Annotated in this window: 51 protein-coding genes (1 of these 51 running past the window's edge); 33 read left to right on the top strand and 18 right to left on the bottom strand. The window is 67.3% G+C overall.

Annotated features, from left to right (window positions below; translation table 11 throughout):
* Together QNJ67_12605 and QNJ67_12600 are read right to left on the bottom strand one after the other, a co-directional pair.
* Positions 1–804, bottom strand: the 5' end (the start) of a protein-coding gene (locus QNJ67_12605) for a carbamoyltransferase (protein ID MDJ0609810.1). It extends 1,032 nt beyond the left edge of the window; the window shows 804 of its 1,836 coding nt (coding positions 1–804); the start codon lies at positions 802–804; the stop codon falls past the left edge of the window.
* 6 nt (positions 805–810) lie between these two features.
* Positions 811–960 carry a DUF5989 family protein gene (locus QNJ67_12600; GenBank protein MDJ0609809.1) on the bottom strand — a complete coding sequence of 50 codons (150 nt, stop codon included), beginning with the start codon at positions 958–960 and terminating at the stop codon, positions 811–813.
* A gap of 215 nt (positions 961–1,175) precedes the next feature.
* Here QNJ67_12600 and QNJ67_12595 point away from each other — a divergent pair, with 215 nt between their 5' ends.
* The 5 genes from QNJ67_12595 (at position 1,176) to QNJ67_12575 (ending at position 6,178) form a co-directional block, all read left to right on the top strand.
* Positions 1,176–1,607, top strand: a complete 432-nt coding sequence (locus tag QNJ67_12595; GenBank protein ID MDJ0609808.1) for an SxtJ family membrane protein — start codon at positions 1,176–1,178, stop codon at positions 1,605–1,607.
* A 136-nt stretch (positions 1,608–1,743) separates the two neighbouring features.
* A complete protein-coding gene (locus QNJ67_12590) occupies positions 1,744–2,514 on the top strand; it encodes an IclR family transcriptional regulator (protein MDJ0609807.1) in 771 nt (256 codons plus the stop codon).
* 229 nt (positions 2,515–2,743) lie between these two features.
* Positions 2,744–4,177, top strand: coding sequence for an aldehyde dehydrogenase family protein (locus QNJ67_12585; protein MDJ0609806.1), 1,434 nt, complete (start codon positions 2,744–2,746; stop codon positions 4,175–4,177).
* On the top strand, positions 4,174–5,304 hold the full coding sequence (locus tag QNJ67_12580; GenBank protein ID MDJ0609805.1) for an acetate--CoA ligase family protein: 1,131 nt from the start codon (positions 4,174–4,176) through the stop codon (positions 5,302–5,304). Before QNJ67_12585 ends, QNJ67_12580 begins: the two co-directional genes overlap by 4 nt.
* Positions 5,305–5,308: 4 nt before the next feature.
* Entirely contained in the window at positions 5,309–6,178 is an 870-nt protein-coding gene (locus QNJ67_12575) for a CoA-binding protein (protein MDJ0609804.1), read from the top strand.
* Between the two features lie 13 nt (positions 6,179–6,191).
* On the opposite strand, the gene QNJ67_12570 is transcribed toward QNJ67_12575, so the two are convergent.
* From QNJ67_12570 to QNJ67_12560, 3 genes are all read right to left on the bottom strand, one after another.
* A complete protein-coding gene (locus tag QNJ67_12570; GenBank protein MDJ0609803.1) occupies positions 6,192–6,314 on the bottom strand; it encodes a hypothetical protein in 123 nt (40 codons plus the stop codon).
* Positions 6,311–6,928, bottom strand: a complete 618-nt coding sequence (locus QNJ67_12565) for a hypothetical protein (GenBank protein ID MDJ0609802.1) — start codon at positions 6,926–6,928, stop codon at positions 6,311–6,313. Before QNJ67_12565 ends, QNJ67_12570 begins: the two co-directional genes overlap by 4 nt.
* Positions 6,929–7,029: 101 nt before the next feature.
* Entirely contained in the window at positions 7,030–8,181 is a 1,152-nt protein-coding gene (locus QNJ67_12560) for an acyl-CoA dehydrogenase family protein (protein MDJ0609801.1), read from the bottom strand.
* Positions 8,182–8,331: 150 nt separating this feature from the next.
* Here QNJ67_12560 and QNJ67_12555 point away from each other — a divergent pair, with 150 nt between their 5' ends.
* The gene (locus QNJ67_12555) at positions 8,332–9,642 is read left to right on the top strand and encodes a glycosyltransferase (GenBank protein MDJ0609800.1); all 1,311 of its coding nucleotides are present in this window, start codon (positions 8,332–8,334) and stop codon (positions 9,640–9,642) included.
* Entirely contained in the window at positions 9,639–10,388 is a 750-nt protein-coding gene (locus QNJ67_12550; GenBank protein MDJ0609799.1) for a 4'-phosphopantetheinyl transferase superfamily protein, read from the top strand. Before QNJ67_12555 ends, QNJ67_12550 begins: the two co-directional genes overlap by 4 nt.
* Here QNJ67_12550 and QNJ67_12545 read toward each other — a convergent pair.
* Genes QNJ67_12545 through QNJ67_12525 form a run of 5 tightly spaced genes read right to left on the bottom strand, consistent with a single transcriptional unit; the run spans position 10,362 to position 22,353 of the window.
* Positions 10,362–15,128: an amino acid adenylation domain-containing protein gene (locus QNJ67_12545; protein MDJ0609798.1), complete on the bottom strand. Its 4,767-nt coding sequence runs from the start codon at positions 15,126–15,128 to the stop codon at positions 10,362–10,364. The two genes, QNJ67_12550 and QNJ67_12545, sit on opposite strands and share 27 nt — an antisense overlap.
* Positions 15,121–19,362, bottom strand: a complete 4,242-nt coding sequence (locus tag QNJ67_12540) for an amino acid adenylation domain-containing protein (protein ID MDJ0609797.1) — start codon at positions 19,360–19,362, stop codon at positions 15,121–15,123. The genes QNJ67_12545 and QNJ67_12540 overlap by 8 nt, the downstream gene beginning before the upstream one ends.
* Positions 19,359–19,592, bottom strand: coding sequence for an acyl carrier protein (locus QNJ67_12535; protein ID MDJ0609796.1), 234 nt, complete (start codon positions 19,590–19,592; stop codon positions 19,359–19,361). Before QNJ67_12535 ends, QNJ67_12540 begins: the two co-directional genes overlap by 4 nt.
* 18 nt (positions 19,593–19,610) lie before the next feature.
* On the bottom strand, positions 19,611–21,197 hold the full coding sequence (locus tag QNJ67_12530; protein ID MDJ0609795.1) for an amino acid adenylation domain-containing protein: 1,587 nt from the start codon (positions 21,195–21,197) through the stop codon (positions 19,611–19,613).
* A 25-nt stretch (positions 21,198–21,222) separates the two neighbouring features.
* Positions 21,223–22,353, bottom strand: coding sequence for a HupE/UreJ family protein (locus tag QNJ67_12525; GenBank protein MDJ0609794.1), 1,131 nt, complete (start codon positions 22,351–22,353; stop codon positions 21,223–21,225).
* 187 nt (positions 22,354–22,540) lie between these two features.
* On the opposite strand from QNJ67_12525, the gene QNJ67_12520 reads away from it, so the two are divergent.
* On the top strand, positions 22,541–22,762 hold the full coding sequence (locus tag QNJ67_12520) for a hypothetical protein (GenBank protein MDJ0609793.1): 222 nt from the start codon (positions 22,541–22,543) through the stop codon (positions 22,760–22,762).
* Positions 22,763–22,796: 34 nt separating this feature from the next.
* On the opposite strand, the gene QNJ67_12515 is transcribed toward QNJ67_12520, so the two are convergent.
* Together QNJ67_12515 and QNJ67_12510 are read right to left on the bottom strand one after the other, a co-directional pair.
* The gene (locus tag QNJ67_12515) at positions 22,797–23,150 is read right to left on the bottom strand and encodes a hypothetical protein (GenBank protein MDJ0609792.1); all 354 of its coding nucleotides are present in this window, start codon (positions 23,148–23,150) and stop codon (positions 22,797–22,799) included.
* Positions 23,151–23,412: 262 nt separating this feature from the next.
* Entirely contained in the window at positions 23,413–23,913 is a 501-nt protein-coding gene (locus QNJ67_12510) for a hypothetical protein (protein MDJ0609791.1), read from the bottom strand.
* A 16-nt stretch (positions 23,914–23,929) separates the two neighbouring features.
* On the opposite strand from QNJ67_12510, the gene QNJ67_12505 reads away from it, so the two are divergent.
* Positions 23,930–24,520, top strand: coding sequence for a hypothetical protein (locus QNJ67_12505; GenBank protein ID MDJ0609790.1), 591 nt, complete (start codon positions 23,930–23,932; stop codon positions 24,518–24,520).
* 188 nt (positions 24,521–24,708) lie between these two features.
* Here QNJ67_12505 and QNJ67_12500 read toward each other — a convergent pair whose 3' ends face one another.
* A complete protein-coding gene (locus tag QNJ67_12500; protein MDJ0609789.1) occupies positions 24,709–25,014 on the bottom strand; it encodes an SCP2 sterol-binding domain-containing protein in 306 nt (101 codons plus the stop codon).
* 618 nt (positions 25,015–25,632) lie between these two features.
* On the opposite strand from QNJ67_12500, the gene QNJ67_12495 reads away from it, so the two are divergent.
* The 20 genes from QNJ67_12495 (at position 25,633) to QNJ67_12400 (ending at position 47,604) form a co-directional block, all read left to right on the top strand.
* Positions 25,633–26,538 (top strand): amino acid ABC transporter substrate-binding protein, encoded by a 906-nt coding sequence (locus QNJ67_12495; GenBank protein ID MDJ0609788.1) that lies wholly within the window; start codon positions 25,633–25,635, stop codon positions 26,536–26,538.
* Between the two features lie 122 nt (positions 26,539–26,660).
* Complete coding sequence (locus tag QNJ67_12490) at positions 26,661–28,058, top strand: YfcC family protein (GenBank protein MDJ0609787.1); 1,398 nt, start codon at positions 26,661–26,663, stop codon at positions 28,056–28,058.
* 34 nt (positions 28,059–28,092) lie between these two features.
* Positions 28,093–29,442, top strand: coding sequence for an amino acid permease (locus QNJ67_12485; GenBank protein ID MDJ0609786.1), 1,350 nt, complete (start codon positions 28,093–28,095; stop codon positions 29,440–29,442).
* Positions 29,443–29,462: 20 nt separating this feature from the next.
* Complete coding sequence (locus tag QNJ67_12480) at positions 29,463–30,689, top strand: arginine deiminase (protein MDJ0609785.1); 1,227 nt, start codon at positions 29,463–29,465, stop codon at positions 30,687–30,689.
* A 57-nt stretch (positions 30,690–30,746) separates the two neighbouring features.
* A complete protein-coding gene (locus tag QNJ67_12475) occupies positions 30,747–31,748 on the top strand; it encodes an ornithine carbamoyltransferase (protein ID MDJ0609784.1) in 1,002 nt (333 codons plus the stop codon).
* Between the two features lie 3 nt (positions 31,749–31,751).
* Complete coding sequence (gene arcC / locus QNJ67_12470; GenBank protein MDJ0609783.1) at positions 31,752–32,681, top strand: carbamate kinase; 930 nt, start codon at positions 31,752–31,754, stop codon at positions 32,679–32,681.
* 170 nt (positions 32,682–32,851) lie between these two features.
* Positions 32,852–33,496 (top strand): YqhA family protein, encoded by a 645-nt coding sequence (locus QNJ67_12465; GenBank protein ID MDJ0609782.1) that lies wholly within the window; start codon positions 32,852–32,854, stop codon positions 33,494–33,496.
* A 41-nt stretch (positions 33,497–33,537) separates the two neighbouring features.
* The gene (locus QNJ67_12460) at positions 33,538–35,085 is read left to right on the top strand and encodes a V-type ATP synthase subunit B (protein ID MDJ0609781.1); all 1,548 of its coding nucleotides are present in this window, start codon (positions 33,538–33,540) and stop codon (positions 35,083–35,085) included.
* Entirely contained in the window at positions 35,063–35,668 is a 606-nt protein-coding gene (locus QNJ67_12455; GenBank protein ID MDJ0609780.1) for a V-type ATP synthase subunit D, read from the top strand. The genes QNJ67_12460 and QNJ67_12455 overlap by 23 nt, the downstream gene beginning before the upstream one ends.
* Positions 35,665–37,461, top strand: coding sequence for a hypothetical protein (locus QNJ67_12450; protein ID MDJ0609779.1), 1,797 nt, complete (start codon positions 35,665–35,667; stop codon positions 37,459–37,461). Before QNJ67_12455 ends, QNJ67_12450 begins: the two co-directional genes overlap by 4 nt.
* On the top strand, positions 37,458–37,910 hold the full coding sequence (locus QNJ67_12445; GenBank protein ID MDJ0609778.1) for an ATP synthase subunit C: 453 nt from the start codon (positions 37,458–37,460) through the stop codon (positions 37,908–37,910). The genes QNJ67_12450 and QNJ67_12445 overlap by 4 nt, the downstream gene beginning before the upstream one ends.
* Positions 37,910–38,605: a hypothetical protein gene (locus tag QNJ67_12440; GenBank protein ID MDJ0609777.1), complete on the top strand. Its 696-nt coding sequence runs from the start codon at positions 37,910–37,912 to the stop codon at positions 38,603–38,605. Before QNJ67_12445 ends, QNJ67_12440 begins: the two co-directional genes overlap by 1 nt.
* A gap of 13 nt (positions 38,606–38,618) precedes the next feature.
* A complete protein-coding gene (locus tag QNJ67_12435) occupies positions 38,619–39,314 on the top strand; it encodes a hypothetical protein (GenBank protein MDJ0609776.1) in 696 nt (231 codons plus the stop codon).
* On the top strand, positions 39,314–41,347 hold the full coding sequence (locus tag QNJ67_12430; protein ID MDJ0609775.1) for a V-type ATP synthase subunit A: 2,034 nt from the start codon (positions 39,314–39,316) through the stop codon (positions 41,345–41,347). Before QNJ67_12435 ends, QNJ67_12430 begins: the two co-directional genes overlap by 1 nt.
* Positions 41,348–41,536: 189 nt before the next feature.
* Complete coding sequence (locus QNJ67_12425) at positions 41,537–42,235, top strand: hypothetical protein (protein ID MDJ0609774.1); 699 nt, start codon at positions 41,537–41,539, stop codon at positions 42,233–42,235.
* Positions 42,232–43,449 carry a hypothetical protein gene (locus tag QNJ67_12420; protein ID MDJ0609773.1) on the top strand — a complete coding sequence of 406 codons (1,218 nt, stop codon included), beginning with the start codon at positions 42,232–42,234 and terminating at the stop codon, positions 43,447–43,449. The genes QNJ67_12425 and QNJ67_12420 overlap by 4 nt, the downstream gene beginning before the upstream one ends.
* Complete coding sequence (locus QNJ67_12415) at positions 43,421–44,377, top strand: MoxR family ATPase (protein ID MDJ0609772.1); 957 nt, start codon at positions 43,421–43,423, stop codon at positions 44,375–44,377. Before QNJ67_12420 ends, QNJ67_12415 begins: the two co-directional genes overlap by 29 nt.
* Entirely contained in the window at positions 44,374–45,687 is a 1,314-nt protein-coding gene (locus QNJ67_12410; protein MDJ0609771.1) for a DUF58 domain-containing protein, read from the top strand. The genes QNJ67_12415 and QNJ67_12410 overlap by 4 nt, the downstream gene beginning before the upstream one ends.
* On the top strand, positions 45,684–46,712 hold the full coding sequence (locus QNJ67_12405) for a stage II sporulation protein M (protein MDJ0609770.1): 1,029 nt from the start codon (positions 45,684–45,686) through the stop codon (positions 46,710–46,712). Before QNJ67_12410 ends, QNJ67_12405 begins: the two co-directional genes overlap by 4 nt.
* On the top strand, positions 46,699–47,604 hold the full coding sequence (locus QNJ67_12400; protein MDJ0609769.1) for an RDD family protein: 906 nt from the start codon (positions 46,699–46,701) through the stop codon (positions 47,602–47,604). Before QNJ67_12405 ends, QNJ67_12400 begins: the two co-directional genes overlap by 14 nt.
* A gap of 9 nt (positions 47,605–47,613) precedes the next feature.
* Here QNJ67_12400 and QNJ67_12395 read toward each other — a convergent pair whose 3' ends face one another.
* Positions 47,614–48,324: a hypothetical protein gene (locus tag QNJ67_12395; GenBank protein ID MDJ0609768.1), complete on the bottom strand. Its 711-nt coding sequence runs from the start codon at positions 48,322–48,324 to the stop codon at positions 47,614–47,616.
* Between the two features lie 203 nt (positions 48,325–48,527).
* On the opposite strand from QNJ67_12395, the gene QNJ67_12390 reads away from it, so the two are divergent.
* The gene (locus tag QNJ67_12390) at positions 48,528–49,994 is read left to right on the top strand and encodes a D-aminoacylase (GenBank protein ID MDJ0609767.1); all 1,467 of its coding nucleotides are present in this window, start codon (positions 48,528–48,530) and stop codon (positions 49,992–49,994) included.
* A 279-nt stretch (positions 49,995–50,273) separates the two neighbouring features.
* On the opposite strand, the gene minE is transcribed toward QNJ67_12390, so the two are convergent.
* The 4 genes from minE to QNJ67_12370 form a co-directional block, all read right to left on the bottom strand.
* Positions 50,274–50,528, bottom strand: a complete 255-nt coding sequence (gene minE, locus QNJ67_12385) for a cell division topological specificity factor MinE (protein MDJ0609766.1) — start codon at positions 50,526–50,528, stop codon at positions 50,274–50,276.
* A complete protein-coding gene (minD, locus tag QNJ67_12380; protein ID MDJ0609765.1) occupies positions 50,525–51,340 on the bottom strand; it encodes a septum site-determining protein MinD in 816 nt (271 codons plus the stop codon). Before minD ends, minE begins: the two co-directional genes overlap by 4 nt.
* 164 nt (positions 51,341–51,504) lie before the next feature.
* On the bottom strand, positions 51,505–52,341 hold the full coding sequence (gene minC / locus QNJ67_12375; protein MDJ0609764.1) for a septum site-determining protein MinC: 837 nt from the start codon (positions 52,339–52,341) through the stop codon (positions 51,505–51,507).
* A gap of 316 nt (positions 52,342–52,657) precedes the next feature.
* A complete protein-coding gene (locus QNJ67_12370; protein ID MDJ0609763.1) occupies positions 52,658–53,542 on the bottom strand; it encodes a DUF3108 domain-containing protein in 885 nt (294 codons plus the stop codon).
* A 155-nt stretch (positions 53,543–53,697) separates the two neighbouring features.
* Here QNJ67_12370 and QNJ67_12365 point away from each other — a divergent pair, with 155 nt between their 5' ends.
* From QNJ67_12365 to QNJ67_12355, 3 genes are all read left to right on the top strand, one after another.
* Complete coding sequence (locus QNJ67_12365; GenBank protein ID MDJ0609762.1) at positions 53,698–54,885, top strand: glycine C-acetyltransferase; 1,188 nt, start codon at positions 53,698–53,700, stop codon at positions 54,883–54,885.
* A 21-nt stretch (positions 54,886–54,906) separates the two neighbouring features.
* The gene (tdh, locus tag QNJ67_12360; protein MDJ0609761.1) at positions 54,907–55,932 is read left to right on the top strand and encodes an L-threonine 3-dehydrogenase; all 1,026 of its coding nucleotides are present in this window, start codon (positions 54,907–54,909) and stop codon (positions 55,930–55,932) included.
* A gap of 92 nt (positions 55,933–56,024) precedes the next feature.
* The gene (locus QNJ67_12355; GenBank protein MDJ0609760.1) at positions 56,025–56,816 is read left to right on the top strand and encodes an alpha/beta hydrolase; all 792 of its coding nucleotides are present in this window, start codon (positions 56,025–56,027) and stop codon (positions 56,814–56,816) included.
* Positions 56,817–56,957: the final 141 nt, after the last annotated feature.

Here is a 56,957-nt window from a genome sequence, read left to right as displayed (position 1 = left end):
CCGTTCCTCGGCGCCGCGCGGCGGTCCGCCCATGAGACGGTCGAAGCGCGCGTTGGTCATGGTCAGGCCGGTGCAGTAGTCGAAGTAGTCCATGTTGAGCTTGAACGAGCCGTCCGATTTCACGTCGATCAAGTTCTCGAGGATCAGGTCGGCGTACTTCGGCTCGCCGTAGGGCGCCAGGCCCATGACCTTGTATTCGCCCGAGTTCACCTTGAACCCGGTGTAGTAGGTAAAAGCGGAGTAGAGCAGGCCGAGGGAGTGGGGGAAGTGGATCTCCTTCAGCATCTCCAGCCGGTTGTCCCGGCCGACGCTGAGCGAGGTCGTGGCCCACTCGCCGACGCCGTCCATGGTGAGGACAGCGGCGTCCTGGAAAGGCGAGGGGTAGAAGGCGCTGGCCGCGTGGCTCTGGTGGTGCTCGGCGAAGAGCAGCTTTCCGGCCAGCCCGTTCTCCGGCGCGAAGGCCTCGAGCTCTTTGAGCAGCAGGCTCTTCTGGAACAGCTTTTCCTTGATCCAGACCGGAATGGCCATGGAGAAGGAGCGAAAGCCGCGCGGCGCGAAGGCTAGGTAGGTCTCGAGCAGCCGTTCGAACTTCAGGAAGGGCTTGTCGTAGAAGGCCACGTAGTCGACGTCGGCGAGGCCGCAGCCGGCCTGATCGAGGCAGGCGGCGATCGCCTGGGCGGGAAAGCCCGAATCGTGCTTCTTGCGTGTGAAGCGCTCTTCCTGGGCCGCCGCGACGATCCGGCCGTCGTCGACCAGCGCCGCGGCCGAGTCGTGGTAGAAGGCCGAGATGCCGAGGATCTTCATCGGCGGCTAGAAGACCGTGTAGATGAAGGGTGCCACTGCCGATCCCTGGGCGAGTACGAGCAGGCCGCCGAAAAGCAGAATGATCAGCATGATCGGCGCCAGCCAGAATTTTTTCCGGACGCGAAGAAACTGCCAAAGCTCGATCAGGAAGGACATGGGTTCCCACCCCGGAATTTCGATGAAAAACCTGCGCGGCGGGCGGACACTGCCTCACCAGGTCCGGCTAGGCAACCCGCTTTGACCACGGTGGCCGGCGGCGGCTCGCAGAGCGGGCGGCGCAGAAGCGGCTTGAAACCGCCGCCGAGATGTTGGACCGTCCCGCCGCCAGCCGCGCGCCCCATCCTCGGCGCGGCGAAACGGGAGACCGGGCGATGTCGGGCAAGATGAACTTCCACGAGGCCATGGCACAGCGCGAGGCGCCCAAGGGGGGCTCGGACCGGGCTTTCGGCGTCGTGTTCACGGTCGTCTTCGCGGCGATCGGCTTGTGGCCGGTGCTGTTCTCCAATCCCCCGCGGCTCTGGTCTCTCGGCGTGGCCGCGGTCTTCCTCGCTCTGGCCCTTCTCCGACCGCAGCTTCTGGCGCCGCTCAACACCCTCTGGACGCGCTTCGGGCTGCTGCTGCACCGGATCGTCAACCCGATCATCCTTGGCCTGATCTTCTTCGTCGTCATCACGCCTTCCGGACTGTTGCGGCAGTGGCTGCGGCGCGATCCGCTCAACGTCGCCTTCGATCCCGCGGCCGAGACCTACTGGATCGAGCGCGAGCCGGGGCCGGCGCCCGAGACCATGAAACAACAGTTCTGAGGGCGGGGCGGCGCTCCGGAAGACCGTGATCGCGGTTCCCGGCGGCGCGCGCCGACCTGCTTTCGGCGCTTTATTGGATTTTTCGACACTGAATCTGTCATGCTGAGCGCCGGCGCACCGGCGGGCGGGAAGGGGAATGGCGAGCAGAGCGGGGAAGGAAGGCTACGGCTCGGCGCTGGACAAGGCACTGGCTGTCATGGAGGCGGTGACCGCCCACCCCCAGGCCGTCGGATTGCCGGACCTGACCGTCAAGGTCGGCCTGCCGCGGCAATCGCTGCACCGCATTCTGCGGCAGCTCGAGGAGAACGGCCTGGTGATCCGCAACCCGACCAACGACCGTTTCTCCGTCGGCCCCAGGCTGTCACGCCTGGCGATCGGCGCCCTGTTCTCGGAGAACCACAACATGCCGGCGCGCGCCGCGCTCAAGGACACGGTCGTGCGCATCGGCGAGAGCTGCAACATCGGCATTCTCGACGGTCTCGACTTCGTCTACCTCGAGAGGATCGAGACGGAGAACGCCCTGCGCGTCCACTTCGAGTCCGGCAGCCACGTCCCGGCGCACTGCACGTCGGGCGGCAAGGTTCTCTTGGCGCACCTGCCCGAGCCCCTGCGCCACGATCTCCTGCGCTCGACGAAGCTTCGGAAGTTCACCGAGAGGACCATCACGGATCCCGCCGGCCTGGAAGCCGAGCTGACAAGGATCCGCGAGCGGGGCTACGCGACGAACGACGAGGAGTACGTCCGCGGCGTGGTCGGCGCCGCGGTTCCGGTCGCCGACAGCACGGGGCGGGCGGTCGCCGCGATCGCATGCCACGCGCCTGCCGCGCGCACGTCGATGAAGCAGCTGCAAGACATGATCCCCGAGATCTCCAGAACCGCCCGCTCGCTCGGGCGCTACTGGGCCTGATAGTCGGACGGCGTGACGCCCCGCCGGTGCCGTCCGGACGGAAAGCTGTTGACAAGGACCGCGTGAATTAAGGAAACAAGGATATCACGTCCCAATTTTTGCAGATCATGCCGGCGACCGCGACGGGCGCGCTCCGGTGCGCAGCGGGTCGTGGATTGCGGGCAGGCGGCCGTCGGGTCGCTGCCGGGGCGCCGCTCGGGCGGCGGACAGAGAGACTGAGGGGTCAGCCATGACAGCAACCAGCGCGCAGAGAGTTTCCCACGACATGCCCCCTGAGAAGGAGGTCATCGCCGGGCTGGTGGCCAGGGCCCGCAGCGCCATGGCGATTTTTGCCGGCGCCGATCAGGCGCGCGTCGACGAAGCGGTCACCGCGCTCGCCTGGTCGATCTACGAGCCAGCCAGGGCGCGCGAACTGGCGGCGCTCGCGGTCGAGGACACCGGGCTCGGCAATGTCGAGAGCAAGATCACCAAGAACCAGCGAAAGACCTTCGGCTGCCTGCGCGACCTTTCCCGCGTCAAGTCGGTCGGGGTGATCGAGGAGATCCCCGAGAAGGGGCTGGTGAAGTACGCCAAGCCGGTCGGCGTCGTGGCTGCCGTGACCCCCTCGACCAACCCGGCGGCCACGCCGGTGAACAAGGCCATGTTCGCCGTCAAGGGGCGCAACGCGGTGATCATCGCGCCCTCGCCGGCCGGCCTGCAGACCACCACCCGCACCGTCGACTACATGCGCGCCGAGCTGGAGAAGATCGGCCTGCCCGCCGATCTGGTCCAGGTCCTGCCGCCGCCGGTCAACAAGGCCCTGACGCAGGAGCTGATGTACGCGGCCGATCTCGTAGTGGTGACCGGCTCCCAGAACAACGTGCGCCGCGCCTATTCCTCCGGGACGCCGGCGATCGGTGTCGGCGCCGGCAACGTGCCCGTGGTGATCGACGAGACCGCGGACTTCAAGGACGCGGCGGAGAAGATCTGCGCCTCCAAGATCTTCGACAACGCGACCTCCTGCTCCTCGGAGAACTCGTTGATCATCCTGGACAGCGTCTACGACCAGGCGATCGAGGCGCTCAAGCAGGCCGGCGGCTACCTCTGCAGCGCCGAGGAGAAGGAAAAGGTGCGTGCGCGCCTCTGGGTCGACGGCCACTTAAACCGCCGTGTGATCGCCAAGGACGCAGCGGTCCTGGCAGAGGTCTTCGATCTTGGCGAGGGCGCGGCCGAAGCCAAGTTCTTCATGGTCGAGGAGGGCGCCGTCGATCCGGCCAGCAAGTTCGCCGACGAGAAGCTCTCCCTGGTCCTGACGGTCTACCGCGCCAAGGACATGGACGCGGTGGTCGATCAGCTGGACGCCGTTCTCGATGTCTGCGGCAAGGGGCACTCGGTGGGGATCCACACGGCGACCCCCGAGCACGCGACGCGGCTCGCCGAGCAGATCGACGTCGTACGCGTACTGGTGAACCAGGCCCATACCTTCGGCAACGGTGGCGGCTTCAACAACGGGCTCAACTTCACGCTCTCGATGGGCGGCGGGACCTGGGCCGGCAACTCGATCACCGACAACCTCAACTACAGCAACTTCATCAACATCACCTACCTGGTCAACACCATCCCCGAGGACAAACCCTCGGAAGAGGCGCTGTTCGGCGCCTACTGGGACAAGTACGGACGATGAATTTCGAGGAGTACGCGGCCAAGCCGCGCCTCGCCGAGGCCGGCATCGCGGTGCCGAAAAGCGTCCTGGCGGGCGATCCGGACACGGCGGCGGTGGCGGCGCAGCAGATCGGGCCCTGCGTGGTCAAGGCGCAGGTGCCGACCGGCAAGCGCGGCAAGGCGGGCGGCATCAAGCTCGCCGAGACTCCGGCGGAGGCGCGTGACCACGCAGCGGCGATCCTCGGCATGGAGATCGCCGGGCACGAGGTCGCGCAGGTACTGGTCGAGGAGAAATCGGCCATTGCCCGCGAATTCTACGCCGCGGTGCTGAACGACCCGGTCAGCAAGGGACCCATGGTGATGTTCTCGACCGAGGGCGGCATGGATATCGAGGAGATCGCCGCCGAGACGCCCGAAAAGCTCAGGCAGCAGGCGGTCGACATCCGCCGGGGCTTCGGGCTGGCCGACGCCGAGGCGCTGATCGCCGGCCTCGACCTCTCGGGCGCGGAATCCGGCGTGGCCGACGCGTTGGAGAAGCTCTACCGGGCCTACCGGGAGAACGACGCCGAGCTCCTGGAGATCAATCCGCTGATCGTGACCGCCGACGGTGCCGTCGTGGCGCTCGACTGCAAGTTCGTGATGGACGACTCGGCGATCAAGCGCCACGAGGCCTTGGCCACGCAGGGGTCGCCCGACAAGCTGACGGAGCTGGAAGCGCGCGGCGAGGCGTCCGGCATCAAGTACATCGAGCTGGACGGCGATGTGGCGGTGCTGGCCAATGGCGCCGGCCTCACCATGACGACCATGGACGTGGTCCGCTTCCACGGCGGCAATCCCGCCAACTTCTGCGAGATCGGCGGCGAGGCCTACACCAAAGGCAAGGCCGCCCTAGAGCTGGTCCTGGCCAAGCCGGGCATCAAGGCCCTGGTGGTCAACTTCTGCGGCGCCTTCGCGCGCTGCGACGTGATGATGGAAGGGCTGCTGAACGCCTGGGCCGAGATCCAGCCGGAAATCCCGGTCTCCTTCTCAATCGCCGGCACCGGCGACCAGGAGGCGATCCGCATGCTCAAGGAGAAGCTCGGCCGTGATCCCCTGCCCAACATGAGCGAGGCCTGCAAGGCGGCCGTGCTGGCCGCGAGGGAGCGCTGAGCCCATGATCATCCCGCGCAAGGACACCCGAATTCTGGTCCAGGGCATCACCGGCAAGCAGGGAACCTTCTGGACCGAGCGGATGCAGGCCTACGGCGCCGCCGTGGTCGGCGGGGTCAATCCCAAGAAGGCCGGCACGGAGCACTGCGGCGTCCCGGTCTACGGCAGCGCGGTCGAGGCGGCGGGAGAGGGCTTCGACGTCTCGCTGCTCTTCATCCCGCCCCTGCTTGTGAAGGCGGCGGCGCTCGATGCGATCGAGGCGGGCGCCAAGATGGTGCTGATCCTGACCGAACACATCCCGGTCCAGGACGTCATGCACGTCATGGCGGCGGCGTGCGAGGCCGGCACCCGGATCGTCGGGCCCAATACGGCCGGCGGCGTGACCGTCGGCGAGACTTTCATGGGCTTCATGCCGGCCTTCAACGAGCGGATCTTCAAGAAGGGCGGCGTCGGCGTGCTGTCGCGCTCGGGCAGCCTCGGCACGCTGCTGTGCCAGAACGTCGTCGCCGCCGGCTACGGCCAGAGCGCCTTCGTCGGGATCGGCGGCGACCCGGTCATCGGCACCACGACCCGGGACGCGCTCGAGGCGCTGGACCGTTTCCCCGGCACCGAGGCCGTGGTCATGGTCGGCGAGATCGGCGGCACCATGGAGGAGGAGGCGGCGGCCTATGCGGCGACCATGGACAAGCCGGTCTTCGCCTTCATCGCCGGCGGCGCCGCGCCCAAGGGTAAGAAGATGGGCCACGCCGGCGCCATCGTGATGGGCGACAAGGGGACCTACGCCTCGAAGAAGGCGGCGCTGGAGGCCGCCGGTGTCACCGTGCTCTCGACGCCGGTCCACATCGGCGACGCGCTGAGAGCGGCGCTGGGCTGAAGCAGAGCGCGCTTCAGGCGGCGGGGACCGCCGAGGTCAGCAGCCAGCCCGCGGCGCTGTCGGCGAAGCCGGCGGCCAGCAGCACGAGGCCGGCGCCGCTCGGATAGACGAAGCTGAGATCACGGATCTTGATCACTGACGGACCGCTTCCGCCGTTTCCGCCGCCGAGTTATCGGGGATCTCGACCACAACCCCGGCCTGGGTGCGGTCGATCTCGCGCAGGGTGAAGCCGGTGATGCGCCAGAGCCCGCCGGCGCGGTCGAACGCCAGATCGGCCGCGTAGGCGTTGCCGCGCAGGTGACGGTGCTGCTCGTGGCCGACCAGGCCGAGGACTCGCCAGCGGGCGGAGACGGCGAGGCGGTCTCCGCTCCGGGCCGCCGAGGCCGAGAGCAGCTCCAGCTCGTGGACTTTCTGGTCCGCCTTTTCCAGGCCGCGGTCGAGCAGCGAGGCCCGCCGTTGCAGGTAGAGCGTCTCGAGAGCCGGTCCCGCCGTGGCCTCGGCGAGCGCGTCGTAGATCCGGCCTTCCTCCTCCTCCGCGAAGGCGCGGTACACCCGCTCCAGGGCCCAGAGGGTCAGGTCGTCCGCCCGCCGCTCGGCCTCGGCCGGCGAGAGCGCGCCGATATCCGCCGACTCTCTGACCAGAACGCGGGAGTCCTCGCGATGGTCAGAGGCGAGCGACAGCAGTCCGGCGGCAGCCGCGAGCGCCGTCGCGGCCGCTCCGACGGCGAGCAGGGTGGCGCGCAACTTCATGGGATAAGGCCTGTCTGCGCGCCGCGCGCAAAGCCGATCCTGCCGGTTCCGTCCTTGATGACCCTACTCCCTCGTCTCGCCGCCGACCGAAACGCCCCCGGCTACAGCAGCGAGGCGATGATCTGGCGCTGGATGTCCGAGGTGCCGGAATAGATGACACCCCCCAAGGCGTCGCGCAGGTCCCTTTCGATACCGTTCTCCGCGACGTAACCCGCGCCGCCATGAATCCGCACCGCATCCAGGCTCGACGCCAGAAAGGCCTCGGAGATCTGCAGCTTCGCCATGGCCGCGTCGAGCGCGCAGGGCTCGTCCCGAGCCTTCAGCCAGGCGGTCTTGTAGAGCAGCAGGCGCGAGAGTTCCAGACGCAGCCGCATGTCGGCCAGGCGGTTCGAGACCGACTGGTAGCCGTCGATGCTCTGGCCGGCAATCCGCCGCCGCCGCGCGAAGGCAACGCAGTCGTCGAGCTGGCGGGCCATGGAGCCGACGTGGCTCGCGAAGATGAAGCTGCGCTCCCACTCCATGGAGTGCTGGAAGATGCTCGCCCCCGCGCCCTCGTCCCCCAGCCTGCGATCCTCCGGGATCCAGCAGTCCTTCAGCCGTATCTCGCCCATGGGCGTCGTACGCAGGCCCATCTTGTCCTGCGCCGGTCCGCGTTCGAAACCTTGGTCAACAGCCTCGACCAGGAAGGCGCAGAGACCCCAGCGGCCTTTGTCCGGATCCGTCGTGGCGAAGACCAGCGCCAGGTCGCAGGCCGGGCCGAGGCCGATGTAGACCTTCTCGCCGTTCAGCAGATAGCCGCCGTCCTGCCGCTTCGCGAGGGTCTTCAGGGCGAAAGCGTCGGAGCCGGACTCCCTCTCGGTCATGCCGTGGGCGCCGATCAGTCGGCCGTCGCACAGGCCGGGCAGGTAGCGCTGCTTCTGCGCCTCGCTGCCAAACGCCAGAAGCGGCTCAATCACCGCCCAGATCTGCCCGTTCACCCCGAGGGTCAGTCCGTTGTCCGGGCAGCCGTGGCCCAGCGCCTCGAGCATGACGACGGCGGTCAGAGTGTCGTGTCCCTGCCCGCCGTAGGCCTTCGGCGTGGTGCAGCCCAAGATCCCGAACTCTGCACAGCGCCGCCAGTCTTCGGCCCAGACTTCGCGCGCGGCGGCGGCGCGCCGGTCGCGTTCCGCCAGGTTCGCGCCCAGGTGCTCGCCGGCGAAGGCGCGGGTGCGTTCGCGCAAGTGAAGTTGTTGTTCTGTAAGCGAGAAATACATAATCTGCCCTCTTTGTCGGCACCGTGTTGTTACGTGTAAGTTACCAGGGAAGACCAGCGCATCAATTGCCGAGGTGCCCGCCGCGCCGGCCGGCTCCTCGGCGAGAAAAGGCGGCATGCCATCGCAAGAATTCTCGCGATCATCAGCGACTTGAAGGGGCGGCTCTATGCCACGGTCGAGCTGGCCCGGCGGCTGGAGGCCAGAGGGCATGAGGTCGTCGTCGCGGGACCGAAGAGCAACGAGACCGTGGTGACGGCGGCTGGGCTGCGCTCCGTCACGATTCCCGACTATCCTTTGGGCGGGCCGAATATCTCGCGTCCGAAGGGGAACGACGCCCGCACGCCGTTGGCCCGCCGGGCCCGGCTGCGAGCCGGCGTCGAGGCGCTCGGCGTGGGCGGGTTGCCGGAGATGCTGAGCTCAGTGCAGCCTGACCTCGTCCTGATCGATTTCGAGATGCACGCCTACATCATGACGACGGTTGCCCGGGGTTACCGGGTCGCGCTCTTCACCGGGATCTGCACTGGTCTGCCGGGATTGCGGGCGCCGCCGAACCACTGGGCCGTGGTTCCCGGCCAGGGCCTGGGCGGCAGCCGGTTGGGGGTGGCGGCGGCCTGGGCTTGCTACTGGCTGGTCAAGGCCCGGAGACGCCTCAAGAAGCGGCTGCGCTCGGGCGGCGCCGACTACCAATCGATCCTGCGGGCCCATGCGCGCGCTGTCGGCTTCGACATGGCACGCCGGACCACCTTCTGGCGTTGGCAGATTCCCTTCTCCTATCCGGATCTACCGCTGCTGCTCTTGCATGCGCGCGCCTTCGACCTGCCGACGCCAGTCTCGGCGCGGATCCGCTACATCGGTCCGGTGATCTGCCGGTCGCGGCGCGCCGCCTCGCCGCCAAGGGGCGAGATCGATCAGGCTCTCAGGGAACTCGAGACCCGGCGAAACGATCCCAGGTGCCGGATCGTCTACCTCGCCTTCGGCACCCTCAAGTCACCGCAGCCGCACTTTCTCGAGCAGATCTGGGACGTGGTACGGCGCAATCCCGATTGGCACTTTGTCTTCGCCGCCGGAACCACGCCGCAGTCGGCGCTGCCCGATCCGGCCCCCACAAACCTGCGGATCCTCGCCTGGGCGCCACAGCCGGACTTCCTTCGGCTTTCACACGCCGCTGTCATCCATGCGGGGGCGAACTCCATCGTCGAATCCGTCACGGCGGGCGTGCCGATGCTCTGCTACCCCTTCCCGGTCAACGACCAATTGGGCAACGGGGCCCGGGTCGTCTACCACGGTATCGGCACGGTCGGCGCCCTGACGGAAACGTCACAGGCTATCGAGCGGGACCTGAAGCGGATCATGGACGACCCCGCGATCCATGAGAACCTCGCGCGGATGCGACGGGCATTCCTTCGCTATGAAGAGGAGCAAACCGCCGAGCGCACCATCGAAGAGCTGCTCGCCTCATGATGGGGGCGCTCCCCACCGGGTGCGGGCCTCGGCGGGCCGACGTCGATCTCTGGCTGGCACCGATCGGCCCCTTGCGGGACGACCAGGTGCGCCTCTGTCGTTCGATCCTCTCCGCCGACGAGCGCGCCAGGGTGGACCGCTTTCGCATTCCCGCGCGGGCCGAGCAGGCGCTCGTCGGGCGCGCCCTGTTGCGCCGGGCGCTTACATACCGGCTCGGCGCTGCGCCGGAGAGCTGGGTCTTCGAGACCGGCGCCCACGACCGGCCGTGCCTCGCCGCCGGCCAAGCGTTGCCGACACTCGACTTCAACCTGGCGCACACCGCCGGCCACGTCCTCTGCGCGGTCTCGCAAGGGGCTGCTGTCGGTGTCGATGTGGAGCGCCGCTCCCGCGCCGGGGATCTGCAAAAGGTGGTGCCGCGCTTCCTGGCAGAGGCGGAAGCCCTCGCACTCGCGGGGTTGGAGCCGGCGGCCCGCGACGCCCGGCTGCTGCGACTCTGGACGTTGAAGGAAGCCTATTCGAAGGCTCTCGGTCTGGGGCTGACCATGGATTACCGGACCACGACCTTCGTGATCTCGGGCCGCGGCGAGACCGCGACCGCGACCTGCGCGGGCCTCGCCGGGTGGTACTTTCAGGTCGCGGAGGCGCCGGAGCATACCTTGGCGCTGGCGGTACAAGCGGAGGACGCGGCCGTCGGCGTCACGCGCCGCGACGGGCTGGGCCTATTGTTCGGCGCTCTGGCCCAATGACGGCGCCAGCCCGAGCATGCGTCGGGCCCGTTTCCGGAGTCTTCGGGTCATCTTGCGGACCCGCTGTCTTCCAGGCGTGATCCGCTCGATCGCAATTTCCGCGAAGCGGCGCAGGTCTTCATCTTCGGCCAGGGTGCGGCTGCGCCGGTAGGCGCGATAGGCGGCCAAGCGTCTTCCCTGGCTCTCTCGCAGGCGGCCGAGCGCGAAGTGCCCTGCGGCGTCGTTCGGGGCGAGGTTGAGCGCCACGAGCAGGCTCTCCTCGGCTTTCCGGAGCTCGCCGCGGTCGAGCTCGATTTCGCCGAGTGCGACGAAAAGCGGCCGAAGCTCGGTCCGGACCCGGGAAAGCAGTGCTGCGCCGGTCTCGTAGTTGCCCCGGCGGAGCGCCTGACGCGCCTCGACGAGCGCGTCCGTGAGTGTGCCGCCCCGCTCTTCGCCGCTGGTCTCGGGGCGGCCCAGTCGCGGCGTCGCGTTACGCGCCGACGGAGCCGGGTCAGGCGCCGCCGCAGCCATGCCGGAGACTTCAACATCGAGGATCATGGGCGCCGCGCCGCGGCTCGAGAAGCGGGCGGCGCCTTCTTCGACGAGGTCGAGCTCCAGCCGCCACGAACCGGCCTTCTTCGGCGCCTCGATCCACAGCGCGAACGTGCGGCTCTCGCCCGGCAGCCAGCGCTCCTCGATCGGGGCAGCGCCGTCCTTCCACACGCGCGGCTGTCCGTCCTGGTCGAGCCAGCGGTTGGCCAGGCGCAGACCGCTCTCTTCGGTCGGTCCCCAGACCAGGGGACCCGCGTTTCGCAGCGTGACCGAGAGCCTGCGCCGCTCGCCTAGGGCCAGGGTCGGCAATCTGTCGGCGGCCAGCCACTCGATTCGACAGCTCGCGTCGGGCAGGGGCAGGGGCGTCTCCTCCCGCGCTTCGGCCAGGCGGGCAGCAAGAAGCGCGCAGAGCGGCTGCACCTGCGGCTCGTCGAAGTAATTCCCATGCGGCCCGTGGATAAGGTCGAGACTATGCCTGTGATACCGTCGCTGCCAGCTCAACTCGGGCCGAGCGAAGTGCAGAAAAGGGTTTTCTCCGTGTTCCCTGCCAAAAAACAGTGCCACGCGGCCGTGGAAGACGTGAACCGGAACCGCGTCGATCAGCACAACCAGTGCCACGGGCTTGCCGAGGCCCTGCAGGGCCAGGGCAAGCTCCATCGCGACCCCGGCGCCCTGGCAGTTGCCGCCGAGATAGTAGGGACCTTCCGGCTGGATTCGCAGGAGATCGCGCAAATAATGCATGGCGAGTCGCCGGTTTTCGCGCTGATGATTTTCGGGTGAAAGATCTACAACCCCTTTGCCCGTTCGCAAGCCGTAGATCGGCTGATCGGGTCCCAGGTATCGCGCCATCTGCGCGACCTCATGTCCGCTGTTGCAGCACCAGAAGAGGGGTGGCAGCGAGCCCTGGCGAGAGAGCGCTCGTATCGCCCCGTTTGGCAATGCAGGTTCGCCTGGCCAGCCGGCGGTGTAGGCGAGGATCGACCGCACCTCTTCCTCGAACAGGCCCGCGAAGGGGTCGTCCTCGTCCTGGACCGGCGCCGCCGACGCGGTCGTCGTTTCGAGACTGGCAGTGGCCTCGAGCATGGCTGACTGGTCGGCGATCGTCGTGACCCTGGCGAGGGCGGATATCGGCAATTTCAGGCCGAGTTGCTCCTCGATTTCGTTGACCAGCCTGATCGAGAGCAGGGAGTGTCCGCCGAGCGCGAAGAAGTCCTCGGTAACGCCGGGTTCCCGGTCGAGCCACAGCACGGCTTGCCAGATCCGCACGAGATCACGCTCGAGCGGCGTTCGGGGACGCGCCGCCGCCTTGTGGTCGCCTTCCGGCTGCGTGGGTTTCGGCAAGGCGGCCACATCGAGCTTGCCGTTCGCCGTGCGGGGCAGCGTCTCGATCAGAATGAACCGGGACGGCACCATCCAGTCCGGCAGCATGCGCCGGGCGTGGGCCTGCAGGTCTTGCTGGCTCGGAAAGCTCTCTGGATCCGCGACGATGTAGGCCGCGAGCGTCATCTGGGCGCCGACGCCGAAGGGCACCACGGCGACCTGCTTGACCTCGGGCCGATCCGCCAGGCGGGCCTCGACCTCGCCGGGCTCAACCCGGTAACCCCTAATCTTGATCTGGTTGTCGGCCCTGCCGATGTAGTCGAGCTGGCCGTCGGGCCGGCGGCGAACCAGATCGCCGGTGCGGTAGAGACGGCGGTCCGGGTCTTGAGGGTCCGGCAGGAAACGCGCGCCGGTCTCCGCCGCCAGGCCGACATAGCCGGCCGCGACCCCGGCGCCGCCGACCAGGAGCTCGGCGGGCAGCCCGTTGGGCACCGGCCTCTGGCGCGCGTCGCGCAGCACGATCCGCGCGCCGGGAACCGGCCGGCCGATAGGAATCCGCCCGGCGGGCTCGGCGGCGTCGACCCGACAGGCCGTGCACCAGACGGTCGCCTCGGTCGGTCCGTATTCGTTGTAGAGCCGGGTGCCGGGCAGGCGGTCCGCGTGGCAGGCGGCGACGTTACGCGGGAGTTCCTCGCCGGCCGCGATCACGACCCTGAAGGACGCGAGCTGCTCGCGAGGAACGTAGGTCAGGATCGTCTCGTAGAGCGACGGCAGGCAGAGCGTATGCGTCACGCCCCGCCGGGCGATGATGCCGCCCAGCGCCGCCATGTCGGTCTCGGCGTTGTCGTGCGGCAATACCAGCGCCCCGCCGGTGCACAGTGTCCAATAGATGCCGGCGACCGAGCTGTCGAAAGAGATCGACGAGAGCAGCAGGTAGGCTTTGGGCGGCTCGTCGTAGAAGGCGAGGCGGGCGGCGGTCGAGGCGGTGAGATTGGCGTGGCTCACCATGACGCCTTTCGGAACGCCCTGGGAGCCGGAGGTGTAGATGACGTAGGCGATCCGGTCGGGGGTCACGCCCGGGAGCGGAGCGTCCTCTTCCGGTGCCGGCGGCGGCGCGTCGAGCAGGAGCGCTGGCGGAGCGCCCTCGGGCAGGTCGTTCAGGTGGGCGCGCGCGGTCAGGACAACGGCCGCTCTGCTGTCCTCGAGCATGTGCCCGAGACGCTCAGACGGATAGCGCGCGTCCATCGGGACGTAGGCGCAGCCGGCTCTCAGTGCGCCGAGCATTGCCACGAAGACCTCGGGACCGGGGTCGAGGAAAATCGCCACCCTCTTGCCGGTGCCGAGACCCCGGGCCAGCAGGCGCCGCGCCCACGCAGCGGACTGCCGTTCCAGATCCCCGTAGGTCAGAACGGTGTCGCCGCAGATCACCGCGGGCGTCTCGGGCCCGCTCCGCGCCTGCGCTAGGATCGCTTCGTGCACCGGGCCGAGTTCCGGAAGGGCCTCGATCGCCGCGTCGCCGGCTGCGGCCCGGGCAGCCTCGGCCTCGGTCATGACCGGCAGATCGAAGGGCGGGGCATCGAGCCAATCCGGCAGCGCCGAGAGGGCCGCCTCGGTCATGGAGAGCAGCAGGTCGGCGGCCGCCGCGCCGTAGGTCGCCGGATCGTGCAGCAGCTTCAAGCCGAGCGCCTCGCCGGGTTCGACCAGCAGGGCAAGGGGATAGTTGCTCTGATCGCTGATCGCGACGTCGGTGAACAGCTGGCCGCCCGGCCTTTCGGCCGCGTTTTCGGCCGGGACCTGCTCCAGGGCCACGATGGTATCGAAGAGGGGCTGGCTGGCCGGGAAGCCGCTGTATCGCTGGATGCTGGTGAGCGGCGTCGCGTCGTGCTCGCGCGCCGACAGGGAATCGCGGTGCCGCGCCTGCACCGCATCCCGCAGCGTGGCGTGGTCGCCGAGACGCAGCCGGGCCGGCAGGGTCGTCACGAAATTGCCGACGGCTTCCTCGATCCCGGTCAGTTCCGGCGGCCTCTGGGTGTAGGCTACGCCGAAGGCGACGTCGTCGAGGCCGCTCGCCCGATGGAGGACGACGGCCCAGGCGGCCGTGACCAGGGCGCTCAGGGTGACGCGAAGGGAAGACGCCAGGGTACGAAGCCGTTCTGTCGCCTCGGCCGACAGCCTGATCTCGACAGCGCCGAAGGAGTCCGGCTCTCCGGCACCGATCTCGACCGGCGCGGTCTGGAGCCGGGTCGGTGATGGGAGGCCCTCGACCACCGCGCGCCAATAGCTCTCGCTCTCCGGCCGGTCGCGCTGGGCCAGCCACTCGGCGAAAGCGCGGAACGGCAGAACGGGATCCGCTGCGCCGTTCTTCGCGACCCCGCCTCGGGCATAGCGGCGCGCCACCTCCTTGATGACGATCGCGGCCGACCAATCGTCGACCAGCGCATGGTGGCAGGTCCAGACGAAGCGGCGGCGCCCGTCGGCCCGCTGCAACAGGGCCAGCTTCATGACCGGCGCCTCGGCCAGGTCGAGGCCCTCGCGGCGGGCGGCCGCCATGTAACGGTCCAGGGCTTCCTGCTGCTCCGCCTCGCTTTCGAGATGCCGGCAGTCGAGCTCGGTCCAGGTCGCCTCGGCGTGTTCCTTGATCACCAGGACCGGATCGTCCAGGCCCTCCCAGACGAACTGGGCCCGAAGCGCGCCGTGGCGGCGAATAGTCGCGTCCCAGGCCGCCTTGAAGGCGTCGATATCCAGGTCGTCGGGCAGGAGCGCCTTGAGTTGGCCGATATAGACGCCGCTGCCCGGTTCCGCGAGGCTGTGGAACAGCATGCCCGCCTGGGCCGAGGTCAGCGGGTAGGCGTCCTCGATCCCAGCGAAGCTCTCCGGTCGGTCACCCATCGGGTCGCTTGCCGAACATGGCGGCAAGACGCGCCCGCGCTTTGTCGTCGAGCGCGAGGCGCGGCGGCGGGGCGGTTTCCGGTGTAGGCGCGCAAGGCGACTCCAGCGCGCGCGCCAGGGCGGCAATAGTCTGGTGGCTGAAAACATCGGTCGCGTTCATCGCCAGGCCCGCTTCCGTGGCGCGCGAGGCAATCCGAATCGCGGCGATCGAATCACCGCCAAGTTCGAAGAAGTTGTCCTCCACGCCGAGGCTCCCGAGCCGAAGGATCTCGCGCCAAATGCCGTGGAGCTGCCGTTCGGCCTGGTTGCGCGGCCCGATTGGCTGGGCATCGCCGGTCGCGGCGTTGATCCTCGGCAGGGCCGCGAGCGCGGCGCGATCGACCTTGCCGTTGGCGGTCAAGGGGATCGATGGGACCTGAGTGAAGGTTGCAGGGATCATCTCGCGGGGCAGGCGCTCGGCAAGGGAGCGACGGAGATCGCTCGGTCCCACCGTGTCCTTGGCCGTGAAATAGCACGCCAGCCGCGCTTCCCCGAAATCCGGCGGATCGACGGGCTCGTCGAAGCCGATCTTCTCCAGGATGGCTGCGACGCGATCCTCATCGATCTCGTCGTCCAGCTCGTCCAGGGCGGCGTCCCGGGTCTTGTGCCCCATGCGCACGTCCCAGCTGTAGGGCAGTGCGTAGTTGTGGTAGCCGCGCCGCCGCTTGTGCACGTGGATGCCGACGTCGTTGATCAGGCAGTTGGTCGAGCGGCCCGTGTCCCTGGGCCGGGACCAGGGCGCGTGCGTGTTGAGATAGGCGTAGACCGCCTCGAGCGGGACGTCGCAATAGCGGTAGAAGTCGACGAACTCGATCTCGTTGAAGATCGCGTCGTCCCGGAAAAGGTCGCCGTTCAGCAGCCGTGCGGCGGTGTCCTCCACCCGGTGGTAGGTCTTGCGCGCCTCGAGAACGAAGCGGTCGATCTCGCCGACGTCGACCGCCGGCCGGTTGAACAGCTCCGGTGCCAAGCGCGTCTCGAACAGCTGGCCGCGCGACAGGCCGGTCACGATGAGCGGGATGCCCTCGTCGCGCGCGGTCTTGAGCCCCAGTGTGTAGATCGTCTTGAAGCAGCCGTTGCAGACGTTGGCGTGCCGCTTCAGGCTGTCGACGAAGATGGCGTTCATGCCTGGCGCGGTCATAAAGCGATGCTCGATGCCCAAGGCCTCGGTGACCCGGGTGATGTTGGCCTTAGCCTCGTCCGAAAGGAAGCCGTTGTCGAGAGTGGCCGCCAGGATCCGTGGCGTCAGCTCGGCCATGCGGCAGAGCGCGTAGGTGCTGTCCTTGCCGCCGGAGAACAGCATCAGACAGTCGAAGCGGCCGGTCCTGCGCCGGCCGTTGCGCTCGACCAGCGTGCGCAACTCGTCCATGGAGCGGAAGTAGGCGGCGGCCTTCTCCTTGTAGACGGCGTAGTCGCGGCAGATGCCGCAGAGCCCCGTTTCGTCGACTTCCACCTCGGGATAATCGGCGCCCAGCCCGCACTCCCGGCAGCGCGACGGCGCTGAGGCCGCCGGCTCGATCAGATCGAGCACGCAGTCCGTGACCCCGCTATGAGCCAGCACCATCTGGCGGATCTCGGCGAGCTCGATGCGCACGCCTCGAATCTTGATCTGTTCGTCGGCGCGGCCGTGGTAGCGCACTACGCCGTCAGGCGCGACGGAGGCGAGATCGCCGGACTTGTACATCTTGCCGCCGGGCAGGAAGGGATCGGGCAGGAACCGCTTCGCCGTCTCCTCCGCCAGGTTCTGGTAGCCGTCGGCCAGACGCTCGACCCCGCCGATGTGGAGTTCGCCGATGACGTTGTCCGGTACCGGGTTTAGGCCGGCGTCGAGCACGTAGATGCCGGTCGCCTCGGCGGGCCGTCCGATCGGCACGGAGGCGCCGGTATCGGTCGCCGGGTCGAAGCGGTGGATCATGCAGCCGACCGTCGCCTCGGTCGGTCCGTACTCATTGAGAATCTCGATATGGCCGCCCAGCACGCTCCGGGCCCGGCCGGCCAGGGCTACGGTAAGGTCCTCGCCGCCCAGAACGAGCGTCCCGATGCGCTGCACCGGTTCCCCCACCTCGACCGCCAGCTGCAGATGGGCGGGGGTCAGCTTGACCACGTCCACCGCATCGTCGGCGAACACCTTAAGGACCGAGAGGTCGGGGCCATCCAGCACTTCGCGGTAGGCGCGGATACCGCCGCCGCCGACGAGCGGGGCGAAGATCGAGGTGATCGTCAGGTCGAAGCCGGTCGGGGAATGCAGCGACCAGACCTTGGGCTCGCCGTGGGCGAAGACCCCGTGCGCCCAGGCAGCATAGCGGGCGAGCGCAGCGCGCCGGATGCGCACGCCCTTGGGCACGCCGGTGGAGCCGGAGGTGAAGATGACGTAGGCGGCGGCTTCCGCTGCCGGCGCCGGCGCGCGCCAGGCCGTCGATGGCCTTCGCGGCAGGTCTTCGACCAGCAGCCTGGGGACCGCCGCCTGCCAGTGCCCGCCCAACCTTCGTTCGGTGACAACCAGCCGGAGCCCGGCCTGCTCGACGATGGCGTCGAGGCGCGCGGGCGGCTGCGTGGGATCGAGCGGAACGAAGGCGGCGCCGGCCTTCAAGGTGCCGAGCAGGGCCGCGACCAGTTCGGACGAACGCGTAACGCTGACGCCTACCAGCGATCCCGGCGTGACACCCTCTCGTGCCAGGCTCTCGGCTATGGCGCTCGACCAGGCGTCGAGATCGCCCCGCGACAGCTCGCCGTTTTCGTCGACCAAGAAGGGACGGTCCGCTTCGGACGTTACATGGGCCCGGAAAGCCTCGAGCACGTCAACGGCTGGGGCCGCCTCGGCGCAGGCGCCGACCGCCGAGGCGGTCAGCCGGGCCGAAGCCTCCGCCGCACCGGCGAGAGGCACCGCCTCGATCTGGCTGTCCGGCGAGCTGAGGAAAGCATCGAGCAGGCGGAGGAAGTGCTCGGAAAGCCGTTGCGGCCGGCAGACCTCCTGAAGCGAGGCGTTGACGTCGAGATAGAGCGTCAAGTCTCCGCTGCCCGTGAAGTCCATCACGCTCAGGCGCAGCAGATGCTTGGCATCGCCGCAACCGGGATAGAGCCATTCGACCCCCGGGAGCGCGTCGCCGAACTTCCCGAAACGCATGGGGATGTAATTCAGTACGGCATTGAAGCGGGCGTGGTCCTGGGCCGTGCTGACTCCCGGAGAGGCGTGGCGCAGCAGCTTGAATGCCTCCTCTACGACCTTGCCGTGGAGCGTCCGAAAGGTTTCGCCGTCTTCGAGCGCGGCTTCGAGAGGCAGGAGCTCTACACCGAGACCCGCGGTCCGCTTGAACTCCTTTGAAGTGCGGCCATGGGTCATGACGCCAAGCGCGAAAGCATGCTGGCCCGAAACCCGTCCGATCCAGGCCGAGAGCGTGGTCGCGAAGATGTTGAACAGCGATTGGTGCAGATTGAGTCCCTGGAAACCCTCCTCCTGGGCGAGGCTTCGGAGCCTTTCGGCGCGCTCCGTGCCGAGCGGCAGGACGAGGCGGTCTCCGGCGTGGCTGGCGCCAATCGGCGGCGCGCCGTAGAGCGACGGCGGCGGGGTTCCCGCGGCCGAGAAGGCGGCCGGTTCCTGGCTCCTGCTTCGCCTCTCGTTCTCCGCATAGGCGGTATAGGCGGGCAATGCCGTGTTGTCGGGAGGGCTGCCGTCCAACTCGGCGGCATAGGCGCGGGCTACCTCGTCGAAGATGAGAGAGCCCGAAGCAGCGTCGGTCACGAGGTGATGCTGGTTGAAGAACCAGATCCAGTGTTTGTCGGACAGCTCGATCAGCGCCGTGTCGAAGGTTTCCCGGGCCAGATTGAAGCGATGTCGGACACGCGCCTCGATCCAGTCCCGGGCTTCCGCCTCGCTTCCGACCCTGACGACGGCAAGCGCCCCCGCCGCATCCGACAGCACCCGCTGGCGGGGCGCGCCGTCGCATTCCTCGAAGACGATGCGCAAGGCCTCGCAGCGACGCACGACGCTGTCAAAGGCGCGGCGGAAGGCTTCTGCGTCGACCGGCAGCGGCAGATCGAAGCGCCAACCCATGTTGTAGTGGGGAATCAACGGCGCCAACTTCTGGCCGGCCCAGATAAGGAACTGGCTGCGCGTCAGGTTCGAACGTGCTTCCAGGCCGCCCTCCTGCGCGGCCAAAGGGCCGCTCGGCGCTTCTCTGGTGCCGGTGACCGCGTTCATGTAGCGGCTCGGCCCTCGACGTAGGTGACGATGGCGTCAAGCGTCGAGAAGTTGGTCAGCTTGACGTCCTGGGCCGGGACCTTGAAGCCGAAGCTGCTCTCCAGAAACGAAACCAGGCGCATCACGCCCAGGGAATCGACAAGCCCGCTGAGCAGTAGGTCCTCGCCGCCCTCGACCCGTTTTCCCGAGAGCAGTTGTTCTTCGATGAATCCTTGTATCGTGTTACGCAAATCAGTCCCCATTACTGTCTAGCCTTCGCCCGATAGGGCCAAGTCGGCATCCTGCCTCAAATGGTTCCGATCGATCTTCCCCGATGTTGTCCGTGGAAACTCCTCCAGGAAGCTGATCCGCTGGGGCAGGGCGTAGGACGGCAGCCTCTGCGCGGCGAACGCTGTCAATCCCTCGGCCTGCGCGGAACGATTCGGCCGCAGGCTGACCGCGGCCTGGATCAAGTGCAGACCGTCCTCGCAGGTCACGACGAAGGCCGCGGCCTCCGCCACGTCCTCGTGGGCAGCGAGGGCGGCCTCGACCTCTTCGAGTTCGACCCTGTAGCCGCGCGTCTTGACCTGATGGTCCTTCCGGCCAAGAAACGACAAGGTCCCGTCCGGTCGCTGACTGACCAGGTCTCCGGTGCGGTAGTAGACGTCGTCTACGCCACCTGGTGCCGGCCGCTTGTAGAAGCAGCGCGCGTTCAGATCCGGCCGCTCCCAGTAGCCGCGCATCATGGTCGAGGTGCGCACCAACAGCTCGCCGGTCTCCCCCGGCTCGACAGCGCGGTCCGCCTCGTCGACCACGAGGGCGTCTGCGTTCGGGCACATTGACCCGATCGGCGCCGGGCCGTCTGTCTCCCGATAGCCGGCAGGAAGATGGTAGTAGGTGCACTGGTTGACCTCGGCCGGTCCGTAGACGTTGCTGAAGCGGGCGCCAGGCAGGCGTTCCATCAGAGCGACCAGGTGTTTCGGCACGAAGGGCTCGCCGCCGAAGAGGATCCAGCGGAGCGAGCTGAGATCCCGCTCCTCCAGAGCGCCATGGAGAAGCAACTGGATCAGCAGGAAGGGGACCGAATACCAGACGGTGAGCCTTTCGCTCTCGGCCAGCTCGGCCAGGCTGGCCGGCAGTTTCTTGTGCGCCTCCGAGAAGACGACGGTCGTGGCGCCGGCCAGAGGGGCACAGAAATAGTCGAAGGTCGACATGTCGAAGTGGAGGGGCGAGGCATTGCTCAACCGGTCCTCCGGCCGCAGGTCGTAGAGTCGTGCCGCCATGCGGGCATAGCTCATGCCGCTCGCGTGACTGTGCATGATGCCCTTGGGCGTGCCGGTCGACCCGGAAGTGAAGATGATATAGGCGAGGTCGAGCTCGGAGACGGCGGTCTGGTCGAGCGGCGCGGGGGGCATGGCGAGCGCATCTTCCCAGGAAACCCACCGCTCCGCGCCGTCGAGCGGCGCGTCCAGGCCGACGACGCAGTCGAGGCCGCCGGAAAGCGCTGCGCCGGCGTCCCGCCGCTTAACCTCGTGGGTGACCGCGACCCGCGCGCCGGATTGCGACAGCACGGCGCGCGTGCGGTCCGGCGGCGCACCGGGGTCGAGCGGCACGTAGGCGGCGCCTGCCCGCATGATGGCAAAGAGCGCGATCGCGCTCTCGAGTGATTTGTTGAGATAAAGCGCCACGCGGTCGCCCCGGCGGACGCCCTGTTCCTGCAGCATGGCGGCGACCCGGGCCGAACGGTCCTCGAGCTCGGCATAGCTGAGGCCGCGGTCGAGAAAGCGGAAAGCGACCTTGTCCGGCGTTTTCTCCGCGGCGCGCGTTACGCTGAGGTGGAGGAGATCGTGTTGCATGGCTCGTCTCGGGTGACCTTCGGCGTCAGACGAAAACCCGCTCGCCGACGAACCACAGCGCGGCGCCCAGCATCAGGGGCACGGAGGCATAGCGAAGCGCGACCTTTTCGTACAGCGGGGCGCTGCGCACGAGGAAGAGCAGTGGCAGCGCCACACCCGCGATCAGCGCCATCGCGACCCAGATGCCGAGACCGAAGCCGCCGAGCGCGATCTCCGCGAAGCCGCGGTTGAGGCCCAGGTCGTCCACGAAGCCGTTCGGGCCCAGGCCCTGCAGGGCGCCGACGATCAGCGCCACGTGGACCCGGCGCAGCCGAGGCAGCGGCCGGAAGTTGTCGACCGCCAGCAGCACGATGGAGACTGCGAACAGCGCCTGCGCGGCGAGCTTCGAGGGAACTAGAAGCCCGTAGGTCGGCAGGGCAAGGGTCGCGGCGAAGGCGAGGGTGAATGCGGTAACCACGACGGCCGCGTCCGACGCCACGCTTCTGGCGGTCTCACGGGCCCGCCAGGCGGCGCCGCTGCGCAGCATGACGACCGGCAGCAGCAGCGCCAGGGCGGCGAGAATGCGTATCGGCTTCGACAGGATCCTAAAGAGCCCGTCCAGGGCGAAGCTGCGGAAGATTTCGAGGCGCGGCGGTGCAACCAGGCTGAGCTCTTGGCGCTGCGCCTCTGTGCCGAAAACAAGCGAGACCATAGACTCGTTGTCCTCCAGGTTCAGCCGCGTATTGCTGGCCTGCAGGAGCATCGGCCGATGGGCCGGATCGGGTCCGTCGTAGAGAAACCGGTACTCGACCGAGATGGCATCCGGCGGCGGGCCTAGGGAAGGGATGGCGAACTCGATACTGACCTGCCGGGCTATCGGCGAGCCAAAGTAGCGGTGCCCCGAGATCTCAACCCGGTGTGCCGCGCCGCCGGCATGGAAGGAAAGCCTTTCGGTCAGATAGCGGTAAACGTCGGGCGCTCGCGTGTCGAACTCGGCCTCGCTGACGATGCCGTCGCCGTTGGCATCCAGGCTGACAGCCTTGTTCACGTCGGCAAGCCGGATGTGGAACCGCCCGATCATCTCGACATCGTTGACGTCGACGTAGATGTAACTTTCGCCAAGTCTATGCGCCTGGACCGGAGCTGCGAGCATCGGCAGCAGGGCCAGGAACAGCATATACCCAAAAAATCTCGACAAATCGCCCCCACCCCAGATCACGACCAATACTCTCGGCGGTTTGACGCCCTACGATATGACGTCCAAGGCGGATCAAAGCAAGCTTGATCCCCGACCCCGCGGGCCGAGCGCCTGCATACCGAAGCGGACTATCGCCTCACGGGCGAGCCTGCCGCCGATCGCGGAGATGCCGGATGAACTGCGAGACCTGCGCCGCACGCAGCCGGCCCGCTGGATAATCTGGGAGGGACCTCCGCTGAGGGAGACTGTCGAGAAGCTGGAGGCTATGGGCTTGGGTAGCGTCGTCTTCGATCCCGCCGGCAACCGCCCTTCCGAAGGTGACTTTCTGTCGGTGATGCAGGCCAATGTGGCCGCTCTGCGATTGATTGGCGATCCTCCGTCGAATTGACGGCTCTAGAGAAGCCTCGGCCCGCCGAGATCTGTCATTCCCGAGCGGTACCTTCCGGCGTCGTATGGCCTTCCAACCTGAAGGTCCGCACGGCATCAGGCGCCTCGCCGGAGCCGCCCGAAACCACCAGCCTGAAGGCTTGCGCGACATTCCGACCCTGATGCTCCTGGCTCAAGGGGCTCAACAGTCTGCCGGAGGGTTCGGCGTCCCGGCTCGCTGTGCGAGACGGGTCTCGGTACGGCTTCGCCCCTTCGTCCGCTTGGCCGTCATCGATTTCCAGCCGTGATTCCAGCGGTCGCGGTTTGAGCAATGCCGCGGTGAGGGCTTCCTCGTCACGGAGCACCCGCGTTGGTGTAGCCGCCTCCCCGCCGCCCTTTTTCTTCTCCATGTCCCTTACCCCTCTCGACCGATCTCGATCGGAATCCCCAAAGAAAAGCGCTCCGAAGCCTCCGACCTGCTTTCACTTCGACAGCCCGCCGAGGGCGCCCCAACGCCGAGCGGAGCTCATATCGGCGAACGCCCCTCTCGTTTTCCTAGCAAGTTTATACTATAGTCGAAAGTAATAGTGCGTCACTCGACAGAAGAAATCGCCGACGGCTGGGAGCGGGACCAGCGAACTCGCAACGCTGCGTGAGAACTTCTGATCACGATCATGCCCTTGGCGTGCGGCCTATGCTAGCCTCGACCCTGGGCACGAGGCGCGTGCCGGCACGACGCCGGCGAGGCCTCGAACGAAGAATGGGAGAATAGGCTATGGCCAAGAAGACGAACGTGGGGACCAAGGCAGGCGCCAAGCCGGCGGCTCGCGCGGCCCGGCGCCCGGCCGCGGGCTCCAAGAGCGGCGCGGCGGGGACAAAGACGACGCGGTCAGCGGCGGCGGGCGGCGCGAAGCGGACGGCGACACCGAAGCCGAAGCAGGCGCCGGCCGCCGGCAAGACCAAGACGCCAGCGAAACCGACCGCGAGCAGGAGAAGGACAGCCGCGAAGTCTCCCGCGACGAAGTCTCCGGCGGCGAAGCGTCCGGCCGCGAAGTCTCCGGCGGCGAAGCGTCCGGCGGCGAAACGAACGGCGACGGCAGGGCGTTCGACGGCGCGGCCGAGCAAGAAGGCGGCTGCCGGCGGAACGCGTGCGACCTTCGAGAAGAGCCTCAAGGACAGCATCAGGGGGATGGCGGAAGCCGAGGCCGCGATGGTTGATCTGGTCCGCGGCACGGTTTCCAAGGCCCTCAAGTCGGCGCCCGACAACGCCGCCGCGACCGCGGCTGTGGTGCGCGAAGCGGTGTCTGACGCGACGGCCGCCGCTCAAGAGGTCGGCGCCAACGCCATGCTGACCAGCAAGGCCGTGGCCAAGGGCGCGCTTCTGGGTGTCGCCGATGCCGGCGGCAACATGGCCGAGGCGGCCTCCCACGTCAGCAATGCGGTGGTCAAGAACGTGTCGGAGATCGGCGGCGAAGCCGCCGTGGTGGCGAAACGCGCGGTCGACGGGGCCGTCGAGGCGGCCTCCGAGCTCGGCCATAGCGTCGCCGACCTCACCGAGGCCGCGTCCAGCGGCGCGGTCGAGGCGGTCTCGAGCGCCAGCGACAAGGCCTTCGAGATCGTCAACGGTCTTTTTGCCGGCGTATCGGAGAGCATCAAGGAGGCGACGACGGCTTTCGCACCGGACGGCAAGGAAAAGAGGAAATCCGATAAGAAGAAGGCGAAGAAGGCCGTCAGCAAGAAGGGCGACAAGAAGAAGCGCAAGGCGTCGGCGAAGAAATAGCCTCACAGAGAAGATCCGGGTTTGATTGATTCGCCATAGGCGATTCACCAAACCCGGTGAATCTGTTCTAACTCAATGATCCGATCTAGATCAGACCGCGGGTATGGGATCGGCGGGAGCGACCCTTTACTGGCGATTTGCTTCAATAGTCGGGTGCCAAGGGCTGCCGCAAGAGGCCGCCCGCGCCGTCATGATCGCAGCAGCTCGCCGAGACGCGCCGCAACGGCGCGGTTGCCCGAGACCTTGAGCCGACCGAGAGACAAGGCGAGGAGGGGGTTAAGGTCACCGGCGATCAGTCGGCGCAGATTGGCGGCGGATATCTTGAGCGTACAGTCGGCGGCGCCGTCGTTGCGGGAGAGAGCTGCCCTCCCGCCGAGGGCTTCGAGAAACAGCAGACCATCGGTTCCCATGTCGAGCTTCACCTTGGCGTTCAGGGGCACGACCTTGTGAAGCCGATCGCTGACCTCCTTTTCGATGTCGTCGATATTGCTCATTACGACCTATGATCCCTCGGTTGCAGCGGACGGGGCCCCTTCGATAGCGGTCCCTCGGCCCGGAGCCGGCGAAACTCCCACTCCGGAAGGCAGTTTCCAGGTCGTATCTTTGCCCTGTCGGACGAGACCTGCGCAAGACCGACGACGGGCGGTAGCGAAGCGAATTCCTGAGCCGGACATTTGCCCGGTTGGTCCTGTGGGCCCCGCTGATGTCGAGGAAACCTAGCGATCCGCCGCGCACGCCGGTGATGCGCCCGGCGCGCGATTGTCATCAGTTTGTAACACAACTTGTTTACCGCTATTGGCACATGCGCACGTTCGTGAAGGCGATGGCCAAGGCGTCAGTGAGTTTGTCTTGCATCAAAGCGCGGCCGCTCTCAACGTGGGAACGACCAACTCCGGAGCTTCCCCGTTCGGCTCTATCCGCCAGGGGCACCTAGCGACCGAGACAGGGTGCGTCCAATGGTAGCCTGCGCTCAAACTGCGGTCCGGGCATGAGACCTGGAAGCAGGCTGCGGGCTGAGAAGGGAGCGCTGGACTTACAAGGAATGCGCAGCATAAGCTAGCGCGGGGTATCCTGGTGGTTGTAACGTCGTTCGGGAACAGGGTTGGGGAACCATGCAGATCAGGGACAAGTGGGGGTCCGTCTGGGCAGCCGCGGCGTTGGCGCTGCTCACGGCCTTGCCGGCTTCAGCTCAAACCTTGGAGCGGATTGCCGAAACGGGCGTTCTGAAGATCGGTTACCGCGGGGACGCGCGTCCCTTCTCCTACGCCGACGAGACGGGTGAGCCGAACGGCTTCTCGGTCGAGCTCTGCCGCGAGATCGCGGCCGACACTAAGGCGAAGCTCGGCCTTGACAAGCTCGAGACCGAATTCGTGCAGCTCTCCACGGAAGACCGCTTCGAGGCGGTCGTCGATGGACGGGTCGACATCCTCTGCGGCGTCGCCACGATCACCCTGTCGCGCCGGGAGCGGGTGGCCTTCTCGATCCCGACGTTTCATACCGGGATAACGGCCTTGATGCGGGCTGATGCGGACGCCTTTCTTCGCGACACACTGGCCAAGCGGCAGCCGACGCAGCCCGGCCGCGCGACCCTGATGCAGGCCTTCGCAGACCGCAAGTTCGGCGCGCGTACGAAAACGACGGCCGAGGATTGGCTTCGCGGCAGTATCGACAAGCTCGCGTCGAACGCGGAACTGGTGCTGGTCGACAGCCACGACGAAGGGTACCGCAAGGTCGCCGAAGGCGAGCTCGACGCCTATTTCTCGGACCGCGCCATCCTCATGGGCTTGGTGATGGCGAGCGACAATCCCGGCGACTTTCTCATCGGCGAGCGCCTCTACACCCACGAACCCTATGGTCTCGCGCTGACCAAGGGGGACGAGGACTTCCGCCTGCTGGTCGACCGGAGCCTGAGCCGCCTCTACCGGACGCTCGAGATCGTGCCGATTTTCAGCCGCCACCTCGGGCGGCCCGGGCTCGCCGTTGTCTCGCTCTATGCGACCACGGCGCTGCCGGAATGAGTCCATTTCGAAAACGATCCGTTCCACGGCGAATTGCGTAGTCAGGTAGCCATAACTGCGTGGCGCGTCGGGACCGCGCAGGCCGGTATGGCTTGAAGAGCCAGAGGGGGAGGTAGACGACCATGAAGTTTCCAACCGCCTACACGATCCTGTTCGGCTTGATCGTCGTGGTGGCGATCGCCACCTGGATCGTTCCCGCCGGCCAGTACGACAGAGAACTGAGCGAAGCGCTCGGCAGGGAGGTCCCGATCCCGGGGACCTACCACGAGGTCGAGCCCAATCCGCAGGGCTTCTTCGATGTCGTGATCGCGCCCATCGCTGGCTTCTTCGATCCCGGTAGCTACGAGGCCAGAGCGATCGACGTCGCGCTCTTCGTGCTGATCATCGGCGGGTTCCTCGGCGTGGTGACCAAGACCGGCGCCATCGACGCGGGAATCGGCCGGGCGATGACAGCGCTGCAGGGGCGCGAGAAGTGGATGATACCCATTCTCATGGCCCTCTTCGCCGCCGGCGGCACGATCTACGGCATGGCCGAGGAGTCCCTCGCCTTCTACACCCTGATCATCCCCGTAATGATCGCCGCGCGCTACGACGCCGTGACCGGCGTGGCCATCATCATGCTGGGCGCAGGGGTCGGAACGCTCGGCTCGACGATCAATCCCTTCGCCACGGTGATCGCCGCGAACGCCGCCGGCGTCCCCTTCACCGACGGTATCATCCTGCGCTTCATCATCCTGGTCGTCTGCTGGCTCGCCTGCGTGATCTACGTCATGCGCTACGCCGAGAAGGTCCGGGCCAATCCCGAACTCTCGCTCGTCGCCGATCGTCGCGAGTCCAACGAGGAGCATTTCCTCAAGGGACGCAGCGAGACAGACGAGATCGAGTTCACGCCGACGCGACGGATCGTACTCGTGATCTTCACGCTCAGCTTCGCCGTCATGATCTGGGGCGTCTCGGCCGGCGGCTGGTGGATGGCCGAGATGTCGGCCCTGTTCCTCGTCGCCGCGATCCTGGTCGGAATCATCGCCCGGATGGGCGAGGAGGCGTTCTGCGACACCTTCGTCGATGGCGCCCGCGATCTCCTGGGCGTCGCCCTGGTGATCGGGCTCGCGCGCGGCATCGTGGTCGTCATGGACGCCGGCAACATGACCGACACCATCCTGTTCTGGGCCGAAGGCGCCGTCACCGGGCTTTCCGCCACAGGTTTCATCAACACCATGTTCGGCCTGCAGGCGGTGCTCTCGTTCTTCGTGCCCTCGTCGTCGGGCCTCGCGGTCCTGACCATGCCGATCATGGCGCCCCTGGCCGACTTTGCCGACGTGCAGCGCGATCTCGTGGTGACCGCCTTCCAGTCGGCCAGCGGCCTGGTGAATCTGATCAATCCGACCTTCGCCGTGGTGATGGGCGGGCTGGCGCTGGGCCGGGTTCCCTACGAGCGCTGGCTGCGCTTCATGTGGCCCCTGATGATAGTGCTGACCGTGATCATCGTGGTCGCGCTCAGCGCGGCGACACTGATCTGACAGGGAGCGGCGTCCGGTCGGGCGGAGAAGGCGAATGGCCGTAGAGGCGCAGGCGGGCGGCGAAGCCCTGATCACCAGGAAGCTGGGCTTCTGGATGTGCTCGGCCCTGGTGGTCGGCAACATGATCGGGTCGGGCATCTTTCTCCTGCCGGCCGCGCTCGCCGCCTACGGTCCGATTTCGATCGGCGGCTGGCTGATTACCTCGGCGGGGGCGATCGTCCTGGCGCTGATCTTCGGACGGCTGGCCCGATTGGTGACCAAGACCGGCGGGCCCTATACCTATTCGCGCGAAGGCTTCGGCGACTTCGCCGGCTTCCTGATCGCCTGGGGCTACTGGATCGCGCTCTGGTCGGGTAACGCGGCGGTTGCTGTCGCCTTCTCAGGTTACCTCGGCTTCCTCTTTCCGGTCATCGCCGAGAACAAGCTCGCGGGGCTGGCCACGGCGCTGGGCGCGATCTGGCTGCTGACCTGGGTGAACGCCCGCGGCGTGCGCGAGGCCGGCACGGTCCAACTCGTGACCACGGTGCTGAAGGTGGTCCCGCTTCTGCTGGTCGCGCTGATCGGCCTGGCCTACCTCGATCCTGGCAACTTCACACCGCTGAACGCCAGCGAGATGAGCAACGGCGCCGCCCTGGCGGCCTGTGCCGCGCTCACGCTGTGGGCCTTCATCGGCCTGGAATCGGCGACCGTACCTTCGGGCGACGTCGATCAGCCGGAACGCACGATCCCGCGCGCGACCATTTTCGGCACCAGCCTGGCGGCCGTGGTCTACATCCTCGTGACAATCGTCGCCTTTGGACTGGTGCCGCTGACGGTGCTGCAGAGCTCGAGCGCGCCCCTGGCCGACGTGGCCGGAACCATGTGGGGCGCGGCCGGGGCGACCTTCGTCGCGCTCGCCGCCTGCGTCTCGACATTCGGAACGCTCAACGGCTTCACCATGCTGTCCGGGCAGGTGCCCATGGGCGCGGCCCGCGACGGCCTCTTTCCGCGATCCTTCGCCCGCCTCTCCAAGGCGCAGACGCCGGTCTTCGCGCTGGTCGTCTCGAACACGCTCGCGAGCATCCTGATCGCCATGAACTTCACCAAGGGTCTCGTCGACCAGTTCGTCTTCATCATCCTGCTGGCGACCTTGACGACCCTGGTGCCCTACCTGTTCTGCGCCCTGGCGGAGTTCATGATCTTCGTCACCACCGGCCGGACCATGGCCGGCCGCGGCATCGGCGCGGTGGTCGCTCTGGCGGTGCTCGGCTTCGCCTATTCCGCCTGGGCGATCTACGGCGCCGGCCAGGAGGTCGTGTTCTACGGCTTTCTTCTGTTGATCGCCGGGGTCCCGGTATACGCCTGGCTGAAGTGGCGCCTTCGGGCCCCGGCTGGCCGGGCATAACTCAAGAAGGGAGGATTTCAATGTCGAGTTTGGGTGTCCATTCGGAGATAGGAAAGCTGAAGCGGGTGATCGTCGCCCGGCCGTCGCTGGCGCACGAGCGCCTGACGCCGGGCAACTGTCACGACCTCCTGTTCGACGACGTGATCTGGGTGCAGCAGGCGCGCATCGACCACGATGCCTTCCGGATCAAGATGAAGGACCGCGGGGTCAAGGTCTACGACCTGCAAGACCTGCTCGCCGAGACCTTCGAAAACGACGGCGAGGCCCGCGCCTTCGTGCTCGACCGGCGGATCACGCCCAACTACGTCGGCCCGATCCTGGCCAAGGAGATGCGCCCCTGGCTGGAGGAGCTTCCGGCGGAGGACCTGGCGCGCCACCTGCTCGGCGGGATCATCGTTTCGGATTTACCGGCGGAGATGGTCACGCCCATCATGAGGAGCGCACTGGCCGGCAGCGACTTCCTGGTCCGGCCCATCCCCAACGCGCTGTTCCAGCGCGATCCCTCGTGCTGGATCTACAACGGGGTCACCTGCAACCCGATGTTCTGGCCGGCGCGCAAGCCGGAGACGCTCTACCAGCGCACGGTCTACAAGTTCCACCCCATGTTCAAGGACGAGGACTTCAAGATCTGGTGGGGCGACAGCGACGAGGACTTCGGCCACGCCAGCGTAGAGGGCGGCGACGTCATGCCGATCGGCAAGGGCGTGGTGCTTATCGGCATGGGCGAGCGCACGACCCGTCAGGCCGTGGCGCAGGTAGCGGACAGCCTGTTCGCCCAGGGCGGCGCCGAGCGCGTCATCGCCTGCGCCATGCCGAAGAGCCGCGCGGCGATGCACCTGGATACGGTGTTCTCCTGCCTCGACCACGACAAGGTCACCGCCTTCCGAGAGGTGGTCGACCAGATCGAGTGCTATTCCCTGCGCCCCGGCGACAAGGGCGTCGAGCTCCACAAGGAGGAGAAGCACCTCTTCGAGGTCTACAAGGAGGCCTTGGGCCTGAAGGACCTGCTCGTCATCGGCACGGGCGGCAATGAGTTCCAGCAGGAGCGCGAGCAGTGGGACGACGGCAACAACGTCGTCGCGCTCGAGCCTGGGGTCGTCGTGGGCTATGCCCGCAACACTCACACCAACACCCTTTTGCGCAAGGCCGGGGTCGAGGTCATCACCATCAGCGGCCAGGAACTGGGCCGCGGCCGCGGCGGCGGTCACTGCATGACCTGCCCGATCGAGCGCGAACCCGCCTACTGACGTGAACCACTTGTCGCGGCCGCACCGGGCCGCGCCAGAAACCAGGGAGAGACAGCCATGGCTTTCAACATAAAGGGACGCAACTTCCTCAAGGTAATGGATTTCAACCAGCGGGAGCTGCGCTACCTGCTCGACCTTTCCCGCGACCTCAAGCGGGCCAAATACGCCGGCACCGAGCAGCAGCACCTCAAGGGCAAGAACATCTGCCTGATCTTCGAGAAGTCGTCGACCCGGACCATGTGCGCCTTCGAGGTCGCCGCCATGGACCAGGGCGCCGGCGTCACCTACCTCGGCCCGTCCGGTTCGCAGATCGGCCATAAGGAGTCGATGAAGGACACGGCGCGGGTGCTCGGGCGCATGTACGACGCGATCGAGTATCGGGGCTTCGGCCAGGAGATCGTCGAGGAATTGGGTCAATATGCCGGCGTGCCGGTGTTCAACGGCCTGACCGACGAGTTCCACCCGACACAGATGCTGGCCGACGTGCTGACCATGCGGGAGCACTGCGACAAGCCGCTGCACGACATCTCCTACGCCTTCGTCGGTGACGCGCGCAGCAACATGGGACACTCGCTGATGATCGTCGGCTGCATCATGGGCATGGACGTGCGGCTCGCGGCGCCCAAGGCGAACTGGCCGAGCGACGAGTACCTCGGGCCGGCCCGCAAGCTCGCCGAGCAGAACGGCGCGCGCCTGACGATCACGGAGGACCCCTTCGAGGCGGTCAAGGGCGCCGACTTCATCCATACCGACGTCTGGGTCTCCATGGGCGAGCCGGCCGAGGTCTGGGAGGAGCGGATCAAGCTGCTGACGCCCTACCGGGTGAACAGCGAGCTGATGGCGGCTTCGGGCGTGCCGAACACGCGCTTCATGCATTGCCTGCCGGCGTTCCATAACAGGGAAACCAAGGTCGGCGAGGAGATCTTCCAGAAGCACGGGATCTCCGAGATGGAGGTCACCGACGAGGTCTTCGAGTCCCCCGCCGCGGTTCAGTTCGAGCAGGCGGAGAACCGGATGCACACCATCAAGGCGGTGCTCGTCGCCACGATCGGGTCTTGAGCGATGCGTGTCGTCGTAGCTCTGGGCGGTAACGCCCTGCTCCGCCGCGGGCAGGCGCTGACCGCCGAAAACCAGCGGGAGAACGTAAGGGTCGCCGCCGAGGCGATGGCGCCGATCGCCGAGGAGCACCAGCTCGTCATCTCCCACGGCAACGGTCCACAGGTCGGTCTGCTCGCCCTCCAGGGCGCCGCCTACAAGCCGGACGAGGTCTATCCCCTCGACGTTCTGGGCGCCCAGACCGAGGGCATGATCGGCTACATGATCGAGCAGGAGTTGGGGAACCTGCTGCCCTTCGAGGTTCCCTTCGCCACCATCCTGACGATGATCGAGGTCGACCCGGAGGATCCCGCCTTCAAGAACCCGACCAAGTTCATCGGTCCGGTCTACGAAGAGGCCGAAGCCAAGCGCCTGGCCGAGGAGAAGAACTGGTCGATCAAGCCCGACGGCGACAAGTGGCGTCGGGTCGTCGCCTCGCCGCTGCCCAAGCGGATCTTCGAGATCCGGCCGATCCACTGGATGCTCGAGAAGAACACCATCGTGATCTGTGCCGGCGGCGGCGGCATCCCGACGGTCTATGACGAGAACCGCAAGCTGCACGGCATCGAGGCGGTGATCGACAAGGACCTGGCGAGCGAGCTCCTGGCCCGCGACCTGGAGGCCGATCTCTTCATCATGGCGACCGACGCCGATGCGGTCTATGTCGGTTTCGGCACACCGGAAGCGAAGCGAATCAAGACGGCCTCGCCGGCCGCGATCCGGGAGTACGAGTTCCCGGCCGGCTCCATGGGGCCGAAGGTCGAGGCCGCCTGCCAGTTCGCGGAACGCAGCGGCAAGGCCGCGGCGATCGGCGCGCTGGCCGACCTGCCGGACATCGTCGCCGGCAAGGCGGGCACAACGATCCGGGGCACGGCGAGCGGCATCGAGTGGCACTAGAAGGTGTGATGTAGGTCAAACGGTGCAGGCGACGCTGCAGCGAGAGCGGTAAAACCGTATCGTGCCGCGTTCCGAGCCTCGCGCTACTCCAGGGAGGAGGAAGTTTGGGAGTGTGCCATGCCATAGCCTGTCAGGGCGTCGGACCGGCGTCGCGAGCCGGCGGCGGCGTTTTGCCGCGCCTGGGGAGATTCGGACCGCGTGGACTGCTGTTCACGCGGCCCAATCCCGGCTATGAATCGAGCATGGAAACGGAAAACGACGGGCCGGCGGCAAAGCCCGACGCCGAGAAATCGAGGAACTTGAGCCTCCTCGCGGCCTTCGAGGCCACGCTTCTGTTCAGCCGGTGGCTTCAGATCCCGCTGCTGGTCGGGCTGATTGTCGCGCTGGTCCTGATCCAGTTCAAATTCGCGCAGCACCTCTTCGTCATCATGGCTGATCTGCAATCGGTCGGCCGGGAGCGGGTGATTCTCGTCACCCTGGACCTGATCGACATGGTGCTGATCGCCAACCTCGTCGTCATGATCGTGATCAGCGGTTATGAGACCTTCGTCTCGAACCTCCATATGGAGGACGAACCCAGCGTGCCGCGTTGGATGCGGCGGTCGACGACGGGCAAGCTCAAGCTGAGGATCGCAACCACGATCCTGCTGATCTCGACGATCCACATGCTGCACGTATACCTCGATCCGGCGCGGGTGGATCCGTCCGAAATCACTTTCATGCTGATCGCACAGGGCATTTTTGTGCTGACAGCGGCGGCATACGTGTTCTTCAATTGGCTCGAGTACGGGCCGGGCAATAGAGGCGATCTCTAGGCGGGAAAGGGCCTCGCCGGTCGCAGGGAAGGGGAAAGGCAATGGTTCTCGATCTCGTCCGCTATTCTCGAATTCTCGAGATCGTCGGCGACATCCTCAAGGTGGAGGTGCCGGAGGCCGTCGATGGCAAGGGACCGGCGGTGCGCTTCGGCGACCTCGCCGTCCTCGAGGGCGCGGAGGGGCACAAGTCGCTCGCCCAGGTCATCAACATCAACCGGCAAGCGGTGTCGCTGCAGATCTTCACCGGGACCAAGGGTATCTCGACCAGCTCGACGGTGACCTTTCTGGGTCATCCCATGCGCGTCACCTATTCGCCCAACATCCTCGGCCGGGTCTTCGACGGCACGGGCAACCCGATCGACGGCGGCCCGGATCTCTCCATGGACCAGCAGGTGACCATCGGCGGCCCCTCGGTGAATCCCGCCGAGCGCATCGTTCCGACCAAGATGATCCGCACCGACGTGCCGATGATCGACATCTTCAACTGTCTGGTGGAGAGCCAGAAGATCCCGATCTTCTCGGTCTCCGGCGAGCCCTTTAATCCCTTCCTGGCGCGTATCGGCATCCAGGCCGACGCGGATATCGTGGTTTTCGGCGGGCTCGGGTTGATCTTCGACGACTACTTCACCTTCCGCAAAACCTTCGAGGACGCCGGCGTGTTCTCGCGGACGGTGATGATCATCAACCAGGCCTCCGACCCGATCGTCGAACGGCTGCTGGTGCCCGACATGGCGCTCGCCGTGGCGGAGCGCTTCGCGGTCGAGGAAGGCAAGCGCGTCCTGGTCCTGCTGACCGACATGACGGCCTACGCCGACGCCTTGAAGGAGGTCGGCATCTCCATGGAGCGCGTGCCCTCGAACCGGGGCTACATGGGCGATCTCTATTCCCAGCTGGCCCGGCGCTACGAGAAGGCCTGCGACTACGCCAAGGGCGGCTCGGTGACGATCCTGACGGTCACCACCATGCCGGGCAACGACGTCACGCACCCGGTGCCGGACAACACCGGCTACATCACCGAGGGGCAGTTCTATCTCCACGACGGCGTGATCGATCCCTTCGGCTCGCTCTCGCGCCTCAAGCAGAACGTCATCGGCAAGGTCACGCGCGAAGACCACAGCCAGATCATGACCACCATGATCCGCTTCTATTCCGGCGCCCGCGACGCCCAGCAGAAGCAGGCCATGGCCTTCGACCTCTCGGACTACGACGAGCAGCTCCTGAAATTCGGCAAGCTGTTCCGCGAGCGCTTCATGGACATCGAGGTGTCGCTGCCGCTCGAGGAGGCCCTGGACCTCAGCTGGCGGACCCTGGCCGAGTGCTTCCAGCCCGAGCAGCTGCTGATGAAGCAGGAGCTGATCGACAAGTATTTCCCGAAGGACGTGGCGCCGACGGTCGAGCCCGAGGCTGGCGCGGACCAGCCGTCCGACGAGGACGAGGCCGGCCAGGAAGCCCCGGAAGCGGCGGCGGCCGACGAGGCGGTCGAGACGGAACCGGAAGCATCGCCCGAGCCCGCCGCCGAGACCGAGGAGTTGGCGGCGGCCGAGTCAGAGGAGAAGGGAGGCAAGAGTGGCGCGGCTGCAGCTCAGTAAGTCTTCCCTGGCGCGCCAAGCCAAGGACCTGCGCACCTTCCAGCGCTTCCTGCCGTCGCTCGACCTGAAGCGCCAGCAGCTGATGGCGGAGCGGGCGAAGGCGGTGAAAGCTCTTGAGGAGGCGCGCGCGGGAATCGATGGCTTCAGGAAGGAGGTCGGGCAGAAGCTTCCCATGCTCGCCAACATGAACGTCGATCTGACGGATCTCGCCAAGCTCTCCAAGGTCGAGCTGGGCATGGAGAACGTCGTGGGCACCCAGCTGCCGAAGCTGGAACGGATCGAGGTGACGGTCCAGCCCTACGCCGTCCTGTCCAAGCCGCACTGGGTCGACAACGTCGTGGCCATGCTCCACGACATGTTGGAGCTGCAAATTCGCGCCCAGGTCGCGGAACGGCGCGTCGCCCTGCTGGACGCTGCCGTGAAGACGATCACGCAGCGGGTCAATCTCTTCGACAAGGTCCTGATCCCCCGCGCCCGGGCCAACATCAAGCGGATAAAGATCTATCTGTCGGACGAAGAGATGTCGGCCGTGGTGCGCTCCAAGATCGCCAAGCGCAAGCGGGCGGCGGAGGCCTCGGCATGAGCATCGCGCGCCTCAAGAAAGTCACGCTCTGCGGGCTGCTGAAAGAGAAGAAGCAGGTGCTCGAAGGGCTGCAGGAGCTCGGCTGCATGCACCTGCTCCCCCTGCGCCCGCCGCCCGCCGAAGCCGAGAATGTGGCCTCGCCCCGCGCCGAGGCGGCCTACAAGGCTTTGCGTTTCCTGACCGACATGCCGCAGAAGCGCCGGCAGGTGGTCCGCGACCCCCAGTTCGACGTCGGCAAATTGGTCAAGGAGGCGCTCGACCTGAAACAGGAGCTGCGCGACACCGAGGACCGCCGGGACTTCCTGGCCCACCGCATCGCTGCGGTCGAGCCCTGGGGCGATATCTTCTTCCCGCCCCAAGAGTCGCTCGCCGGCTACCGGCTCTGGTTCTACATCGTGCCGCTTGGCAAGCTGGACGCGCTGACGGACGTCGATCTGCCTTGGCAGATCGTGCGCAAGGACAACCGCTTCGCCTACGTCGTGCTGATCTCCCAGGACGAGCCGCCGGGCGACGTCCTGCCCGTGCCGCGCACCCATACCGGCGCCCTGCCGGTCGCGGAGCTGAAGGCGCAGCTCGAGGAGGCCGAGGTCGCGCTTGAGGACCTGGTCGCCCGGCGCCTGGCGCAGACCCGCTACGTCTACCTGCTCAGCGTCAATCTCGCCGAAGCGGAGAACCGCGCCTCGCTGACCTACGCCGACCAGCAGACCCGCGACGGCGACGGCATCGTCGCGGTCCAGGGGTGGGTTCCCGAAGACGCGATCCCCGCCGTCCAGGCCTTGGCCGAGGAGAAGGGGTTGGCGTGCCTCTTCGAGGATCCCAGGCCGGACGAGGAGCCGCCGACGCTGCTGCAGGAGTCGGAGCGAATGGAGGCCGGCGTCGACCTCGCGCTGTTCTACACCGTGCCGCCCTACCGCATGTGGGACCCGAGCGCGGTGCTGTTCTTCTCGTTCTCGGTATTCTTCGCCATGATCCTGGCGGACGCCGGCTACGCGGCGGTCTTGTTGGGCGGCCTCCTGTTCTACTGGAAGCGCCTCGGACAGAGCGCGAAGGCCCGTGCTTACCGCCTCCTGGGTCTTTCCCTGGTCGGTTGCAGTGTCGTCTACGGAGTCATGGTCGGAAGCTATTTCGGCGTGCAGCCGCCGAAGGGCTCGGTGCTGGACTCCCTCCACGTCATCGACATGAACAACTACGGGGCGATGATGAAGCTCTCGATCATCGTCGGCGTGGCCCATCTCGTGCTGGGCAACGCCATTGCCGCCTACGTGAAACGCGGGAGCACCACGGCGCTCGCCAATCTCGGCTGGATCGCCGGCCTGATCGGCGGCACCGCCGCGGTCTATGGCGAGCCGGGCGGGCAGTCTGTGCAGGCCGGCTACATCATGGTCGCCGCTGGCGCCCTGGCAGTCTTTCTGTTCACCAGCGAACGCCCTGTCAAACGACCCATCGACTACCTAACCCGCGCTTTTGATGGCTTCACCGCACTGACGGGGATCATGGGCGCGTTCGGCGACGTGCTGAGCTACATGCGGCTGTTCGCGCTCGGCTTGGCGGCCGCTTCCTTGGCGTCGACCTTCAACGGTTTGGCGATGCAAGCCCTGGAGGCGCGGCCGGGACTGGGTCTGCTGTTCGCCATCCTGATCCTGGTCCTGGGACACGTGGTCAATCTCGGCCTCAGCCTGATGAGCGCGGTGGTCCACGGCCTGAGGCTCAATTTCATCGAATTCTACAAATGGGGGATGCCGGGAGAAGGGACTGTCTTCCGGCGGTTCGCCCGCAAGGAGGTGCAACCATGAACGAATTCATCTTGGCCCTGGGATGGGTCGGAATCTACTCGCCGATGGCCCTCGGCGCCGTCGCCTCCGCGATCGGCACCGCCATCGCCGGTCAGGCCGCCATTGGCGCGATGCTGGAGACCGAAGGGGGCTACGGGCGCTTCGTCGGCCTGACCGCGCTGCCGTCCTCCTTCGTGATCTACGGCATCGTCATCATGTTCACCCTGAACCGCGAAGTGACGCCGGAAAACGCGGGCGGCCTTTTCGGGGTCGGCTTGTTCGCGGGATTGGCGCTTCTGTACTGCGGCAGCGCTCAGGGCAAGGCCTGCGCCTCCTCGATCAACGCGTCCAAGGAGAAGCCTGAGATCTTCGGCCTTTCGTTGGCCCCGGCCGCGATCATTGAGGGCTTCGGGGTCTTCGCCTTCGTGTTCGCGTTGGTCGTCAGCGCCGGCATCGCGGGAGGGGCATGATGGCGAAGCAGACAGCCGAAACGGACGCGCCCTCCAGCGGCGTCGATGCCCTGATCGCCCGCCTCAGGGACGAGGGCGTATCGGCCGGGCGCAGCGAAGCCGAGAAGATCGTGCGCGATGCCAAAGCCGAGGCGAAGAAGACCCGGGATAAGGCGCGGGCCGAGGCGAAACAGCATCTCGAGGCCTCTCGCAAGGAGGCGGACGCCTACCGCGCCGCCGGCGAGGAGGCGCTCAAGACGGCCATGCGCGACACGGTGCTCGACATGAAATCGACCCTCATGCAGCGCTTCAGCTCCGACGTTAAGCGCCTGGTGTCGCACCAGCTGCAGGATCCCGAGGTGCTCAAGCAAATGATCGTCGCCGTGGCCGGCCGGGTGCGCGCGGACGCGGACGTTGAAGACGACGACGCGCTCGAGGTTATCCTGCCGGACACGGTCGCCGGCCTGGAAGAGCTGCGCAACAACCCCGAGAAGGTGCGCAAGGGCAAGCTGACCGACCTGGTGTTCGGCCTGACCGGCGAAATGCTGCGGGACGGGGTGTCGTTCGTCGCCTCGGACGAGGTGACGAACGGAATCCACATCCGAATGAAGGACAAGAACATCACCCTCGACCTGACCGAGCAGGCCGTGGCGGCCCTGCTGCTGCAGCACCTGCAGCCCCGGTTCCGGGCGATCCTCGAAGGCGTTGTCAAGTAGCCGGACCCGAGCCATGAGCGATCCCGACGCCTACATCATGCTGATGTCGAGCCTGCCGAGCCCGGAGGCTCTGTTTCGCGCCAAGCAGCCGCCCCTATCCCGGCTGAAGCTCGACCAGCGGCTGCGCGTGCTGACGCCCGAGGACGCCGAGACTCTGCGCCTGGTGGAGCACGTCGTGCACTGGCGCCAGATTCCCATGGGGGCGTCGGAGGAGGAGATGATCAAGCGGGCGCGCGACGCCCTTGAGAAGATCGACAACGAGACCGTGCAGCTGATCGTGCGCGACCGGCTCGAAATCCGCACCTGCGTGGCCGCGCTGCGCCGGCGCGCCCGGGGCGAGGCGGCGCCGGCGGCCGACGTGCCCTGGGGCTTCGGGCGCTGGGTCGGCCACATTGCGCGCAACTGGACGGAGCCCACGTTCCGGCTCGACGGCGTGTTTCCCTGGCTACGCGAGGCGGACCGCTTGATGAAGCAGGACGATCCCATGGCCCTGGAGCGGCTGCTCCTCGAGCAATCCTACAAGCGCCTGCAGCGCCGGGCGGGAGAGCACGCCTTCGATTTCGAGGCGGTTGTCATCTACGTCCTGAAGTGGAGCATCGTGGACCGCTGGGGGCGTTACAACTCCGAAGCCGCGTCGCGACGTTTCGAGGATCTCACCCAGGCCGGCCTGGGTGACTACGCGACCTTGTCGTTTGAAGGGGAGGCCTGATGGCTAGCAAGTCCGAAACTTCCGGTTCCACAGCGGGCGGAAAGTCGAAGCAGGGCGCCTCGGCTCCGCGCAAGCGCAAGGCCGCCGGCGCGGAGGCCGCGGCGCCGCCGCCCGCGGTCGGTGAGATGAGGAACATTAAGATCACGGGCGCCGAGAAGCCGAAGGGCGGCGGCGGTCGGGCCGGCGCGCAGTCAAACGGAGAGTCGGAGCACGGCAGCAACTTCCCGGAAACCGCCAGGATCGTCGCGGTGCAGGACGACCTCGTCGAGATCGAGGCTGAGATCGGAGTCGACGGCGAGCCCGCCCATCTCGTCAAGAACGAGGTCATCTACATCCGGCCCAGCATCCTGAACGAGCGCGGCGAGCAGGAACGCCTGAAGGCCGAGGTGCTCCGGGTGCGTGGGGTGAACGCCGACGCCCAGGTCTATGAGAGCACGACGGGCGTCGCGGTCGGCGACGTGGTCGAGCAGAGCGAAGAGCTGCTGTCCGTCGAGCTTGGACCGGGGCTGCTCGGTCAGGTCTACGACGGGCTCCAGGCCCCTCTGCCGAAGGTCGCGGTCCAGTACGGCATCTTCCTGCCGCGCGGTGTCGAGGTCCCGCCGCTCGACCCGAAGAGCAAGTGGTCCTTCGTGCCCAAGGTCAAGAACGGGGCCGAAGTGGTGGCGGGCGACACCCTGGGCACCGTCCAGGAGGGCCGCTTCACCCATAAGATCATGGTGCCCTTCGGATGGCCCGGCGAGTTCCGCGTGACCTGGATCCAGGAGGGCAGCTTCCACGTCCGCGACGTCGTGGCGCGCCTCGAGGACAAGGCCGGGCGCGAGCGGTCCGTCTCGCTGTCCCAGAAATGGCCGGTGCGTCGGTCGCTGAACGCGGGACTGCTGAAGCGGACCCTGTCCCGCCGGCTCTACCCGGACGAGCCGGTCATCACCACCCAGCGCCTGATCGATACCTTCTATCCGATCGCGCGCGGCGGCATGGCCTGCATCCCGGGGCCGTTCGGCGCCGGCAAGACGGTCCTCCAGGGCCTGATCGCGCGGCACTCGTCGGTCGATGTGGTCATCGTCGTGGCCTGTGGCGAACGGGCCGGCGAGGTGGTCGAGACCATCAACGAATTCCCCGCCATGAGCGACCCCAAGACGGGCGGCACGCTGATGGATCGTACGATCATCATCTGCAACACCTCGTCGATGCCGGTGGCCGCGCGCGAAGCCTCGATCTACACGGGGCTCACGCTCGGCGAGTACTACCGGCAGATGGGCTACGACGTGCTGCTGATCGCCGACTCGACCTCGCGCTGGGCGCAGGCGATGCGCGAGACCTCGGGCCGTCTCGAGGAGATCCCCGGAGAGGAGGGCTTCCCGGCCTACCTCGAGTCCTCGATCAAGGGCGTCTACGAGCGGGCCGGCGTGACCGAGACGAACGACGGTTCGGTCGGCAGCCTGACGATGATCGGCACTGTCTCACCGGCCGGCGGCAACTTCGACGAGCCGGTGACCCAATCGACGCTGTCGACCGTCAAGTGCTTCCTCGGCCTGTCTGCGGACCGGGCCTACAAACGCTTCTACCCGGCGGTCGACCCGCTGATTTCATGGTCGCGTTATCGGGCGCAGCTGACCCCCTGGTTCGACGAGAACATGGAGGCGGGCTGGACCCAGCGGGTCGAGGAGATGCAGGAGCTCCTGCTCCGCGGCGACGCGGTCGCGCAGATGATGCAGGTGACCGGCGAGGAGGGCGTGACGCTGGAAGATTTCGTGAACCATCAGAAGGCGTTCTTTCTCGACATGGTCTACCTGCAGCAGGACGCCTTCGACTCGGTCGATTCCTCGGTCTCCCTCGAGCGGCAGAAGATGACCTTCAACAAGGTCTTTGAGCTGGTCACCCGACCCTACAACTTCGACGACAAGGCGGCGGCGCGCGACTTCTTCACGCGCCTGACCGGCCTGTTTAAGAACTTCAACTATGCCGCCGAGGGATCGCCGGACTACGAGGATCTGCTCAAGCAGATCGATGGGCTCTCCGCCGGCGTCTCTTGACCCAGTGGCCGCCGGGCGGGTGGTCCCGCCTCGGTTCGGTTCAGGCCGGCCGGATCGGCGTGCTCAGTCTCGTTTCGGTCGCGTCCCGAGGGTGGTAGAAGGGAGAGGGCGGCCGTTCGCCGTCGCGCTCTGCGCCGGCGTCGCGGCCGGCCAGGTCCTACCGCTTCGGCTCGTGCCTCGATGAAAGCGTTGCTCGCTGCTGTCCTGTTCGGCTTCTCGTCCCTCGCGCTTTACGGCGCCGCCGCGGCGCGCGACGCGCAGCTGAGCGGCCTGGTCGAGAGCGTCATCTCGGACGAGGACATCCAGGGCGAACTGCCGCGCGACCTCTCCGACCCGGAAACCGCCGAGCCGCCCGGCCAGGATCGGGGCTGGCCGAACCTGCCGCGTTTCACCCTGCCCACCATCGAAGGCCTCGATCCGGTCTCCTCGACCCTAGCCTGGGTCCTGATCATCGCGGCGGCCGCGCTGCTGCTCCTGTTCCTGGCGCGCAGCCTCGGCCGGCTCGATTTCGGCGCCGCCGCCCAGGCCCGGGTCGAACGGGCGCCGCTCGAGGGGCCGGGTGGCGACGGCGGCCCGCCGCCGGGCTTGGAACAGGCCGAAGTACTGGCGGCCAGCGGGCACTATGCCGAAGCGGTCCGCGTGCTGCTGGCGGCGCTCATCGCGTTGTTTCATAGCCGTCTGGACCCGACACTGGGGCCGTGGCTCACGAGCCGCGAGATCGAGAGGCGCGTTGCGTTGCCGGAAGAGGCCCGCGCCGCCTTCGTCCACATCGTCGGCGCGGTCGAGGTCAGCCATTTCGGCGGCCGCGCCGTCGACGACACGGCCTACCGGCGTTGCCGCGAGGGTTACCGGCAGGTCGCGGCCGCCGCCGAGGGGGGCGTCGGGTGAACGGGGCGCCGGTGTTCCAGCCGCGCACGGTGTTCTGGCTGGTCGTCGTGGGCAGTCTTTCCTTCGCCGCCGCCCTGGTGGTCATGGTGCTCGGCCAGGACATCGGAACCACGGCGAAGGCGAACAGCTTCTCGACCTCGGCGATCGGTCATCGGGCCTTCGTGGAGACCCTCGACCGACTCGGCTTTCGCGTCCTCGTTTCGCGCCATAACTCGGCCGAGAAGGCGGGTGAGGAGGGGCTCCTGGTCCTGGCCGAGCCGATACCGGGCGAGAGCGGTGTCACCGATCTCCTGGGTGCGCCGAACCTGCTCTATGTTCTGCCGAAGCGGACGGGCAAGCCCGATCCCGACAATCCGCGGTGGCTGCTGGAAACCGCGATAGTGCCGCTCCCGGTCGTCGAGGCGAGCCTCGACCGGATCCTGTCCGGCGCCCAGGTGGTGCGGCCCAAGACGTCGCCGGCCTGGCGCAGCGGCGCACCGGGTCTGGAACCCGAGATCGCGCAGCCGCAACTGGTTCGCTCCGAGCGTCTCAGCCCCTTCGTAGGCAGCGACCAGGGTGTCCTGCTCGGCGGGCTCCAGACCGGATCCGGCACGCTCTGGGTCCTCTCTGATCCCGATCTGCTGGCGAACCACGGGATCGGCCTGGGCGACAACGCGGCGCTCCTGGTGCGCGCCCTGGAACACATGAACCCGGCGGGCGGGCTGATCGTGGTCGACGAGACAATCCACGGCTTCACCCAGCCACCCAGCCTGTGGCGCAGTCTTTTCGCTTTTCCCTTCGTCGTCGTTACCGTCCAGGCCGTGGCGACCCTGGTCGTTCTGATGCTGGCGGCGACCGAGCGCTTCGGCGCCCCGCTGCCGCTGCCCCGGGTCCTGCCCGAGGGCAAGGCCGCGCTGCTCGCCAATACGGCCGATCTGCTCAGCCTCGGGGGCCACGGCCGCGACCTGCTGCGGCGCTACGCCCGGGTGACCCTGCGCGACGTCGCCCGACGGCTGCAGCTTCCGGCCGGGCTGACGAGGGACGAGATGATCGCGCGCCTCGACCGGATCGCCGAGGCCCGCGGCATCGGCGACCGCTTCGCCGAGATCGACGCCCTGGTCGGCGCCAGCGCCCTGCGCTTCGGGGACGGCGGGCGCATCCTCCAGGCCGCGGGGCGCTTGTTTCATTGGAAACGGGAGATGTTGAATGGATCTGTCGGCGGTTCGCGCGGTTAGCGACGGGCTCAAGAGCCAGGTCGGCAAGGCCGTCGTCGGGCAGGAACGCGCGCTCGACCTCATGCTGGTCGCGCTGCTCAGCGAGGGGCACATCCTGCTCGAGGGCGTGCCCGGCGTGGCCAAGACCCTGCTGGCCCAGTCCTTCTCGGCCGCCCTGTCGCTCCAGTTCGGCCGCATCCAGTTCACGCCGGACCTGATGCCCGGCGACGTGCTCGGCACCAACCTGTTCAACTTCCAGACCAACAGCTTCAGCCTGACCAAGGGGCCGATCTTCACCCAGCTCCTGCTCGCCGACGAGATCAACCGGACGCCGCCCAAGACGCAGGCCGCCCTGCTTCAGTCGATGCACGAGCGGATCGTTACCATCGACGGCGAGAGCTACGATCTGGGGGCCGGTTTCATGGTGATCGCGACCCAGAACCCGATCGAGCAGCAAGGCACCTATCCGCTGCCCGAGGCGCAGCTCGACCGCTTCCTCTTCAAGCACGTCATGGGCTATCCCAGCCTCGAGGAGGAACAGGCGATCGTCCGCCAGCACGGCCACCGCACCACCATGCCGCGCCTGGCCGACCTCGGCCTGACCCCGGTGACCGACCTGGCGGGCCTGGAAGAGGTCCGCGCCTTCGTCGCCGGCCTGCGGCTGGCCGACGACCTGATCGCCTACATCGTCGACGTCGTGCGCCGCACCCGGGAACATCCTTCGCTTCAGTTCGGCGCCTCGCCGCGCGCCGCCAACATGCTGGCCTCGGCGGCCCGGGCCTACGCCGCGTTGGCGGGCCGGGACTACGTGATTCCCGACGACATCAAGACGCTGGCCTTGCCGGCCCTGCGCCACCGGGTCGTGCTGGCGCCGGGCGCCGAGATCGAGGGGCTCGACGCCGACCAGGTGGTTCAGCAGATTCTGGACCAGGCCGAGCCGCCCCGATGATCCGTCCCACGCCCCTTGCCGTGGTCCTCTTCGGGCTCGGCATTCCCTTGGCGCTGCTCCTGGTGGTCGTCGAGCCGGGGTACTGGGTCTTCGCCTTCGCCTATCTCTGCGCGGCGCTGATCCTGACCGGGGCCGACGCGCTCTTGTGCCTGCCGGCGCGCGCGCTCGCCCTCGAGGTGCGCGTGCCGCCGCTGCTCTACATCGGCGAGCGGGGCGTGCTCGACGTAGAGCTGTCGGCAGCCGGGGCCGGCCAGGCCGCGGTGATCGAGCTGGTCTGCGACGTCGGCGCGATCCTGACCCGCCCGGATCCCCTGCGTTTCCTCTTCCAGCCCGGCCAACGGACGACCGTGGCGGTGCCCCTCGTCCCGAAGCGGCGCGGCACGGCGGCGGTCGAACGGCTCTGGCTGCGCTGGCAGGGGCCGCTCCGCTTGGCGCGGCGGCAGCACATCCACGGGCTTGGGGCGCAGATACCCGTGGTGCCGAATGTTGCCGCCGTGCGCCGCGCCGCCTTGAAGTTCCAGGCCCCGGACTCGCCCTTCGGCGCCAAGCCGCAGAGCCAGCAAGGCGACGGATCCGAGTTCTCCGCCTTGCGCGAGTACGTGCCCGGCCTCGATCACCATTCGATCGACTGGAAGCAATCGGCGCGCCACCGGATCCTGCTGTGCAAGGAGTTTCGCACCGAGAGGAATCACCAGATAATCCTGGCTTTCGACACGGGCCATCTGATGAGCGAGCCGCTCGACGGGATCCCGCGCCTCGATCACGCCATCAACGCGGGCCTGCTGCTCGGCTACAGCTCGCTCCGCGCCGGCGACCGCATCGGCCTCTTCGCCTTTGATTCCCAGGTGCGCCTGCTGGCCGCGCCGGCCGGTGGGATCGGCGGTTTTCCCCGGCTGCAGCGGGCTTCCGCCGAGCTGGCCTATCGCCGCGACGAGACCAACTTCACGCTCGGCTTGGCCACGCTGCTCGGCCAGTTGCGGCGCCGCTCGCTGGTCATCGTGTTCACCGAGTTCGTCGACACGGTCACCGCCGAACTGATGGTCGAAAATCTGCAGCGGCTCGCGGCCCGGCATCTGGTGATCTTCGCCACCTTGCGCGACCCGGCCCTGTCGGCGGCGCTCGATCTGGCGCCGCGCGACCTCAAGATCATGACCCGCGCGGTCGTCGCCGACGACTTCCTGCGCGAGCGCCGGATCGTCTATCAGCGGCTCGACCGGCTGGGCGTGCACTGTCTAGAGGCGCCCGCGGCGGATATCGGGGCCGATCTCCTGAACCGCTACCTGGTGATCAAGCAGAAGGAGCTGATTTGAGCGCGCCGCGGAGCCAACAGGACTACGTCCTCAAGAGCGCGGAGTTCCGCCGGGAACGGGAGCAGAGCTGGCGCGAGCTGGAGATCCTGACGCGCGGCGCGGAAGCGGACGGGGTCGCGTCGCTCGACACGACCTCCCTGATGCGCCTGCCGGCGCTCTATCGGGCGACGCTGTCGTCCCTCTCGGTGGCGCGCAGCATCTCCCTGGACCAGAACGTTGTCAGCTATCTGGAAAGTCTAGCGGCCCGCTCCTACTTCGCCGTCTACGGCGCCAGGGCGGGCTTCTGGCGTTCCCTCTACGACTTCTTCGCCTGGCGCTTTCCGGCCGGCGTCCGGGCCGCCGCCGGCGCCGTTCTGCTGTCCTTCGCGGTCTTCATGCTCGGCGCGGCGACCGCGTTCTGGCTGACCCTCGGCAACGCCGACTGGTTCTACACCTTCGTCCCAGCGGATCTCGCCGGCGGCCGCAACCCGGGGGCGACGACGGAAGCCCTGCGCGAGACGCTCTACACCAAGCCGGAGGACGCGAGCGAATGGCTCTACAGCTTCGCGGCCTTCCTGTTCTCGCACAACGCGCGCATCGCGATGCTGTGCTTCGCCCTCGGTTTCGCGCTCGGCGTGCCCGTGGTGCTGATGATCTTCTACAACGGCGCCATTCTCGGCGCCTTCATAGCCCTGTTCCACGATCGCGGCCTGAGCCAGGAGCTGCTGGGCTGGTTGCTGATCCACGGCTCGACCGAACTGCTCGCCCTCTGGCTCTGCGCCGGCGCCGGATTGGTGCTCGGCGGTGCCGTGGCCTTCCCGGGACGCCACGGCCGGCTCGCCAACCTGGCCCGGCGCGGCCGCCAGGCCAGCGTCGTCGTCATGGGCGCCGTCTTCATGCTGTTCATCGCCGGCCTGCTCGAAGGACTGGGCCGGCAGATCGTCAACGACACGGCCGTGCGATATATGATCGGCTGCGGTGCCTTCGTTGCGTGGATGCTCTATTTCACCTTGGCCGGGCGGGGCCGGCGTGATGGCGGCGACTGACGGGCAGGGTGCGCGCCGCGCCGATCCACGGCGGCGCGAGATCGTGACGCCCGAGGGCGTCGCCTTTCCGGTCCGGCTGGCCGACCGCAGCGAGCGCCTGGGCGCGGTGCTGATCGATCTGCTCATTGTCTTCGGCGCGCTGATCCTGATCTTCTCCGTGGGGTTATTCGGCATGGCCCAGGCGGCGTGGCTGCTGCCCCTGGTGATCCTGGCCTCCTTCGCGGTGCGCAGCTTCTACTTCATCGCCTTCGAGCTGCGCTGGCAGGGCCGCACGCCGGGCAAGCGCCTGGTCGGTTTGCGGGTGATCGACCGCCACGGCGGCCCGCTTCGGCCCGATGCGATCTTCGCCCGCAATCTGATGCGGGAGGTCGAGCTGTTCATGCCGGTGACCCTGCTGCTCCTGGGCGAGCGTGGTGGCGTCGAGGGCTGGTTCACGCTCCTGGTGCTGATATGGCTCGCCGTCTTCGTGCTGATGCCGTTCTTCAACCGCGACCGCATGCGGGTGGGCGATCTGATCGGGGGAACCTGGGTGATCGTCGCGCCCCGAGCCCAGCTGCTGCAGGACCTGGCGAAGCCGCGCGCCGCCGCCCCGGGCGCGGCCGCCGCCGGGTCCGGCAGCTATCGTTTCACCAAGGCTCAGCTCGACATCTACGGCATCTACGAGCTGCAGGTCCTGGAAGACGTGCTGCGCAACCGCGGCAGCGCGGCCAGCACGACGCTTCACGACGTCTGCCGGCGCATCCAGCGCAAGATCGGCTGGCGGCCCGAGGTCCGGGTTACCGAAGCGCGCTTCTTTCTCGAGGCCTTCTATGCGCAGCTCCGCGCCCACCTGGAAGCCAAGATGCTGATGGGCGTCCGGCGGGAGAGCAAGCACGACCGCGGCGGTTCGTAAGCGGCGGCATCAGTCGAACACGGCGGCGATCTGTCCGCTGTCGATGCCCTCCTGGTCGATTCTCAGGTCGTGGTAGCCGACCGCGACCAAGACCGCGGTGAAGGCCGCGCTCAATGCTGACAGGAACCAGGAGCCGACGACGACGGCGGTCGGACCCAGCATGACCAGGAAGAGGCTGGTGATCATCAGGACAACGATCATCAGGAAGACGGAGATCAGCACCAGGGCGAAGATCGACCAGCGTTTGCCCTTGGTCAGGCTGGCGCTGCGGTTGAAAGCGGCGAAGATGCCCGGCCGTTCGACCACCGTAACCGGAATCACGACCCAGAAGACCGTAAGGATGATCAGACCGGGCACCACGAGGAGAAGAGAGCCGATGCCGATCATGATCGTGAAGATGATCGCCACCGCGATCACCGGCAGCGCGGAGGCGAAGCCCTTGCCGACGATCTCGCCGAGACCGGCCATCTGGCCTCTCAGGTCTTTGACCGTACCGTATACGACGGCGGCGGTCAGAACCTGGGCGAGCAAGGCCTCGAGCAGGACCAGCCAGAACTCCGCGGCCTGGCTCCCGGCGGCTCCTGCCGACATCGCTCCGAGCTGCAAGAGCAGGCTCGGGCTATAGACCAGCAGCGCCAGAACGCCGAAGGAAACGATGTTCCGGAACAGGGTGGTGAATGTCTTGCCCAGAACGCCGCCGATGGAGAACTCTTCGTGCATGGTTCGCTTCCTTGGCCTTAGAGTGCCGCCGAATCCCTGGTCTTGCCCCCCGCGGCGTAAACAAAGCGTGAAGGACCGCTGGAAGATAGCGCAACCCTCCTGGCCCAACGAGAGCGGGCGCCTGGTGTCGTGGTCCGCGCCCGATTCCATTCGGGCTCCATCTACTCTAGTCTGCAAACTTCACGTCGTCGGGGGGCAGACCAATGACAGAAGCGGGAGGGCGCGCCGATCTGGTGATCCGCAACGCCCGGCTGATCGACGGAACCGGCGCGCCGTCGCGCACCGGCGGGCTCGCCGTAACAGACGACAGGATCAGCGCGCTGGGCGACGTTTCGGCGCTCAGCGGCGCGCTCGTGATCGACGCGGGCGGCAAGGCGCTGGCCCCCGGCTTCATCGACGTTCATACCCACGACGACCGGGCGCTGCTAAGCGACCCGGCCATGACCTGCAAGGTCAGCCAGGGCGTCACAACCGTGGTCACGGGCAACTGCGGCGTCAGTCTGGCGCCGCTCGCGCTCGACCAGCGGCCGCCCCCGCCGCTCGACCTGCTGTGCGAGGAGGGACCCGGGTTCTATGCCGACTTCGGCGACTATCTCGACGCGCTCGACCGGCACCCTTCGGCGGTCAACGCGCTCTGCCAAGTCGGCCACTCCTCGCTCCGCGTCGGCGCGATGGACTCGCTGAACCGAGCGGCCGACCCGGCGGAAATCAAGACCATGTGCGGCCGGCTGGAGGCGGCCCTCGATGCGGGCGCGATCGGGTTCAGCACGGGCCTCTACTATCAGCCCGCCGTCGCGGCGCCGACCGAGGAGGTGATCGCGCTGGCCGAGGTGGCCGGCGGCCGGGCGGCGATCCATACGACCCATATGCGCGACGAGGGCGACGGGATCGCCGATTCCCTGGAGGAGAGCTTCCGGATCGGGCGGGCCGCCGGTGTCGCCGTGGTCATCTCCCATCACAAGTGCTGCGGTCAGGCCAACTTCGGACGCTCGGGCGAAACCCTCGGGATGATCGAGGACGCCCGCCGCCGGCAGGCACTGGGGCTCGATGCCTATCCCTACGTCGCCGGCTCGACCGTCCTCGAGTCGACCCGTCTCTTCGATTCCAGCCGTATCATCGTGACCTGGTCCAAGGCGCGCCCGGAATTCTCGGGGCGGGACCTGGCGGATGTCGCCGAAGAGCTGGGGCTGTCTCTGGAGGAGACCGCCGAGGCGCTGTCGCCGGCGGGCGGCATCTTCTTCATGATGGACGAGGCCGACGTGCGCCGGATCCTGGCCTATCCCCACACCATGATCGGGTCCGACGGACTGCCCCACGACGAGTTTCCGCACCCCCGTCTCTGGGGCACCTTTCCGCGGGTGCTCGGGCACTACGCCCGCGACGTCGGGCTGTTCAGCCTGGAACAGGCGGTGCACAAGATGACGGGGCTCTCGGCCGGGCGCTTCGGCCTCAAGGACCGTGGTGCGCTCAGGGTCGGCGCCATGGCCGATCTGGTGCTGTTCGATCCGGCGACCGTGATCGACCGCGCAAGCTTCGAGCAGCCGACGGCGCCCGCCGCCGGGATCGAGGCTGTCTGGGTGAACGGCAGGGCTGTCTGGCGCGACGGCGCCGCGACCGGCGCCCGGCCCGGGCGGGCCATCCGCCTGCAGGACTTGGCGGCGGCCGCTTAGGGCCTGTTGACATTCACGGCGCGCTTCTGGTCCGAGTGAAATCGGCCTGCTGTTAGGCGCGAGGAGGAAGGACATGCCGGGCATATTCGACGACAAGCAACGCGGCAGCGGACCGATTGCGCCGGATCCCTTCGGGACGGGCGCATTCGCGCCGGGGCGGCGTCGCGGAAGGCCTTGTGGAGGGCTACCCCACGGCGCCTCCCGCTCCTGGCCCCGGCGCAAATTCGCTCCTGCCAGGAGCGCGCCGTGAATGTCAACAGGCCCTAGCGCAGAGCCGGGTTAGTGCCGGCCCGGCGGCAGCTCCACGTTGACTTCCAACATGGATACGGTCCCCATCTCCTCGACCTTGATCGACACCTTGTCGTCCGGCACCTGAACGTACTTCTTGATGACCCGGAGCATGTCCTTGTGCAGCTTGGGCAGGAAATCGGGGCCGAGGGAAGAGGCCCGCTCGTGGGCCATGAGGATCTGCAGGCGGTCTCTCGCGGCCGGCGCGGATGCCGGCTTCTTTCTGAAAAGGTCCAGAAGGCTCATGCCGATCTCCGCAGAAGGCGCTGCAAGAGGCCTCTCTTGGGCGCCTCGATGAAACGATGTGCCAGATCTTCACCCAGGAAACGCGACACGGCGTCGGAATAGGCCAGACCGGCCGGCGAACCGGAGTCGAGAACCACGGGGGAGCCCAGGTTCGACGCGCGCAGCACCGATTCGCTTTCCGGGATCACGCCCAGCAGGGGGATCGCCAGGATCTCCAGGACGTCGTCGACCGTCAGCATCTCGCCCCGTCCGACCCGGTCGAGGTCGTAGCGGGTTAGCAGCAGGTGCTCCTTGACCGGCTCGAGCTCCTGCTCGGCGCGCCGCGAGCGGCTGGCCAGGACGCCGAGGATGCGGTCGCTGTCGCGCACCGAGGAGATCTCGGGGTTGGTCACGACAATCGCCTCGTCGGCGAAATAGAGCGCCATGAGGGCGCCCTTCTCGATGCCCGCCGGGCTGTCGCAGATGATGTAGTCGAAGTCCTGCCGCAGCGCGTCGAGCACCCGTTCGACGCCGGCCTTCTTCAGGGCGTCCTTGTCGCGGGTCTGGGAGGTCGGGAGAATCCAGAGATTCTCCACCCGCTTGTCCTTGATCAGGGCCTGCTTGAGCCGGGCATCACCGTTGATCACGTTGATGAAGTCGAAGACGACGCGCCGCTCGCAACCCATGACAAGGTCCAGATTGCGCAGGCCGACGTCGAAGTCGACCACGACGGTGCGGTAGCCCCGGAGCGCGAGGCCGCAGGCAACGGAGGCGCTGGAGGTCGTCTTGCCGACTCCTCCCTTGCCTGATGTCATAACGATAATCTTGGACACGTACTTCTCCGATAACTGAGGTGGTTATCCGTGGCAGCGCCACGACGGACGAAAAAACAGTCCTCCCCTTTCCCACTCTCGCTGTAAGCCCCGGGCAGCCGGATCCTGCGCTGGCTGGCTTTTTGAAAGACCGCGTCGCTCGGACCCACCAGACGCATCCCCTTCTAGCGCATCGGCTCGATGACTAGAAGATCGCCTTTCAAATAAATCTGCACAGCGCGGCCGATCAGCTTGTCGTCCATGTCCTCGCGCACGAGCCAGTGTCCGGCGACCGACACCAGCTCGGCCTGCAGGGAGTCGCAGAAGATTCGCGCCGAGGTGTCGCCCGACACGCCGGCCAGCACCCGTCCGCGTATCGTGCCGTAGACGTGGATATGGCCGTCGGCAAGAAGCTCCGAGCCGGCGCCGGCCGTGCTCAAGATGATCAGATCGCTGTTCTGGGCATAGACCTGGCGGCCGGAGCGAATCGGCTGGGTGACGACCATGGAGCTGCGGTGCACCGCCTTGGGCGCCTCCTCTTGCGGCTCCGGCTGCCGCTCTTGCTCCTGCTGCCGTTCATGACTCGGGCTCTGTGCCGGCCGCGGCCGGGGACCGGCCTCCAGGGGCTTGCTGGCGCGCCACATGGGGAAGACGCTCAGCCCGGCTTCGGAAGCCGCCTGGTTTCGCTCGTCCGAGCCGCTCTGCACGCCGACGGCCACGAGATTCAGCCGCCGCATCTCGCCGATGATCTCGTTGAAATCGAGAGGGTGGTCTTCAGGCAGCCCATCTAGGTCGAGCGCGACCGGCGCGTCCCGGTAGAAGTTCGGCGCCTGACCGGTCTTCTCGCCGAGCCACTCGAAGAAGCCCGGCTGGATCAGGTCGGTGCCGTTGACCACCAGGAGCGTGTAGGTGCCGCCGCGCAGCTTGAACGAGGGACGCTCGGCGGGCGGGCTCGCCCCATCGCCGCTATCGTCCTCGCGCGCGCCGCTCTCGTCCTCGTCGTAGACTTCCCGCGGTGCCACGAGTCGCTCGTACCGCTTTGAGGAGGGGGTACCCGTCACCTGGCGTCTAATCCCACCATGTCTCGACAGCGCCAATGGTCGCGTCAAGATGCGGAAGCCAAACTATTAGTCACCGACAGCACACGGCGAGGCAGAATCCGCATCAACAATTGCAAACTAATAGAAAGTTTGGCGTCTGGGCAAGCGCTACTCTGCCGAAAATCACGATTTATTCGGCGCTTTTGTGCGTTTCACCGAGTTTTCCGGGCCTCGAAACTTTCCGCGCCACGCCCGAGTTATCATGTGCTCTTGCGCGAACGGGGCCGTGCGCGGCCTATCAGCGGTGTTCCGGGCGGCCCTCGCGATCCGGGTTCGATCGGTCCTTCTTGCCGTCTCTCGGCGCCATGGCCTCCCAGGCTTCGGTTTCCCGCCCGACGGAGACCAGGTGAATGACGATGCCTCCCAGGTCGCTCTCGCCCTCCATGCGCACCGGCACCGGGCCGTAGCCCGGGACTACCGGCGCCATCAGGATGTCCAGGTTCTTGGGCATGTACTGCAGGCCGAAACGCTTCTTCTTCTTGCGGAACCCGGCGACCCTCTGGACCTGCACCCGGCACACCATCGCCTCGCCGGCGAAGACGCCGAACTCGGTCGGCTCCAGGCGCCGCGTGCCATGGTCGCTCGCGTGCAGCAGGTAGAGCTTCTTGCCGTCGTAGACCGGCGCCGTGCCGGCGCAGCGGCCGGACTTGCTGACCCGGTCGATGATCGACACGAGTCCGCTGACCGGGTCCATCGTACCGTCGATCTGGTCTCCAGTCGGCTCGTCGTTGGACGTGCCGTTGCGCGGCGGGTCGAAGCGGGGCTCGGGCATGCCGTCGCGGTAGGTGATCCAGCGGGACCGTTGATCTCCCGGCTTGCGCATGGCGCTCTGGAAGCTGGCCGGCCAGAGCCGGTCGCCGCCATTGCGGCCCTGGCTCCGGGCCTGGACCCGGTAGGGATAGGCCCAGCCGACGACGCCGCTGGTCTCGGCCACGAAGGCGGCTCTGTAATTTGAGGTAGTGTTGTTGAATTGAACTTCAATTTTAAAGGGCTGAAAGCCGCCCTGCCACATCTCGTAGGACAGCACGAGACCCTTGGGGTTCTCGGCCCTCGCCGGCGCGCTCAGCAGAAGTGCGGCCATGACGGCAGGGAGAATGGCGGCAAGTGGTTTGAATGGCTGCAATTTTTGGCTCCTGATACTGCCCAGCCCGTTATACGAGGGCGGGCGGTCCGGCGTTCCAAGGCCCGGCCGCGTGCCTTGGCCGCCTCAGGGAGTTATGCTAACCGCCGAGAGTTTCAAGGCGCTAAACTACAGCATCGGAGGGTAGGGCGGAACCCATGGATCGGAGCTTTCTCGACCACCTGCGAAGCGAGACGGCGGCTCTGGCGGAGGCCGGGCTTTACAAGGCCGAGCGCAGCATCGCCACGCCCCAGGCCGCCGCGATCGAAGCGGACGGCCGGGAAGTCATCAACTTTTGCGCCAACAATTATCTCGGGCTCTCCAGCCATCCCGTGGTGGTTGAGGCGGCCCGGGAGGCCCTGACCCGACTCGGCTACGGCATGTCATCGGTGCGTTTCATCTGCGGCACCCAGACGGTTCACAAGGAGCTGGAGGCCCGCCTCTCGGCCTTCCTCGGCACCGAGGATACGATCCTCTACTCGTCCTGCTTCGACGCCAACACCGGCCTGTTCGAGACTTTGCTGGACGAGCGCGACGCGGTGATCAGCGATGCGCTGAACCACGCCAGCATCATCGACGGCATTCGCCTCTGCAAGGCGCGCCGCCTGCGCTACGCCAACAACGACATGAAGGAGCTGGAGGCCAAGCTGTCGGAGGCCGCGGACTGCCGCTTCCGGCTGATCGCGACCGACGGCGTGTTCTCCATGGACGGCACGATCGCCAACCTGCCGGCCATCTGTGAGCTGGCCGAGCGGCACCGGGCCCTGGTGATGGTCGACGATTCCCACGCGGTCGGCTTCATGGGGGCCGGGGGCCGCGGCACGCCGGAACACTTCGGCGTCGCCGACCAGGTCGACATCGTGACCGGGACCCTGGGCAAGGCGCTCGGCGGCGCGTCGGGCGGCTACACCTCGGGCCGCAACGAGGTGATCGCGTGGCTACGCCAGCGCTCGCGGCCCTATCTCTTCTCCAACGCGTTGATGCCGGCGATCGCCGCCGCCTCGATCAGCGTGCTCGACCTGCTGGAGACCGGCGGAGACCTGCGCGAGCGGCTGTTCGCCAACGGGCGGCGCTTTCGCGCCGGCCTGGAGGCCCTGGGCTTCAGCCTGGTGCCCGGCGAGCATCCCATCATTCCGGTCATGCTGGGCGACGCCAAGCTGGCCCAGGACATGGCGGCGCGCCTGCTGGACGAGGGGATCTACGTGATCGGCTTCTCCTTCCCGGTGGTGCCGCGCGGCCAGGCGCGGATCCGCACCCAGATGTCCGCGGCCCACGAGGAGTCCCATATCGACCAGGCGCTCGCGGCCTTCGCCAAGGTCGGCCGCGACCTGGGCGTCATTTCCTGAGGAGAGAGAGCCGTGGCGACAATGAAGGCGCTGGTCAAGAGCAGGCCCGAGGAAGGCCTCTGGCTGGAGGAGGTGGAGCGTCCGCGCGTCGGCCACAACGACCTCCTGGTGCGCGTGCGCAAGACGGCGATCTGCGGTACCGACGTTCACATCTACAACTGGGACGAATGGTCGCGCGAGACCATCCCCGTGCCGATGACCGTCGGCCACGAGTTCTGCGGGGTGGTCGAGCAGGTCGGCAGCGAGGTGGCCGGCTTCAAGCCGGGCGACCGGGTATCGGGCGAGGGCCACATCACCTGCGGCCAATGCCGCAACTGCCGCGCCGGGCGGCGACATCTCTGCGCCCACACCCAAGGTGTCGGGGTCAACCGTCCGGGCGCCTTTGCCGAGTACCTGGTGATTCCGGCGATGAACGCCTACCACCTGCCCGATTCGATCAGCGATGAGGTCGCGGCCATTCTCGACCCTCTGGGCAACGCGACCCATACGGCGCTCTCCTTCGATCTGGTCGGCGAGGACGTTCTGGTCACCGGTGCCGGGCCGATCGGCATCATGGCGGTGGCCATCGCGCGCCACGTCGGCGCGCGCCACGTGGTGGTGACCGACGTCAACGACTACCGCCTCGGCCTGGCCAGCAGGATGGGGGCGACCCGCGCGCTCAACGTCACCCGAGAGACGGTCAAGGATGCGATGGAAGACCTGGGCATGCTGGAAGGCTTCGACGTCGGCCTCGAGATGTCCGGCAACCCGACCGCCTTCCGCGACATGCTCGACGTCATGATCCACGGCGGGCACGTCGCCATGCTCGGGATCCCGCCGGGCGACTCGACGATCGACTGGCATCAGGTGATCTTCAAGAGCCTGACCTTGAAGGGCATCTACGGCCGGGAGATCTTCGAGACCTGGTACAAGATGACCTCGATGCTGCAGAGCGGCCTTGACGTGCAGCCGCTGCTGACCCACGCCTTCCCCTTCGAGGAATTCCAGGAAGGCTTCGACGTCATGCGCTCGGGGCAGAGCGGAAAAGTGGTGTTGGATTGGCAGTGAGCGGCCGCGCCGGTGCCGCAAAGGCCCGCGCCCGAAATCGCCGATCAGGCCCCAGGCTGCTTCTGTTCTTCTTCGCTGCGCTTGCGCTCCCCTTGGCAGGCTGCACGGGCGCGTTCTTCCATCCGACCTCGGAGCATGTCCGCACGCCCGACAGGATCGGGCTCGTCTACCGCGAGGTCGACTTCCGCTCCGGCGACGGCGTGGCGCTGCACGGCTGGTTCCTGCCGGCCGACGCGCCGCGCGGCGCCTGTACGCTCGTCTTCGCCCACGGCAATGCCGAGAACATCTCGACCCACATCGCGAGCGTGGCCTGGCTGCCGCCCGCGGGCGTGAACGTCTTTCTCTTCGACTATCGCGGCTTTGGGCGCTCCGCGGGCGCACCCGATCTGCCGGGTGTGCACGCGGATTTCGGCGCCGCCCTCGACCACGTCATGGCGCGGCCCGAGGTCGACCCCGACCGGGTCGCGGTCCTGGGCCAGAGTCTCGGCGGCAGCGTCGCCATCGTCGGCCTCGCCCGCTCTCCTCATCGAGCGCGGGTGCGCGCGCTAATCATCGAAGGCGCCTTCTCCGATTACCAGGTCATCGCGCGTGAGAAGCTGGCCGCTTCCTTCGTGACCTGGCCGCTGCAGTGGCCGCTGTCCCTCACCGTCGACGGCGATCACCGCCCCTTGGCCGAGATCGGCCGGATCAGCCCGGTCCCCGTGCTGATCGTGCACGGGCTCGACGACAGGCTCGTGCCGCCCAGCCACGCCGAGGCGCTCTATGCCGCCGCGCGCGAGCCCAAGGCGCTCTGGTTGCTGCCGGAGACGGGCCACATCGAGGGCTTTCGGGACCCGGCCAACCGGGAGCGAGTGCTCGGCTTCCTCGCGCCCTGCCGGGCGTGAGCTAGGGCCTGTTGACATTCACGGCGCGCTCCTGGCGGGAGCGCATTTGCGCCGGGGCCAGGAGCGGGAGGCGCCGTGGGGTTGGGCCCCACAAGTCCTTCCGCGACGCCGCCCCGGCGCAAATGCGCCCCGTCCCGAAGG

This window comes from Kiloniellales bacterium, from assembly GCA_030064845.1.
Classification (GTDB): Bacteria; Pseudomonadota; Alphaproteobacteria; order Kiloniellales; family JAKSDN01; genus JASJEC01.
The sequence above is the reverse complement of the archived record's forward strand: the minus strand, read 5'-3'. Positions and strand labels throughout refer to the sequence as shown.

Bases quoted from the DNA above. Each gene is read 5' to 3' on its own strand.
- QNJ67_12600 (MDJ0609809.1), bottom strand. From the start codon at position 960: ATGTCCTTCCTGATCGAGCTTTGGCAGTTTCTTCGCGTCCGGAAAAAA.
- QNJ67_12595 (MDJ0609808.1), top strand. From the start codon at position 1,176: ATGTCGGGCAAGATGAACTTCCACGAGGCCATGGCACAGCGCGAGGCG.
- QNJ67_12590 (MDJ0609807.1), top strand. From the start codon at position 1,744: ATGGCGAGCAGAGCGGGGAAGGAAGGCTACGGCTCGGCGCTGGACAAG.
- QNJ67_12585 (MDJ0609806.1), top strand. From the start codon at position 2,744: ATGACAGCAACCAGCGCGCAGAGAGTTTCCCACGACATGCCCCCTGAG.
- QNJ67_12580 (MDJ0609805.1), top strand. From the start codon at position 4,174: ATGAATTTCGAGGAGTACGCGGCCAAGCCGCGCCTCGCCGAGGCCGGC.
- QNJ67_12575 (MDJ0609804.1), top strand. From the start codon at position 5,309: ATGATCATCCCGCGCAAGGACACCCGAATTCTGGTCCAGGGCATCACC.
- QNJ67_12565 (MDJ0609802.1), bottom strand. From the start codon at position 6,928: ATGAAGTTGCGCGCCACCCTGCTCGCCGTCGGAGCGGCCGCGACGGCG.
- QNJ67_12560 (MDJ0609801.1), bottom strand. From the start codon at position 8,181: ATGTATTTCTCGCTTACAGAACAACAACTTCACTTGCGCGAACGCACC.
- QNJ67_12550 (MDJ0609799.1), top strand. From the start codon at position 9,639: ATGATGGGGGCGCTCCCCACCGGGTGCGGGCCTCGGCGGGCCGACGTC.
- QNJ67_12545 (MDJ0609798.1), bottom strand. From the start codon at position 15,128: ATGGGTGACCGACCGGAGAGCTTCGCTGGGATCGAGGACGCCTACCCG.
- QNJ67_12540 (MDJ0609797.1), bottom strand. From the start codon at position 19,362: ATGAACGCGGTCACCGGCACCAGAGAAGCGCCGAGCGGCCCTTTGGCC.
- QNJ67_12530 (MDJ0609795.1), bottom strand. From the start codon at position 21,197: ATGCAACACGATCTCCTCCACCTCAGCGTAACGCGCGCCGCGGAGAAA.
- QNJ67_12525 (MDJ0609794.1), bottom strand. From the start codon at position 22,353: ATGCTGTTCCTGGCCCTGCTGCCGATGCTCGCAGCTCCGGTCCAGGCG.
- QNJ67_12520 (MDJ0609793.1), top strand. From the start codon at position 22,541: ATGCCGGATGAACTGCGAGACCTGCGCCGCACGCAGCCGGCCCGCTGG.
- QNJ67_12515 (MDJ0609792.1), bottom strand. From the start codon at position 23,150: ATGGAGAAGAAAAAGGGCGGCGGGGAGGCGGCTACACCAACGCGGGTG.
- QNJ67_12505 (MDJ0609790.1), top strand. From the start codon at position 23,930: ATGGCGGAAGCCGAGGCCGCGATGGTTGATCTGGTCCGCGGCACGGTT.
- QNJ67_12500 (MDJ0609789.1), bottom strand. From the start codon at position 25,014: ATGAGCAATATCGACGACATCGAAAAGGAGGTCAGCGATCGGCTTCAC.
- QNJ67_12495 (MDJ0609788.1), top strand. From the start codon at position 25,633: ATGCAGATCAGGGACAAGTGGGGGTCCGTCTGGGCAGCCGCGGCGTTG.
- QNJ67_12490 (MDJ0609787.1), top strand. From the start codon at position 26,661: ATGAAGTTTCCAACCGCCTACACGATCCTGTTCGGCTTGATCGTCGTG.
- QNJ67_12485 (MDJ0609786.1), top strand. From the start codon at position 28,093: ATGGCCGTAGAGGCGCAGGCGGGCGGCGAAGCCCTGATCACCAGGAAG.
- QNJ67_12480 (MDJ0609785.1), top strand. From the start codon at position 29,463: ATGTCGAGTTTGGGTGTCCATTCGGAGATAGGAAAGCTGAAGCGGGTG.
- QNJ67_12475 (MDJ0609784.1), top strand. From the start codon at position 30,747: ATGGCTTTCAACATAAAGGGACGCAACTTCCTCAAGGTAATGGATTTC.
- arcC (MDJ0609783.1), top strand. From the start codon at position 31,752: ATGCGTGTCGTCGTAGCTCTGGGCGGTAACGCCCTGCTCCGCCGCGGG.
- QNJ67_12460 (MDJ0609781.1), top strand. From the start codon at position 33,538: ATGGTTCTCGATCTCGTCCGCTATTCTCGAATTCTCGAGATCGTCGGC.
- QNJ67_12450 (MDJ0609779.1), top strand. From the start codon at position 35,665: ATGAGCATCGCGCGCCTCAAGAAAGTCACGCTCTGCGGGCTGCTGAAA.
- QNJ67_12445 (MDJ0609778.1), top strand. From the start codon at position 37,458: ATGAACGAATTCATCTTGGCCCTGGGATGGGTCGGAATCTACTCGCCG.
- QNJ67_12440 (MDJ0609777.1), top strand. From the start codon at position 37,910: ATGGCGAAGCAGACAGCCGAAACGGACGCGCCCTCCAGCGGCGTCGAT.
- QNJ67_12435 (MDJ0609776.1), top strand. From the start codon at position 38,619: ATGAGCGATCCCGACGCCTACATCATGCTGATGTCGAGCCTGCCGAGC.
- QNJ67_12430 (MDJ0609775.1), top strand. From the start codon at position 39,314: ATGGCTAGCAAGTCCGAAACTTCCGGTTCCACAGCGGGCGGAAAGTCG.
- QNJ67_12415 (MDJ0609772.1), top strand. From the start codon at position 43,421: ATGGATCTGTCGGCGGTTCGCGCGGTTAGCGACGGGCTCAAGAGCCAG.
- QNJ67_12410 (MDJ0609771.1), top strand. From the start codon at position 44,374: ATGATCCGTCCCACGCCCCTTGCCGTGGTCCTCTTCGGGCTCGGCATT.
- QNJ67_12400 (MDJ0609769.1), top strand. From the start codon at position 46,699: ATGGCGGCGACTGACGGGCAGGGTGCGCGCCGCGCCGATCCACGGCGG.
- QNJ67_12395 (MDJ0609768.1), bottom strand. From the start codon at position 48,324: ATGCACGAAGAGTTCTCCATCGGCGGCGTTCTGGGCAAGACATTCACC.
- QNJ67_12390 (MDJ0609767.1), top strand. From the start codon at position 48,528: ATGACAGAAGCGGGAGGGCGCGCCGATCTGGTGATCCGCAACGCCCGG.
- minE (MDJ0609766.1), bottom strand. From the start codon at position 50,528: ATGAGCCTTCTGGACCTTTTCAGAAAGAAGCCGGCATCCGCGCCGGCC.
- QNJ67_12365 (MDJ0609762.1), top strand. From the start codon at position 53,698: ATGGATCGGAGCTTTCTCGACCACCTGCGAAGCGAGACGGCGGCTCTG.
- tdh (MDJ0609761.1), top strand. From the start codon at position 54,907: ATGAAGGCGCTGGTCAAGAGCAGGCCCGAGGAAGGCCTCTGGCTGGAG.